The sequence below is a fragment of the uncultured Jannaschia sp. genome (assembly GCF_947494055.1).
Classification (GTDB): domain Bacteria; phylum Pseudomonadota; class Alphaproteobacteria; order Rhodobacterales; family Rhodobacteraceae; genus Jannaschia.
This window is the reverse complement of record NZ_CANLTR010000027.1, coordinates 1-46,192: the sequence shown is the minus strand read 5'-3', so window position 1 is coordinate 46,192 and position 46,192 is coordinate 1. Positions and strand designations below refer to the sequence as shown.

59 protein-coding genes and 2 pseudogenes are annotated in these 46,192 nt (G+C 66.4%); 24 read left to right on the top strand and 37 right to left on the bottom strand.

The window, feature by feature from the left end; genetic code table 11:
- The 3 genes from Q1A87_RS16865 to mazF all read left to right on the top strand — a co-directional run.
- Positions 1–511, top strand: a 511-nt coding sequence (locus Q1A87_RS16865) for a hypothetical protein (protein WP_299653792.1), incomplete at its 5' end; no start/stop codon positions are given.
- 222 nt (positions 512–733) lie between these two features.
- Positions 734–976 (top strand): AbrB/MazE/SpoVT family DNA-binding domain-containing protein, encoded by a 243-nt coding sequence (locus Q1A87_RS16860; RefSeq protein ID WP_299653789.1) that lies wholly within the window; start codon positions 734–736, stop codon positions 974–976.
- 3 nt (positions 977–979) lie between these two features.
- Entirely contained in the window at positions 980–1,321 is a 342-nt protein-coding gene (gene mazF / locus Q1A87_RS16855) for an endoribonuclease MazF (RefSeq protein WP_299653786.1), read from the top strand.
- 158 nt (positions 1,322–1,479) lie between these two features.
- Here mazF and Q1A87_RS16850 read toward each other — a convergent pair whose 3' ends face one another.
- A complete protein-coding gene (locus Q1A87_RS16850; RefSeq protein WP_299653783.1) occupies positions 1,480–2,133 on the bottom strand; it encodes a cation diffusion facilitator family transporter in 654 nt (217 codons plus the stop codon).
- A 284-nt stretch (positions 2,134–2,417) separates the two neighbouring features.
- Here Q1A87_RS16850 and Q1A87_RS16845 point away from each other — a divergent pair, with 284 nt between their 5' ends.
- Positions 2,418–4,604 carry a cation-translocating P-type ATPase gene (locus tag Q1A87_RS16845; RefSeq protein ID WP_299653810.1) on the top strand — a complete coding sequence of 729 codons (2,187 nt, stop codon included), beginning with the start codon at positions 2,418–2,420 and terminating at the stop codon, positions 4,602–4,604.
- 72 nt (positions 4,605–4,676) lie between these two features.
- The gene (locus Q1A87_RS16840) at positions 4,677–5,186 is read left to right on the top strand and encodes a L,D-transpeptidase family protein (protein ID WP_299653778.1); all 510 of its coding nucleotides are present in this window, start codon (positions 4,677–4,679) and stop codon (positions 5,184–5,186) included.
- 18 nt (positions 5,187–5,204) lie between these two features.
- On the opposite strand, the gene lnt is transcribed toward Q1A87_RS16840, so the two are convergent.
- From lnt to Q1A87_RS16825, 3 genes are read right to left on the bottom strand one after another with little or no spacing between them, the layout of a single operon-like run.
- Positions 5,205–6,734 (bottom strand): apolipoprotein N-acyltransferase, encoded by a 1,530-nt coding sequence (gene lnt / locus Q1A87_RS16835; RefSeq protein ID WP_299653774.1) that lies wholly within the window; start codon positions 6,732–6,734, stop codon positions 5,205–5,207.
- Positions 6,731–7,219 carry a signal peptidase II gene (gene lspA / locus Q1A87_RS16830; protein WP_299653771.1) on the bottom strand — a complete coding sequence of 163 codons (489 nt, stop codon included), beginning with the start codon at positions 7,217–7,219 and terminating at the stop codon, positions 6,731–6,733. Before lspA ends, lnt begins: the two co-directional genes overlap by 4 nt.
- Complete coding sequence (locus Q1A87_RS16825; RefSeq protein WP_299653768.1) at positions 7,216–7,998, bottom strand: ZIP family metal transporter; 783 nt, start codon at positions 7,996–7,998, stop codon at positions 7,216–7,218. The genes lspA and Q1A87_RS16825 overlap by 4 nt, the downstream gene beginning before the upstream one ends.
- A gap of 212 nt (positions 7,999–8,210) precedes the next feature.
- On the opposite strand from Q1A87_RS16825, the gene Q1A87_RS16820 reads away from it, so the two are divergent.
- A complete protein-coding gene (locus Q1A87_RS16820; protein WP_299653765.1) occupies positions 8,211–8,882 on the top strand; it encodes a L,D-transpeptidase in 672 nt (223 codons plus the stop codon).
- A 139-nt stretch (positions 8,883–9,021) separates the two neighbouring features.
- Here the strand turns inward: Q1A87_RS16820 and Q1A87_RS16815 are convergent, their stop codons facing one another.
- The 7 genes from Q1A87_RS16815 to Q1A87_RS16785 are packed head-to-tail and all read right to left on the bottom strand — an operon-like array spanning position 9,022 to position 13,523.
- A complete protein-coding gene (locus Q1A87_RS16815) occupies positions 9,022–9,390 on the bottom strand; it encodes a hypothetical protein (protein WP_363323012.1) in 369 nt (122 codons plus the stop codon).
- On the bottom strand, positions 9,387–10,739 hold the full coding sequence (locus tag Q1A87_RS16810) for a peptidoglycan DD-metalloendopeptidase family protein (RefSeq protein WP_299653762.1): 1,353 nt from the start codon (positions 10,737–10,739) through the stop codon (positions 9,387–9,389). The genes Q1A87_RS16815 and Q1A87_RS16810 overlap by 4 nt, the downstream gene beginning before the upstream one ends.
- Positions 10,736–11,365 (bottom strand): SCO family protein, encoded by a 630-nt coding sequence (locus tag Q1A87_RS16805; protein ID WP_299653759.1) that lies wholly within the window; start codon positions 11,363–11,365, stop codon positions 10,736–10,738. Before Q1A87_RS16805 ends, Q1A87_RS16810 begins: the two co-directional genes overlap by 4 nt.
- Positions 11,365–11,829 (bottom strand): copper chaperone PCu(A)C, encoded by a 465-nt coding sequence (locus Q1A87_RS16800; RefSeq protein WP_299653756.1) that lies wholly within the window; start codon positions 11,827–11,829, stop codon positions 11,365–11,367. The genes Q1A87_RS16805 and Q1A87_RS16800 overlap by 1 nt, the downstream gene beginning before the upstream one ends.
- 19 nt (positions 11,830–11,848) lie before the next feature.
- Entirely contained in the window at positions 11,849–12,508 is a 660-nt protein-coding gene (locus tag Q1A87_RS16795; protein ID WP_299653753.1) for a thioredoxin domain-containing protein, read from the bottom strand.
- A complete protein-coding gene (locus Q1A87_RS16790) occupies positions 12,505–12,927 on the bottom strand; it encodes a disulfide bond formation protein B (RefSeq protein ID WP_299653804.1) in 423 nt (140 codons plus the stop codon). The genes Q1A87_RS16795 and Q1A87_RS16790 overlap by 4 nt, the downstream gene beginning before the upstream one ends.
- Positions 12,927–13,523 carry an SCO family protein gene (locus tag Q1A87_RS16785; RefSeq protein ID WP_299653750.1) on the bottom strand — a complete coding sequence of 199 codons (597 nt, stop codon included), beginning with the start codon at positions 13,521–13,523 and terminating at the stop codon, positions 12,927–12,929. Before Q1A87_RS16785 ends, Q1A87_RS16790 begins: the two co-directional genes overlap by 1 nt.
- A 174-nt stretch (positions 13,524–13,697) precedes the next feature.
- On the opposite strand from Q1A87_RS16785, the gene Q1A87_RS16780 reads away from it, so the two are divergent.
- The 6 genes from Q1A87_RS16780 (at position 13,698) to Q1A87_RS16755 (ending at position 17,376) form a co-directional block, all read left to right on the top strand.
- Complete coding sequence (locus tag Q1A87_RS16780; protein WP_299653747.1) at positions 13,698–14,126, top strand: helix-turn-helix domain-containing protein; 429 nt, start codon at positions 13,698–13,700, stop codon at positions 14,124–14,126.
- Positions 14,127–14,187: 61 nt separating this feature from the next.
- A complete protein-coding gene (locus tag Q1A87_RS16775) occupies positions 14,188–14,802 on the top strand; it encodes a cation transporter (RefSeq protein ID WP_299653744.1) in 615 nt (204 codons plus the stop codon).
- A 32-nt stretch (positions 14,803–14,834) separates the two neighbouring features.
- Positions 14,835–15,161: a YnfA family protein gene (locus Q1A87_RS16770; RefSeq protein ID WP_299653741.1), complete on the top strand. Its 327-nt coding sequence runs from the start codon at positions 14,835–14,837 to the stop codon at positions 15,159–15,161.
- Between the two features lie 70 nt (positions 15,162–15,231).
- On the top strand, positions 15,232–16,146 hold the full coding sequence (locus Q1A87_RS16765; protein ID WP_299653738.1) for a cation diffusion facilitator family transporter: 915 nt from the start codon (positions 15,232–15,234) through the stop codon (positions 16,144–16,146).
- 15 nt (positions 16,147–16,161) lie between these two features.
- Positions 16,162–16,548 carry an STAS/SEC14 domain-containing protein gene (locus Q1A87_RS16760; RefSeq protein ID WP_299653735.1) on the top strand — a complete coding sequence of 129 codons (387 nt, stop codon included), beginning with the start codon at positions 16,162–16,164 and terminating at the stop codon, positions 16,546–16,548.
- Between the two features lie 36 nt (positions 16,549–16,584).
- Positions 16,585–17,376: a heparan-alpha-glucosaminide N-acetyltransferase gene (locus Q1A87_RS16755; protein ID WP_299653732.1), complete on the top strand. Its 792-nt coding sequence runs from the start codon at positions 16,585–16,587 to the stop codon at positions 17,374–17,376.
- A 456-nt stretch (positions 17,377–17,832) separates the two neighbouring features.
- Here the strand turns inward: Q1A87_RS16755 and Q1A87_RS16750 are convergent, their stop codons facing one another.
- The 3 genes from Q1A87_RS16750 to Q1A87_RS16740 form a co-directional block, all read right to left on the bottom strand.
- Positions 17,833–18,213, bottom strand: a complete 381-nt coding sequence (locus Q1A87_RS16750) for a YqaA family protein (protein WP_363323014.1) — start codon at positions 18,211–18,213, stop codon at positions 17,833–17,835.
- A 100-nt stretch (positions 18,214–18,313) separates the two neighbouring features.
- The gene (locus tag Q1A87_RS16745; protein WP_299653726.1) at positions 18,314–19,633 is read right to left on the bottom strand and encodes an MFS transporter; all 1,320 of its coding nucleotides are present in this window, start codon (positions 19,631–19,633) and stop codon (positions 18,314–18,316) included.
- A gap of 8 nt (positions 19,634–19,641) precedes the next feature.
- A complete protein-coding gene (locus Q1A87_RS16740; protein ID WP_299653723.1) occupies positions 19,642–19,899 on the bottom strand; it encodes a metal-sensing transcriptional repressor in 258 nt (85 codons plus the stop codon).
- A 294-nt stretch (positions 19,900–20,193) separates the two neighbouring features.
- Between Q1A87_RS16740 and Q1A87_RS16735 the strand changes: the two genes are divergently transcribed.
- The gene (locus Q1A87_RS16735) at positions 20,194–21,345 is read left to right on the top strand and encodes a permease (RefSeq protein ID WP_299653720.1); all 1,152 of its coding nucleotides are present in this window, start codon (positions 20,194–20,196) and stop codon (positions 21,343–21,345) included.
- Positions 21,346–21,360: 15 nt separating this feature from the next.
- On the opposite strand, the gene Q1A87_RS16730 is transcribed toward Q1A87_RS16735, so the two are convergent.
- Positions 21,361–23,814, bottom strand: coding sequence for a heavy metal translocating P-type ATPase (locus Q1A87_RS16730; RefSeq protein WP_299653717.1), 2,454 nt, complete (start codon positions 23,812–23,814; stop codon positions 21,361–21,363).
- 149 nt (positions 23,815–23,963) lie between these two features.
- On the opposite strand from Q1A87_RS16730, the gene cueR reads away from it, so the two are divergent.
- The 7 genes from cueR to Q1A87_RS16695 all read left to right on the top strand — a co-directional run bounded on the left by cueR (position 23,964) and on the right by Q1A87_RS16695 (position 27,432).
- A complete protein-coding gene (cueR, locus tag Q1A87_RS16725; RefSeq protein WP_299653714.1) occupies positions 23,964–24,359 on the top strand; it encodes a Cu(I)-responsive transcriptional regulator in 396 nt (131 codons plus the stop codon).
- Positions 24,360–24,779 carry a hypothetical protein gene (locus Q1A87_RS16720; protein WP_299653711.1) on the top strand — a complete coding sequence of 140 codons (420 nt, stop codon included), beginning with the start codon at positions 24,360–24,362 and terminating at the stop codon, positions 24,777–24,779.
- 253 nt (positions 24,780–25,032) lie between these two features.
- Positions 25,033–25,851, top strand: coding sequence for an exo-alpha-sialidase (locus Q1A87_RS16715; RefSeq protein WP_299653708.1), 819 nt, complete (start codon positions 25,033–25,035; stop codon positions 25,849–25,851).
- Between the two features lie 47 nt (positions 25,852–25,898).
- The gene (locus Q1A87_RS16710) at positions 25,899–26,366 is read left to right on the top strand and encodes a DUF411 domain-containing protein (protein WP_299653801.1); all 468 of its coding nucleotides are present in this window, start codon (positions 25,899–25,901) and stop codon (positions 26,364–26,366) included.
- Positions 26,367–26,370: 4 nt separating this feature from the next.
- Positions 26,371–26,499, top strand: a complete 129-nt coding sequence (locus tag Q1A87_RS16705) for a hypothetical protein (protein WP_299653695.1) — start codon at positions 26,371–26,373, stop codon at positions 26,497–26,499.
- On the top strand, positions 26,496–26,981 hold the full coding sequence (locus Q1A87_RS16700; RefSeq protein WP_299653692.1) for a cytochrome c: 486 nt from the start codon (positions 26,496–26,498) through the stop codon (positions 26,979–26,981). The genes Q1A87_RS16705 and Q1A87_RS16700 overlap by 4 nt, the downstream gene beginning before the upstream one ends.
- A 292-nt stretch (positions 26,982–27,273) precedes the next feature.
- The gene (locus tag Q1A87_RS16695) at positions 27,274–27,432 is read left to right on the top strand and encodes a hypothetical protein (protein WP_299653689.1); all 159 of its coding nucleotides are present in this window, start codon (positions 27,274–27,276) and stop codon (positions 27,430–27,432) included.
- Positions 27,433–27,591: 159 nt separating this feature from the next.
- Here the strand turns inward: Q1A87_RS16695 and Q1A87_RS16690 are convergent, their stop codons facing one another.
- The 8 genes from Q1A87_RS16690 to Q1A87_RS16655 all read right to left on the bottom strand — a co-directional run bounded on the left by Q1A87_RS16690 (position 27,592) and on the right by Q1A87_RS16655 (position 33,797).
- The gene (locus Q1A87_RS16690) at positions 27,592–28,404 is read right to left on the bottom strand and encodes a hypothetical protein (RefSeq protein WP_299653686.1); all 813 of its coding nucleotides are present in this window, start codon (positions 28,402–28,404) and stop codon (positions 27,592–27,594) included.
- Positions 28,405–28,433: 29 nt separating this feature from the next.
- Positions 28,434–29,765, bottom strand: coding sequence for a hypothetical protein (locus tag Q1A87_RS16685; protein WP_299653684.1), 1,332 nt, complete (start codon positions 29,763–29,765; stop codon positions 28,434–28,436).
- An 85-nt stretch (positions 29,766–29,850) separates the two neighbouring features.
- On the bottom strand, positions 29,851–30,258 hold the full coding sequence (locus tag Q1A87_RS16680; protein ID WP_299653681.1) for a DUF305 domain-containing protein: 408 nt from the start codon (positions 30,256–30,258) through the stop codon (positions 29,851–29,853).
- A gap of 92 nt (positions 30,259–30,350) precedes the next feature.
- Positions 30,351–31,151: a MauE/DoxX family redox-associated membrane protein gene (locus tag Q1A87_RS16675; protein WP_299653678.1), complete on the bottom strand. Its 801-nt coding sequence runs from the start codon at positions 31,149–31,151 to the stop codon at positions 30,351–30,353.
- An 18-nt stretch (positions 31,152–31,169) separates the two neighbouring features.
- The gene (locus tag Q1A87_RS16670) at positions 31,170–31,496 is read right to left on the bottom strand and encodes a metal-sensitive transcriptional regulator (RefSeq protein WP_299653675.1); all 327 of its coding nucleotides are present in this window, start codon (positions 31,494–31,496) and stop codon (positions 31,170–31,172) included.
- 395 nt (positions 31,497–31,891) lie between these two features.
- Complete coding sequence (locus Q1A87_RS16665; protein WP_299653672.1) at positions 31,892–32,758, bottom strand: DUF305 domain-containing protein; 867 nt, start codon at positions 32,756–32,758, stop codon at positions 31,892–31,894.
- A gap of 24 nt (positions 32,759–32,782) precedes the next feature.
- Entirely contained in the window at positions 32,783–33,382 is a 600-nt protein-coding gene (locus Q1A87_RS16660) for a cytochrome c (protein ID WP_299653669.1), read from the bottom strand.
- A 151-nt stretch (positions 33,383–33,533) separates the two neighbouring features.
- Complete coding sequence (locus Q1A87_RS16655) at positions 33,534–33,797, bottom strand: hypothetical protein (RefSeq protein ID WP_299653813.1); 264 nt, start codon at positions 33,795–33,797, stop codon at positions 33,534–33,536.
- Between Q1A87_RS16655 and Q1A87_RS16650 the strand changes: the two genes are divergently transcribed.
- The gene (locus tag Q1A87_RS16650; protein ID WP_363323011.1) at positions 33,691–34,035 is read left to right on the top strand and encodes a LysR substrate-binding domain-containing protein; all 345 of its coding nucleotides are present in this window, start codon (positions 33,691–33,693) and stop codon (positions 34,033–34,035) included. The genes Q1A87_RS16655 and Q1A87_RS16650 overlap by 107 nt on opposite strands.
- 3 nt (positions 34,036–34,038) lie before the next feature.
- Here the strand turns inward: Q1A87_RS16650 and Q1A87_RS16645 are convergent, their stop codons facing one another.
- Together Q1A87_RS16645 and Q1A87_RS16640 are read right to left on the bottom strand one after the other, a co-directional pair.
- Positions 34,039–34,548, bottom strand: coding sequence for a L,D-transpeptidase (locus Q1A87_RS16645; protein ID WP_299653798.1), 510 nt, complete (start codon positions 34,546–34,548; stop codon positions 34,039–34,041).
- Between the two features lie 101 nt (positions 34,549–34,649).
- Positions 34,650–35,192 (bottom strand): L,D-transpeptidase, encoded by a 543-nt coding sequence (locus Q1A87_RS16640; RefSeq protein WP_299653663.1) that lies wholly within the window; start codon positions 35,190–35,192, stop codon positions 34,650–34,652.
- A 134-nt stretch (positions 35,193–35,326) separates the two neighbouring features.
- Here Q1A87_RS16640 and Q1A87_RS16635 point away from each other — a divergent pair, with 134 nt between their 5' ends.
- Positions 35,327–36,085: a DsbA family protein gene (locus tag Q1A87_RS16635; protein WP_299653660.1), complete on the top strand. Its 759-nt coding sequence runs from the start codon at positions 35,327–35,329 to the stop codon at positions 36,083–36,085.
- 125 nt (positions 36,086–36,210) lie between these two features.
- On the opposite strand, the gene Q1A87_RS16630 is transcribed toward Q1A87_RS16635, so the two are convergent.
- Positions 36,211–36,507 carry a hypothetical protein gene (locus Q1A87_RS16630; RefSeq protein ID WP_299653658.1) on the bottom strand — a complete coding sequence of 99 codons (297 nt, stop codon included), beginning with the start codon at positions 36,505–36,507 and terminating at the stop codon, positions 36,211–36,213.
- A complete protein-coding gene (locus Q1A87_RS16625) occupies positions 36,504–37,094 on the bottom strand; it encodes a hypothetical protein (RefSeq protein WP_299653655.1) in 591 nt (196 codons plus the stop codon). Before Q1A87_RS16625 ends, Q1A87_RS16630 begins: the two co-directional genes overlap by 4 nt.
- Positions 37,095–37,250: 156 nt before the next feature.
- Between Q1A87_RS16625 and Q1A87_RS24235 the strand changes: the two are divergent.
- Positions 37,251–37,640, top strand: a pseudogene (locus tag Q1A87_RS24235) (DUF2726 domain-containing protein); the annotation flags it as partial.
- A 115-nt stretch (positions 37,641–37,755) separates the two neighbouring features.
- Here the strand turns inward: Q1A87_RS24235 and Q1A87_RS16615 are convergent.
- From Q1A87_RS16615 to glgX, 9 genes and pseudogenes are all read right to left on the bottom strand, one after another.
- Positions 37,756–38,121, bottom strand: coding sequence for an SOS response-associated peptidase family protein (locus Q1A87_RS16615; protein WP_299653795.1), 366 nt, complete (start codon positions 38,119–38,121; stop codon positions 37,756–37,758).
- 21 nt (positions 38,122–38,142) lie between these two features.
- Positions 38,143–38,349 (bottom strand): hypothetical protein, encoded by a 207-nt coding sequence (locus Q1A87_RS16610; protein WP_299653649.1) that lies wholly within the window; start codon positions 38,347–38,349, stop codon positions 38,143–38,145.
- A 63-nt stretch (positions 38,350–38,412) separates the two neighbouring features.
- Positions 38,413–38,565: pseudogene (locus Q1A87_RS16605) on the bottom strand (hypothetical protein); the annotation flags it as partial.
- Positions 38,513–38,749, bottom strand: a complete 237-nt coding sequence (locus Q1A87_RS24230; RefSeq protein WP_363323013.1) for a recombinase family protein — start codon at positions 38,747–38,749, stop codon at positions 38,513–38,515. The gene Q1A87_RS24230 and the pseudogene Q1A87_RS16605, both read right to left, overlap by 53 nt.
- 342 nt (positions 38,750–39,091) lie before the next feature.
- The gene (locus tag Q1A87_RS16600; RefSeq protein ID WP_299653646.1) at positions 39,092–39,340 is read right to left on the bottom strand and encodes an ATP-binding domain-containing protein; all 249 of its coding nucleotides are present in this window, start codon (positions 39,338–39,340) and stop codon (positions 39,092–39,094) included.
- Positions 39,268–40,965, bottom strand: coding sequence for an AAA family ATPase (locus Q1A87_RS16595; protein ID WP_299653643.1), 1,698 nt, complete (start codon positions 40,963–40,965; stop codon positions 39,268–39,270). Before Q1A87_RS16595 ends, Q1A87_RS16600 begins: the two co-directional genes overlap by 73 nt.
- Before the next feature lie 69 nt (positions 40,966–41,034).
- On the bottom strand, positions 41,035–41,295 hold the full coding sequence (locus Q1A87_RS16590; RefSeq protein WP_299653640.1) for a WGR domain-containing protein: 261 nt from the start codon (positions 41,293–41,295) through the stop codon (positions 41,035–41,037).
- A gap of 378 nt (positions 41,296–41,673) precedes the next feature.
- Positions 41,674–41,802 (bottom strand): hypothetical protein, encoded by a 129-nt coding sequence (locus Q1A87_RS16585; RefSeq protein ID WP_299653637.1) that lies wholly within the window; start codon positions 41,800–41,802, stop codon positions 41,674–41,676.
- A gap of 364 nt (positions 41,803–42,166) precedes the next feature.
- Entirely contained in the window at positions 42,167–44,410 is a 2,244-nt protein-coding gene (gene glgX / locus Q1A87_RS16580; protein WP_299653634.1) for a glycogen debranching protein GlgX, read from the bottom strand.
- Positions 44,411–44,548: 138 nt separating this feature from the next.
- On the opposite strand from glgX, the gene Q1A87_RS16575 reads away from it, so the two are divergent.
- Complete coding sequence (locus Q1A87_RS16575) at positions 44,549–44,794, top strand: hypothetical protein (RefSeq protein ID WP_299653631.1); 246 nt, start codon at positions 44,549–44,551, stop codon at positions 44,792–44,794.
- Between the two features lie 109 nt (positions 44,795–44,903).
- Here Q1A87_RS16575 and Q1A87_RS16570 read toward each other — a convergent pair whose 3' ends face one another.
- Positions 44,904–45,995: a YihY/virulence factor BrkB family protein gene (locus tag Q1A87_RS16570; RefSeq protein ID WP_299653629.1), complete on the bottom strand. Its 1,092-nt coding sequence runs from the start codon at positions 45,993–45,995 to the stop codon at positions 44,904–44,906.
- Positions 45,996–46,192 lie beyond the last annotated feature (197 nt).

The following is a 46,192-nucleotide window of genomic DNA, read 5'->3' as shown; positions in this document are numbered from 1 at the left end:
GGGCACCCGCAGACCACGCCGCCACGAATACGCGCCGCATTGCTTCGCGGTGCGCCTCGCGGCCGAGCCCACGGCCTGTCGCTACCTGCCGCCCTATCTCGCGCGGCTCCGGGGCGGGCACTACGTCCAGCCCTACAACGCCGTCACCTTCGTCTTCGTCGAGGACCTGGCCGATGCCTGCCGGCTGGTGCTGTCCTGCCTCCAGCTCCGCCTGATCGGGGTGACGGCGGACGACTTCCCCGCGCCACCCGCCGACATCGGCGGCGAGCATTATTCGGTCTGGCTGGTGATCGCGGTCGAGGGGAAGCGGGGCGATCCGGCGAACCGGCGGACGAGCGACGACCTCGCGGGGGTCACGCACCGCTTCGCGATGTCGAAGGGACGTCTTAGCTCGGCCGGTGATCCCGTCGTGCGGATGCACCTGCCGACGCTGCGCGAGGCCGTCGATCTGGTCCGGGCCTGTCCGCATCTGCGGCTCGCCGCAGACGAGTGGCGGGGGTCGCTGCAGTAGAGCCGGGCGTAGAAATCATGTGAAGCCGCCGTTCGCTGTGCGACGCCGGAAGGTCGGCAGTGCGGGACGGAGCGAGCTTTCGCTGCGATTACTCGAAACGCTGCTTTAATCATAGCGTTTGGAAGGACATAAGGATAGTCCGCAGTTTCCTTATGTATATCCAATGTTGACACAATACGAAGTTGGTCATATTTTACAACGTGGGCAATAGGGAGATCGATCATGCGCATCACGGTTCGCAAGTGGGGCAACAGCGCGGCGGTGCGGCTGCCGGCAGCGGTGATGCAAGCGGCTCGGCTAGAGCTCGACGCGCCCGTGGAGGTGCGTGAGGAGGATGGGCGCGTGGTGATCGAACCGGTGCGCAACCCGGAGGTCGCGCTGTCCGACCTGCTGGCGGGTATCACGGAGACGAACCGCCATGATGCCGTCGAGACCGGTCCCGCAGTCGGTGACGAGGCGTTCTGAGCATTGGCCTATGTTCCCGAGGCGGGCGACGTGGTGTGGCTGACTTTCGATCCGCAAGCCGGGCACGAACAGGCCGGGCATCGACCGGCGCTGGTAATCAGCCCGGCGGCCTACAACCGCATCGGACTGATGCTGTGCTGCCCAATGACGACGAAGGTGAAGGGGTATCCGTTCGAGGTGACGATCGCGCCCGCGCGGCCAGACGATCCACCGAGCGTGGTTCTGGCCGATCAGATCAAGAGCCTCGACTGGCGAGCCAGGCGGGCGCGGCGCAAAGGGCAGGCGAGCGAGGCCGAACTGGCCACCGTGCGGGCCTGCGCCGTGGCGTTGGTACGCGGAAAATGACTAATATTAACTAATCAAAGACGTTCGAAGAGCTCACTGCCTGTCCTGTAAGGGTCTTTTTGTCACCGACACGGCTTGGGCATGATCCGCGTGGCCACCGCCTTCAATCGTACGTAGCCCTGCAAGTTCAGAAGTTGCACAGCTTCAGACAGCGAACGTCAGGCTGTGTCCCTGGCGTCGTCCGGATCGACCGACCATGCGTCCCTGGTCGCCTCGAGCCCCTCCCACGCGACGTAAGGCACGATCAGAAGCGCCGCGACGGGGTCGGCCCACCACCAGCCCAGCCATTGCGTCAGGCCGATCCCGACCAGCACCACCATTGTCTGGTACTGGCAGATCAGCGTGTCCTTGGCGTCGTATTTCAGGGCGGGCGACTCGAGCCGTTTGCCGTAGCGGTACTTGCCCCAGGCCAGAAACGGGTTGACGACGAGCGAGACGAACAGGATCGCGATGCCCCACCAGTTGAAGCCCGGCGCCTCTTGCGACAGGAAGGCGCTCACCGCCTCGTAGAGGATTGCGGCCACCACGATCCAGAAGGCGCAGGCGACGACCGAGAGCGCGACCTTCTTGCGATGCAACACCGTGCGGCGGTCGGCGCCTTTCGCCTCGCCACGCAGCCGCCAGATCAGCGTGCCCGCCGAGGTGGCCTCGACCGTGCTGTCGAGCCCCCAGCTCACCAGCGCCGCGCTGCCCGTGAGCAGGCCCGCGGTCACCGACACGACGACTTCCAGAATATTGTAGACGAGGCTGGCGATCTCGACGCGAATGCCGCGCTTCAGGTTGGCCTGCCGGTCCTTCTGCTGCTCCGCCATGGTTCACTCCCCGCGTGGCCGCACGTTCCAAACGCAGCGGGGGCTACAAGGTTCGGATGTGACGGCAGAATTTGGAGCCGGCGCGAGAAAGGACTTGAACCTCTAGCCGCTAGAGGCCCCATCTCTCCGGCCGGAGATATCGGCAGGAGATCATCATGGAACAGCGCGACGAGCCCGCGAAGGCGTGCGGCGCCTGCTGCGGCGGGCAGGCTGTCCAGGCCTCCAGCGCGCCGCCCGAGGCGGGACGCAGCTTCCGTGTGAACGGCCTCGACTGCGCGGAAGAGGTGGCGATCCTGAACCGCGTCATCGGGCCCGAGGTGGGCGGTGCCGAGCATCTGGCCTTCGACGTGCTCAATGGCCGGATGACGGTGCTGCAAGGTGCGAAGCCGCTCCGCGACGACCAGATCGTCAGGATCGTCGGCTCTACCGGCATGAGCGCCAAGCCCTGGGACGCCGAGTCGGCCGAGGCAGACCAGGCCGCGCATTTCCGCCGCCAGCGGCTCTTCACCGCCCTCTCGGGGGGCTTATGGGCGGCGGGGTTCGTCTGGCACGTCGTGGAGTCGGGTGCGATCGGGGCGGTCGGGCTGTTCTCGGGGCATGGCGAGGTTCCCATACCGCTGATGGAGATTGCGGCCTTCCTGATCGCCATAGTGTTCGGCGTCTGGCTCGTCGCTCCGAAGGCGTGGTCCTCCGCGCGGCGGCTTTCGCCGGACATGAACCTGCTCATGGTCGTGGCCGTCGCGGGCGCCATCGCGCTCGGCGAGTATTTCGAGGCGGCGACGGTGGCGTTCTTCTTCGCCCTGTCACTGACGCTGGAAAGCTGGAGCGTGGGCCGCGCGCGCAACGCGGTCTCGGCGCTTCTGGACCTCGCCCCGCCCACGGCGCGGGTGATCCGCCCCGACGGCACGGAGGCGGACGTGCCGGCGGCGGAGGTGGCGGTCGGCACGCGCTTCGTCGTGCGCGGTGGCGACCGCATCCCGCTTGACGGCGAGGTGACAGACGGCGCGGGCGCCGTCGACCAGGCGCCGATCACCGGCGAAAGCGCGCTCGTGCCCAAGGAGGCGGGCGACGAGGTCTATGCCGGCACGATCAACGGCGAGGGCACGCTGTCGGTGCGCGCGACCAAGCCGGCTTCGGACACGGTGCTGTCGAAGATCATCCGCATGGTGGGCGACGCGCATTCGCGCCGCGCCGAGGTCGAGCAGTGGGTGACCCGTTTCGCCCGCATCTATACGCCCATCGTCATGGCGTTGGCGGTGCTGATCGCACTTGCACCGCCACTGCTTGCGGGCGGGACCTGGGACTACTGGGTCTACAACGCGCTGGTGCTCTTGGTGATCGCCTGCCCCTGTGCGCTCGTCATCTCCACCCCTGTCTCCATCGTCGCGGCGCTGGCCTCCTCGGCGAGGAGCGGCGTGCTGATCAAGGGCGGGGCCTATGTGGAGGCGCCGGCGCGGCTGACCGCGCTGGCCATGGACAAGACCGGCACCATCACCCTGGGCGAGCCGGAGGTGGCGGGCCTGCATCCCTTGGGCGACGCCTCCGAGCGGGAGCTGCTGGAGGCTGCCGTGGCTCTGGAGTCGCGTTCCTCGCACCCGCTTGCCCGCGCTATCCTGGCGCGCGGCGAGCGCGACGGCATCGCGCGCACCGCCGCCGAGGACACGCGCACGATCCCAGGCCGGGGCGTCGAGGGGACGTGGCAGGGCCAGCCGGTCTGGCTCGGCTCCGATCGCTTCGCCGCCGAGAAGGGTCTGGACGGCGCGATCCCGCGCGACCTGGTGGAGCGGATCGAGGGCGCGGGCAGCACGCTGGTCACCGTCGGCGCGGGCGACAGGCTGATGGGGCTGATTGCGCTGCGCGACCGTATCCGCCCCGATGCCCACGCCGTGGTCGCCCGGCTGCACGAGTTGGGGGTCGGCACGATCGTCATGCTGACGGGCGACAACGAACGCACGGCCCGCGCCGTCGCCGCCGAGGTCGGGATCGACGAGGTGCGCGCCGAGCTGCTGCCGGAAGACAAGGTCGCGGCGATCGAGGAGCTGGTTGCGCGGCACGACGTGGTGGCGATGATCGGCGACGGGGTGAACGACGCGCCGGCGATGGCGCGGGCGCATTTTGCCATCGCCATGGGCGCGGTAGGCTCGGACGCAGCCATCGAGACGGCCGACATCGCGCTGATGACCGACGACATCGCGAAGGTGCCGTGGCTTATCGGTCATTCCCGCCGCACCATGGGCGTCATCCGCCAGAACATCGCGCTCGCGCTCGCCACCAAGGCCGCCTTCGTCGCCCTGACGGCGTTCGGGCTTGCCTCGATGTGGGGCGCCATCGCCGCCGACGTGGGGGTGTCGCTACTGGTCGTGGCCAATGCTCTGCGGCTGCTGCGCGCCGGGCGCGACGCGCCGCCGCCCGAGGGCGGTGAGCGGGTCAGCACGCGCATGGCGCAGGGCGCGCTGGCGCACGGGCATTGATCGGCGGCCCGTCGCCCTCTACTCAGGGCTGAAGAACAATGGCCACCGAACCACGGGGCGCGACGGGCAGGCATGATGACACGATTGACGCGGCGCGCGGCGCTCCTCGGGGGCGCGGGCGCCCTCCTTTCCGGCTGCGCGAGCAAGTTCCGGTCCTATGACGGCCCCGCCGTGACCCGGCTGCGGCTTTTCAAGGGGGATAGGCTGCTGGCCCTGGAGGGTACGCGACGTACCCTACGGACCTATCCGATCGGCCTGGGCTTCGCGCCGGTGGGCCACAAGCAGTTCGAGGGCGACGGGCGCACCCCGGAAGGGTCCTACGTCATCGATCGTCGCAACCCCGACAGCAAGTTTCACCTATCCATCGGCATCTCCTATCCGAACGCGACGGACGTCGCCTACGCGGCGGCGGCAGGGCGGCATCCGGGCAGCGACATTTTCATCCACGGAGGGCCCCGGACTGGCATCGACCCGATGAACGTGCGCGACTGGACGGCGGGCTGCATCGCCGTCATCGACCGCCAGATCGAAGAGATCTACGCCATGGTCCGCGACGGGACGCCGATCGACATCCACGCCTGAGGGCTCAGCTCTTGCCCGTCAGTTCCGCCGCCACAGGCGGGCCGCCCCGCCATCCGTAAGCCATGCTGACAACAGCGCCGCCAGAACGAGTGGCGGCAGCACGAGGTCGCCGAGCCGCGCGTAGAGCGTCGCGGGCCGTGCGGCGGGCAGCTCGGCGTCGAGGATGCCGGTCCGCTCCATCCCGAGGCGGGCGAGGATACGACCTTCCGCGTCGATCACTGCCGAGATGCCCGTATTCGCCGCCCGCACGACGGGCAGCCCCTCCTCGACCGCGCGCATCCGGGCCGAGGCGAGATGCTGGCGTGGTCCGATCGAAGTGCCGAACCAGGCGTCGTTGGTGGCGTTGAAGATCCAGCCGGGCCGGATGGCCTTGTCGGCGACGTGGCCCGGAAAGATGATCTCGTAACAGATCGCGACGCCGACAAGCGGCAGGCCGGGAAGCGCCAGCGTGCGCGGTCCCGGCCCCGGCGCGAAGTCGCCCGGCGTCTCCACGAGGCGCGCGACGGGCAGCCAGCGCGGCACGTATTCGCCGAACGGGACCAGATGGTGCTTGGCGTAGTCGGCGATCGGGCCGCCGCCGGCGCCGTATGCCTGCACGGCATTGAAGTAGCGCACCCCCTGTCCGTCCGCGGCGCGGTCGGGCGCCCCCGCCAGAAGCACCTGTCTCGGCCCCAGCATCTCCGCAATGCGGTCTACGGCCGCCGCGTCCTCGCCCAGATAGCCCGGAAAGGCCGTCTCAGGCCAAAGCAGCAAGTCAGCCGCACCGGGCGCTGCCGACAGGCGCAGGTAACGCGCGAAGATCGCCTCGCGCAGCCCCGGTCGCCACTTCTCGGTCTGGGCGACGTTGCCTTGCATGATCCGCAGGCGCACGTCCGTGCCGTCGGGCGGCGGCGCGGCCAGCCGCAGCCAACCGGCACCCGCCGATGCGATACAGATCAGCCCGGCGAGGGCAAACGCGCCCGTCCGCCGCCGCCCGTCCGCGCGTAGCGCGACCGCCGCTAGCGCGGAGACGAGCACCAACACGAAGCCCAGGCCGTAGCTGCCGACCCAGGCGGCAGGCTGGCGGAGCAGGTCGAACTCCGCCAGGGCGTAGCCCGTCAGATTCCAGGGTAACCCGGTCAGCACGTGGCCGCGCAGCCACTCCGCCGCCGTCCAGCAGGTCGCGAAGGCCATCGCGCCCATGGCGCCGCCGGCCTTTAGCCGCGTGAAGGCGGTACAGGCGAGGGCGGGGAACAGGGCGAGGAGTGCGCTCAGGCCCGACACGGCCGGGACGGCCATCCAGCCAAAGCGCTCGGCGTCGACCGCGAAGCTCTCGGCGATCCAGGAGAGCCCGAAGGCGAAGTATCCAAGCCCGAAGGCATAGCCGAGGGCGAGCCCGCGCCGTGGACGCGCACCTGCGACCAGAAGGAACAGCGCCGAGTAGGCCAGCGGCGCAGCCGGCAGCACCGAGAGGGGCGGCAGGGCGAGCACCGCCGCCGCACCGGCCGCGCAGGCGAGCGGGAAGGCCACGCCCCCGCGGGCGGATCGCGCGGCTGCGGCGACGGTCACGAGGCGGGGACGCGATCGGCGAAAAGCGGACGCAGGATCATGAGGGCCGCCCCGCAGACGACCGCCACGTCGGCGAGGTTGAAGGCGGGCCAGTGCCAAGTCCCAGCATAGAAATCGAGGAAGTCTGTGACCGCCCCGAAGCGGAGGCGGTCGACGACGTTGCCGAGCGCGCCGCCGACGATCAGCCCTGCGGCGACGGCCTCGCTGCGTGTTCCGGCGGCGATCATGACCCGCAGCAGCCAGGCGCAGATCGCGGCGGCAACCAAGGTGAGCGCCCACCAGGGCACGTCGCCGAATAGCCCGAATGTCACCCCGGAGTTGCGCCCGAAGACGAGATTGAAGCCAGGCGCGACCGGCACGCCGCCCGCCATGCTTGCAGCCTCCGCGGCGACCAGTGCCTTGCTGGCCTGATCGACCGAGAGCGCCGCAAGCAGCGCGGTGCTGCCCAGGGTCAGGTTCCGATGACGCGTCGCCGGTTCGCTCATCCCAGCCAAACGTCGAGGAACAGCATGAGGACCAACCCCACGGCGAGACCCAGCGTTGCCCGGTTCTGATGGCCGCTTCGATGGGTCTCGGGAATGATTTCGTGGCTGATGACATAAAGCATCGCGCCCGCCGCGAAGGCGAGGCCCCAGGGCAGGAGCGGTTGCGACAGCGTGATGATGCCGGCGCCCAGGAGGCCGCCCACGGGTTCCACGAGGCCGGTCAGGGCAGCGATGCCCCAGGCTCGGCGTCTGGCGTAGCCCTCGCCGAGCAACGAGACAGCCACCGCGAGGCCTTCGGGGGCGTTCTGCAGGCCGATACCGATCGCGAGCGGCAGGCCGCCGGACAGGCCGTCCGCTCCGAAGCCCACGCCCACGGCGAGGCCTTCGGGGAAGTTGTGGATGGTGATCGCGATGATGAAGAGCCAGACGCGCCTGAGCGAGGCGGCCTCGGGCCCCTCGCGCCCGCTCGCAAAATGCTCGTGCGGCAGGCGCTCGTTCATCAGCGCGACCGCGCCCATGCCAAGCAGGATCGAAACGCAGACGATGGCGGCGGGCATCGCACCGTTCTCGAACATCGGCTCGGCGGCATCGAGCGCGGGGATGATCAGGGAGAAGAAGGAGGCGGCCAGCATCACGCCGGCCGCGAAACCGAGCGCCATGTCCCGCGTGGCCCGCGACGGGAGCCGACCGAACAGGACCGGGACCGCCCCGATCGCGGTCAGCGATCCGGCGGCGAGGCTACCGAGGAAGCCGAGCATGATGGGAGACAGATCGGTCACGATCGTCCTCGCGGGACGACCTTCCGAGAGGTTTGGCCGATGGGTCCGCCGCGGACGTTCCTTCCCTGTGCAAGGCAAGCCCCGGCCGGCCCCTGAAGCGACGTCGCGACTACGCGGCCGGAACCGGTGTTCCAGGCCTTCGGTTCTGTTTCCGGGCCCGACGTTCTATGAAGCGTCATCACATCGAGGAAATCGAGGAGCGACGTTCCAGAATGCTGACCAGACGCCATTTCATCGTGACGACTTCCGCCCTGTTCTCCGCATCGGCCGTTGGCCCCGCACTCGCGAACAGTTGGCCGACGGCGGCGCAGAAAGCGGCCTGGGACGCCCAGGTCACGCCACCGGCCTACGATCCGGCGACGACGAACCCCTGGGGCCTGCACCCGCGCCTGTTGCCGCAACGGGTCGAGGCACGGCCTGGTCTCGTACCAGGCGACATCCACGTCGATGCGACGGCGCGTTACCTTTATCACATCGAGCCCGGCGGAACGGCCATGCGCTATGGCGTGGCCATCGGTCGAGGCGGTCTCTACGAGCCCGGCACCTACACGATCCGGCGCAAGGTGGAATGGCCGCACTGGACGCCCACGCAGGACATGATCCGCCGGGAACCCGAGGCCTACACGCAGTTCGAGGACGGGATGGAGCCCGGCCCCGAGAACGCGCTCGGGTCGCGCGCGCTCTACCTCTTCGAGGGCGGCCGCGACACCTATCTTCGAATTCACGGTACACCTCATCCGACCTCGATGGGCACTCGTCAGAGTTCCGGCTGCGTCCGCATGGTCATGCCGCACATCAACGACCTCTACGAGCGGGTCGAAACCGGGGTGACGGCCTTCCTTTATCCGGCTGAGGGCGACGGCCCCTCGACGGCGCATAGCTGATTGCTCGACGAGCCGACGCAGGGTGTCCTGCCCAGCCGGCAGATCCACGTCCGACATGCCACGGTCGGACGCCTGGGGACGCGGGCGACCACGCGACCGGGGAGGCCGGATCTCGCAGGCCAAGGTCGGCCGCATGCCGTCAGACCGGCGCCGGCGTCGCACGTCGATTGCAGATCGTCCCCCCGTCGACCGTGCGCAGCGGCAGCATGGTGGTCTCCACCGGTCCGACATGGCGGTACCAGTAGCACCCGTCCTCGGGACGCAGGCGGACGAAGCTCAGATCCTGATAGGGTGCCGCCAAGGCGTTCAGCCGCGTCAGCACCTCCCGCGACGGGACCAGCTCCGATCCCGCGGTCTCGCCCAGCGGGACGGCACAGGCCCCGAGCGTCATCATGGCCGCGAAGAGCACGGCCGCCCGGCCCGTGGCTCCCGCGCGCGGCACAGGCCGCCCCTTCGGCCTTTGCGCGCCCATCCGCCGGGTCTCCGTGGCGATCGCTTCCATCATCATAGCCTTCCTCCGGTTGCCATGCTGTCGGCGAGCGCGTCCTCGAGACGCGTGCGCGCCTCGGCCAGCTGCTCCAGCGCCTGGCCATCCTGTGCTTTGCGCGCGGCGGCCTCCGCCAGCCGCTCATCGGACAGCGGGTCGGTGGGCCGGCCGTCCACGAGAACCTCGTAGTGCAGGTTCGGCCCGGTGGCCGTTCCCGTCGCGCCGACCCGGCCGATCGTATCACCGGCCGCGACGCGCTGTCCTTCGGCCAAACCGTCGGACACGGCGCTCAGATGCGCGTAGCGGGTCATGGTGTCCGCTCCGTGCGCGATCTCGACGACGCGCCCGTAGCCACCACGACGGCCGATGAAGGCGATCCGTCCCGGGGCGGTCGCCTGCACCGGCGTTCCCTGTGCGGCGGCGAAGTCGACCCCCGTATGCATCCGCATGTTGCCGAAGACCGGATGGACGCGCCGACCGAAGACCGAGCTCAACCGCGCGCCATCCACGGGCTGCGCGAAGACACGCTGCACCTCGCCGTCGAGATAGATCGTGGCGCGGCCTGTTCCGTCCTCGGGCCAGGCGATCTCGTAGAGTGCGTCGCCGAGGTCGAGCGCCACGAAGAGGAGCTCGGGCTGGCCGACGGGATCGTCCCCGACACGGGCTTCGCGCCACATGAAGCGCAGCGCCTCGCCGCCCGTGAAATCCCGCCGAAAATCCACGCTGCCACCCAGCATTTGCGCCAGATCGACCGCGAAACGAGCGGGCATCCCGGACTCCTCCAGCGCCGCGAAGAGCGAGCTCTCGATGCGTGCCTCGCCGGCGAGGGAGATGATTTCGGGATCGGGGGTGGTGACGCGGGTCAGCACCCGGTCGCCGAGGATCGCCTCGATCCTCACGCCATCTTCGACGTCCAGGGTGACACGACCCGGAAGCTCGTCCTGCATCGAGACGACGCCAATCGTATGACCAGGGCGCAGCCGCCGCAGGTCGTATTCCGCGCCGAGGGCAAGGGCGATCTCCGCCCGGTCCGTCGCGGCGAGTCCGGCTTCCGCGAGCACCGCGTCGAGCGTCTCCCCGGGGGCGATCTCTCGCGACCAGATGGCGGGCTCCGGCTCGACGGCCGGACCGGACGCCTTTGCCTGCGCGATCGACGGGAGCGTGTTCGGCAAGGGCTCGGGGCGTGCGGCTGCGGACACGAGCCCGCTCGTCTCCGCCTGCGTCGGGGCCGGCGATGCCGGCATCCGCAGCCCGGCCGAGGCGAGGTTCGGCAGCGAGGGACCCTTCGTGACGTCAGCCGACAAGCCGACCGCCATTACGGAGACGCCGCCCGCCAAGGCCAGTCCCGCCGTCCAGAATCTCAGCCTCATGTCGCCCCTTCCGTTTCCTGTTCCATCGCGCGACGTATCTTCGGCACCGCGAACTCCCTCGGTTCGTGATAGTCGATGGTGCTGACGGAGCGCCCCGCCGCGTCGAACAGGAAGACGCTCGACGTGTGGTTCATCGTGTAGTCGCCGCTGTCGGTCGTAGCCCGCTCGTAGGTCGCCCGGAACCCTTCGGCCGCGCGCGCGATCTGCTCCTCCGAGCCGGTCCAGCCGCGGATCGCCGGATGGAAGTAGCCGACATACTCCGCCATCGCTTCCACATCGTCCCGCTCTGGGTCCACCGTGATGAAGACCACGTTCAGCTCATTTGCCGCCGCTCCCAGCTCGTCCAGCCAGCCGGAGATGTCGGCCAGCGTCGTCGGACAGACGTCGGGGCAGAACGTGAAGCCGAAGAACACCAGGCTCGGCCGCCCGACCAGCATATCGGGGCTGACGGGCCGCCCCTCGTGATCGACGAGGTCGAACTCCATCGCCGTGAGCGGCAGGGGCCGTCCGTCGTCTTCGCGCGCGAGCGCGCCGGGACCGTCGACCTGCCACCAGCCCGCCAGCAGCGTCAGCCCGAGTGCGGCAACGCCGCCGGCGCCGTAGCCGAGGATCGCCCTGCGTCGCATCAGCCCTCCGGCCCGCGCGCAGCGATGCCCAGGACCGGCACCGCCACCGTCACCTCGCCGCCGTCCAAGAAGGTCAGCGTCAGCGGGAAGCTTTCGCCTTCCTGCATCGGACGTCGCAGATGCATCAGCATGACGTGCATCACTCCGGGTGCGACCGCGACCGTCTCTTCCGGTGCGATGACGATCGCGCCCGCCGGAGCCATCGTGCTGACGCCCCGGGCGTCGGTCGTGACCCGATGGATCTCGGACATCATCGCGAGGTCGCTCTGCAGTCCGGTCAGCGTGACGGCCTCGTCGCCCGCGTTGCGGATCTCCATGTAAGCCGCGCCGGGCCGGGACGTGCCGATGGACGCGCGCGACCAGGCGTTCTCGACGACGACATCCTCGGATCCAGCCAAGGCGCCCGTTGCAAGCACGGGCGTCAGCAACAGGGCCACAAGCGTGGATCGGGCAACATGTTTCATTCTCATTCCCTCGGAGCCTTCAGCTTCCGGCCGCCGCGACCTCCTCCGCGACCAGCGACCGCAGCTCGGCCTCGCCGAACGGCTCGACCGGCCGATTGTTGACGAAGAAAGTCGGGGTTCCGCGGATGCCGACGGCTTCCACGTCGGCGCGGTCCTGGTTGAGGATCGCCACCACGTCGGGTGCGAGCATCTGCGTCCGCGCCGCCTCGGCGTCCAGCCCGGCTTCGGCCGCGATATCGAGGATCAGCCCGGCTTCCGGTGCGCCGTGCGATGCCCAGCGGGGCTGCTCGCGAAGAACGGCCTCCAGCACCGGCTCGTAGACGCCCTGCATCCGCGCCGCCTCCAGCACGCGGATCGCCTCCTCGGAGGCTTCGCCGTGGAACGGCGTGTATCGGATCGCCACGCGCACCGCATCGCCATGCTCGGCCATGATGTCCTTCACCACCGGATAGAAGGCGCGGCAGGCCTCGCAGGCCGGGTCGAAGAACTCGACGATGGTAACGGGCGCATCCTCGGGTCCGAGGATCAGTGCATGTGGGCGAAGCAGCGCCTCGGCCTGCGCGGACGGAACCGCCGCCGTTTCCGCCACCGGTCCCGCGCGAGTGGCGAACCAGGCGGCGAGAGCGAAGCCCGCGAGGCCCAGCACGAGGACGGACAGGACGAGCAACCTGCGATTCATGAACGTGATTCCTTCAAGGATAGAGCTGACAGTCCGACGACGAGCGCGAAGGCCATGAGCGACAGAAGCGGGATCGGCATGCCGAGGATCAGCTGGTTCTCGTCAGTGCAGGACGGACCGGTCGCGGTGCAGGGCTGGATCGGCTCCGGGATCAGACCGGCGTAGAGGCCCACGTGCCAGAGCGCGATTGCGGCACCGCCGAGTCCGAGCACCACGCCGTAGCGTCCGACGCGGGCATCCTGCCACCAGAGCCCGAGCCCCAGCACGACGGCCAACGGGAACATGAAGACGCGTTGGTACCAGCACAGCAGGCAAGGCATCTGGCCCAGCACTTCGCCGATGAACAGTACGGCCAGCGAAGCGGCGAGCGCCACGATCCATGCGGCCGCGAGGGCCGTCTCGCCGGACAGTCGCCGTATCACGAGGGCATCTGCCGTTTCAGGCCTGCGAGAATCTCAGCGACGGGCGTGCCATACGACCAGGATTGGACGTAGGCCCCGTCAGGGCCGAACAGGAACAGCTGCGAAGAATGACCTATCGCGTAGCCGCCCGGCGCCGCGGCCTGCTCGACCTTCTCGTAGTAGATGTGGAAGCTGTCCGCCGTGCGGTCGATCTGCTCCGGCGTTCCGGTGAGCCCCACGAGCCTCGCGTCGAAGCGCGGCACGAACTCCGCCAGCATCGAGGGCGTGTCCCGTTCCGGATCGACCGAGATGAAGAGCGGCTGCACCCGCGCAGCATCGTCGCCCAGGCCCTCCATTACCGCCGCGACCTCGGCCAGGGTCGTCGGGCAGACGTCCGGGCAGTTCGTGAAGCCGAAGAAGACCAGCATCCAGCGACCCGCGAAATCCTCTTGCGTGCGGATCATGCCCTGATGGTCCGTCAGTTCGAAGGCCGCCTGGAACCCCGGGCCGCCTTTTTCAACTTGAGCCGCACGATAGTCCGCCCAGAGTAATAGCCAGACGAGTGCGAACGCGGCGATGCCGATCAATATCCGTCCCGCCGTTCGGACCGTCATGGAACAGAGCACTGCGTCGAAATCATCATGAGGCGGGAGATAGGGCCTACAGCAGGTAGAGGTTCAAGGTGAATTAACCCGATACGGGATCCGGTCACGGGACCGTGAAACCGCCCTCGCCGCGGGATGTCCGATCGCCTAGACCCTACAGTCGATAGAGATGAGGCAACGGCGATGCATACGATCGGAACCCTTTCCGCCAGGACCGGAACCAAGGTCCAGACGATCCGGTACTACGAGCAGATCGGCCTGATGCGCGAGCCGGGGCGGTCGTCCGGAGGGCAGCGCCGCTATCATGAGGCCGATCTCGATCGGCTCGCCTTCATCCGCCATTCCCGCCAGCTCGGCTTTCCGCTCGATGCCATTCGTGAGCTGCTGGACCTGTCCGACAGCCCCTCCAGACCCTGCGCCGAGGCCGACTCGATCGCGCGGCGGCAGCTGCGGCAGGTCGAGTTGCGCATCGCGCGGCTCCAGGCATTGCGCAAGGAACTCAAGCGCATGGTCGCCGAATGCGATGGCGACAGCGTGGCCGAGTGCCGAGTCCTCGAAGTCCTGCGGGACCACTCGGAGTGCCTGACGGAGCACGAGGAGATCGGGGCGTGAGGCTCGAGGCGGAAACCCCCTTGGTCCCGGGTCTGTTTCCATCCGGACCTGTAGATCCGACATGAGCGAGACCATCAAGCCGCAGGACGCGCGCCAGCGTCGCATCCTCTGGATCGTCCTCGTCTTGAATGTCGCCATCGCGATCGGTTTCTTCGGCACCGGGGCGTTCGGCGACTCCTCGGCTCTGATCGCCAACGGGCTCGACAACACGTCCGACGCCTTCGTCTACGCCCTGAGCCTCTTTGCCATGTCCCGGTCCGGTCGATGGAAGCGTGGCGCCGCGAATGTCTCGGGCGGCCTTCTCATCCTCTTCGCCATCGGGATCCTGTTCGACGCGGGACGCCGGTATCTGGAAGGATCGGATCCCCTCGGTCCCGTGATGATCGTGATGGCGATGATCGCGGCCACGGTGAACTTCGCCTGTGTCATCCTGCTGCGCCGCATTCAGGACCCCGACGTGAACGTCCGCGCGGCCAACACGTTCAGCCTCAACGACTTCGTGGCCAATCTCGGCATCCTCATCGCGGGCGGACTGGTGGCCTGGCTGGGCAGCAACTGGCCCGACCTCGTCGTCGGCGTTGCGGTCGCGGCGATCGCGGCCTGGGGCGGCGTCGGAATCCTGCGGGACGCGCATGGCGAGCATCACAAGGCGGTTCATGACGACCCGGATGCATAGGACAGGAAACCGCGTCGGGACCCACGCCTGACATGCCCGCAGCGATCGCATATCCATTGGCCGCGCTGGCTGAAATTGCCGGCTGCTTCGCCATCTGGGCGTGGTGGCGCTCGGGGACCTCGCCGCTCTGGCTCGCGCCTGGCATCCTTTCGCTCGCGATCTTCGGCTGGCTGCTCGCTCAGGTCGAGACCGTCACGGCGGGGCGCGCCTTCGCGGCCTATGGCGGTGTCTATATCGCGGCGTCGGTGCTCTGGATGTGGCTGGCCGAGGGGCAGCGGCCGGACCGGTGGGACTTGATCGGCACGGCGATCTGCCTGGTCGGCGCGGCGATCATCCTGACCGCGCCGCGCGCTACATGACCGACCGGGCTTGAAGCTCTAGCCGCTGTAGCTGTTACATCCCTTCTCGAATGATTCGAGGAGCCGTTCAGTGCCCCATGACCACGGCCACGCCCATATCGACCCCGAGTCCGGCGACCGCCGCGTCGCCGTCGCCATCTGGGCCAACGGCCTGCTCACGATCGCGCAGATCGTGGGCGGCATCCTGTCGGGCAGCCTCGCGCTGATCGCCGACGCGATCCACAACTTCTCGGACATGGCCTCGCTGGTGATCGCCTTCGGCGCGCGCAAGATCGCGCGGCGCCCGGCCGATGCGAAGATGACCTTCGGCTACGGCCGGGTCGAGATCGTCGCCGCCCTCATCAACTATACCTCGCTGATCCTGATCGGGGTCTACCTGCTCTACGAGGGCGTGATGCGCTGGATCGAACCCTCCGAGGTTGCCGGCTGGACGGTCGTGATCCTTGGCGGCGTGGCCCTTGCGGTGGACACGCTCACGGCGCTCCTGACCTACTCGATGCAGAAGGGCTCCGTGAACATCCGCGCGCTCTTCCTGCACAACCTGTCGGACGCGCTGGCTTCGGTCGCCGTGATCCTGGGCGGCACGCTGATCCTTCTTTACGATATCTACTGGGTGGACCCGGCCATCACGATCGGGATCGCCGCCTACATCCTCTACCTTGCCCTGACCGAGATCGGCGGGCCGATCCGCACGCTGATGCTGGGCAGCCCGCCCGACGTCGATACCGATGCGGTGATCGCCGCCGTGTCCGAAATCGACGGCGTCGAGGAAGTCCATCACGCGCATTTCTGGCAGATGGAAGAACATGCCGTCGCGCTCGACACTCACGTCGTCGTGTCGCGCGACCGTTGGGGCGAGATCGAGGACATCAAGGCGGCGATCAAGTCGAGGCTGAAGGACGAGTTCGACGTCGAGCACTCGACGCTGGAGTTCGAGCCCGCCGACCGAAAGCACGAGGATGCCGACCTCTACGGGCACGGCTGAAAGGAGAGAAGGATTATGTGGAAGGAACTCGCCATCGAGGCTCCAGGGGTCCTCGCGCTGGAATGCGCCGGCCGACTGTCCGAGCGCGACTTCGATGAGATGCATGCCTGGATCGACCGGCAAATCGCCCAGCATGACCGGCCTGCGCTCGTCGTCCTCATGGGCGCGTTCGATGGCTATGAGAGCCCGTCGGCGTTCTGGGCAGACATGCAGATCGACGCGCGGCACGCAGACGACTTCGCACGCGTCGCGTTCGTCGCCGACGAGCCGTGGATCGAATGGGCCACGAAGGCGGGCGATCCGCCTACGCGCGCGGAGCTGCGCTGCTTCGCGCCAAACGAGCGCGAGGAGGCGATCGCCTGGGCCGCTGCGGGGATCGGTGCAGCAGACGCGTCCGGCTGAGGCGCGACGCGTCCGATCCGGCTACATCGGCACGACATGAACCGGCGACTCGATGAACATTCCTCCGTTGCGCGTGCATCGTCGGCATGGGAGCCGGCCTTCCGCGCGACGGTAATTCCGCGTCTCGCCATCGTCGACGTCGTGCGTGGAATTGCCATCGCGGGCGTGGTGCTGTTCCACCTCGTGTGGGATCTCGCCTATCTCGGTGTCATCCCGGCTTGGATCGCATCCCATTCGCTGTGGCTGCTGTTCGGCCGCGTGCTCGCGGGCACCTTCATGGCTCTGGTCGGGGTGAGCCTCGTCCTCGCGTCGGCGGACGGGTTCCGGCGACGTGCGTTCATGCGGCGCCTCGCCGTGCTGGTCGCAGCGGCGCTCGCGATCACGCTCGTGACTCGCGTCGCCTTTCCACAGACCTTCGTCTACTACGGCATCCTGCACGCCATCGCGGTGGCGAGCGTCATCGGCGCCCTCGCACTGCGCCTGCCCACTTCCGCCATCGTGGCGCTCGGCGTCGCGGCTTACGTCCTCGGCTTCTTCTGGACATCGGCGGCGTTCGATCCGCGATGGCTCGCCTGGACCGGCTTTGCGGCCACGCCTCCACGCAGCAACGACTTCGTTCCCGTCTTTCCGTGGATCGGGCTGACGCTGCTCGGCATGGCCGGAACGCGGCTGGCTCTCGCTCGAGGCTGGGCATATTGCGCGCGGCCGCTCGACGGGCGCGTCGATCGATCGCTGGCATGGATCGGTCGGCACAGCCTTCCGATCTACCTCATCCATCAACCCGTACTGCTCGGCGTGCTGATCCCGCTCGTCGGGCTGGTTCGGTGACGGGTTCTCAGCCTCGGCGCCTGCTCAGGTACGGGAGGTCGAGAGCGAGTTGCGGTGTTCGTCAGGATGCACCCCGGCATTGGCTCCGTCTCGTTTCACCAAGACCACAAAGCTGCGGCGCCAGCGGATGAACGAGGACATGAATATTCGCGGAATGGGCGGCAAGGCCCGAGACAGGCCCACATCCCCAATCAAGGATTTCGCCGCGTTCCTCGGGTGCTCGCCGGACATCGCCCGCCGCGCGCAGCCGCTTCACGCGGTTCGACAGCGCTACAATGATCAGGGTCTGCGGGGCCGTTCCTCGGGCGCCCCGATGGGGTCGCTCGAAGCCGGTCCGGTCGTGGCACGGCAGGCCCCTTCAGGATCGCGACGATTCACTCGAGGAGTTGCACGTCTATTTCGACGTCGATCTCGTCCGCGGAAGAGGTCCCCATCTAGCGACCGGTTGCCGTCCGTTCATCCGAACCCGAGCACGGCAATCGTCAGGACAACGTAGCGTCCGACCTTGGCGATCGTGACCAAGAGGAGGAAGCGCCATATCGGCTCGCGCAGGAGGCCTGCAGCCACGGTGAGCGGATCTCCGATGATGGGCATCCAGCTCAGAAGCAGGGACCAGCGTCCGTACCTGCGGTACCATCGCTGCGCGCGGACGAGCGCTGTGGCGCTTGCGGGGAACCAGCGCCGATCACGGAACGTCTCTGCCCCGCGCCCGAGCCCGTAGTTGACCAGAGAGCCAAGGACGTTGCCGACGCTCGCGCTCGCGAGAAGGCCTGACGTCGACCAGTCGCCAGACCGCAGCAACGCCGCGAGAACAAGCTCGGACTGTGCGGGAAGCATGGTTGCGGCAACGAGGGCGGAGAGGAACAGCCCGCCATACGCGGCGAGTTCGGTCACCTGGTTGCGATCAAACGAGCGTGGAGGGCCGCCATTCGAGGGATCAAAGTTGCGATGCCCAGCGAGGATGGTGATCGTCCACGACGAACGGATGGGCATGGTGTCGCTCACCGTTCAGATGCGGATGGTCGAGCGGCAGATTGCTGTGGTTGTGCTCGAGTTCCACGGGATCGTTCGCGGGCCAGAGCTTCAAGGCCATGAGCATTCCGCTGGCAGCGAGGAGTGCCAGCCCGAGAAGCGCAGGAACGACGCCGTAGACCGTCAGCAACCAGCCCGCCAGCGGATAGGTCACCAGCCAGCAGGCATGGGACAGCGCGAATTGCGCCGCGAACAGTGCCGGGCGATCCTCGGCATGGGCGGAGCGGCGCATCAACCGGCCCGACGGGATGAGGACCGTGGAATATCCCAGGCCCACCATCAGCCAGGCTGTCAGAAGGATGGACCAGCCGAGCCCGGCCAACAGGATCGTCAGACTCAGGCCCAGCAATGTCGCCACCATCAGTCCGGCGCCACTGAACATCACCGGTCGGTCCGGCAGCGCATCCAGCACGCGCGGCAGGATCAGCGCAGCCGTCATGGAGCCTGCGCCGAAGGCGAACAACGTCCAGGCCAGCGCGCTTTCCGACAACCCGAGCGATCCGCGCACCAGAACCACCGTGTTGACCAGCACCATCGCCCCCGCCGCCGCCGCTGCAAGGTTCAGCGCCAGGAGCCCGCGCAGACGCGGCGTGGCCAGATAGATGCGGACACCGCGCGTCGTGCGATCGTAGACACCGCGCGGCTCGGACGGGCGGGGGCTGGGCAGCAGGACCGAGACGACCAGAAGAGCAGAGGCCACAAAGCCTATTACTGTGCCAAGGAATAGCGAATGGTAGGACATCACCGCAAGGAGGAGCGCGGCCAGGGTCGGGCTGACGATGTTTTCCAGATCGTAGGCTAGCCGCGACAGCGACAGCGCGCGGGTATAGCGCGCCTCTTCCGATAGAACGTCCGGGATCGTCGCCTGAAAGGTCGGCGTGAAAGCGGCGGAGGCCGATTGCAGCAGGAAGATCAGCACGTAGACCTGCCAGACCTCGGTCACGAAGGGCAGGGCCAGCGCCACACCGGCACGCACCAGATCGAGCGTCACCAAGAGCGCGCGGCGCGGCAGCCGGTCCGCGAAGGCCCCGGCAACAGGGGCGATGCCCACATAGGCCACCATCTTGATCGTGAAGACCGTGCCCAGCACGAAAGCCGCCCCGTCGCCCGCCAGATCGAAGGCAAGAAGTCCGAGCGCGACCGTCGCGAGCCCGGTCCCGAGAAGAGCGACGACCTGGGCCAGAAACAGATGGCGATAGGTGCGGTCAGCAAGGATGTCGAGCATGACAGACCTCAAAGATAGCGAGCAACCGTACGCAGTTCGGCACGTCCGGTCTCGGAGCCTCCCGCGTTCAGACAGTGATGCATGTAGTCGTGGATCAGCGCTCGCTTGGCGTTGGTGACCGCCTTTTCGAACGCCTGCATCTGCCGGGCAATCTCCACGCAGGGCTTGCCCGCTTCGATCATCCCGATCACGGCGCGCAGGTGGTCGTCAGCGCGTTTCAGCCGGGCGATCAGCGCAGGATGACTTGCATGAAGGGGGGGCGCCATCGCGACAATCTATCCTTCCCGGGAGGGATAGAGCAATCACGTGCCACGATGCGATTGACGGGCATCGATCAGGCAGGCCAAGATTGAAGACCGTGGCTGGGAACGGACACGACCAAGGGCTTTCCCTCCTGCGCAGTTTTTCTCCGGATCCTCCTGCGCTCGAGCGTGGTGACGAGAACCGCACGAGACCGTTGACGATCGTCCGTGCCCAGTCGCCGTTCCGGATGGCAGAGGAACCGCCAGCGATTACCACGAGTTCGATGGGAGCAGAGCGGACAGCGCAAAGGCATCGTGATGGATCAGATGCTTCAGGCAATCGCCACCGGCGCCGGCATGCTGTGGAAGGCACTCTGGGCGCTGATCTTCGGCTACATCATCTCTGCTGGCATTCAGGTTCTCGTCACGCGCGAGCAGATGGCCAGGATCCTTGGCGAGCGCGGCCCGAAAGAGGCCGGCATCGCCGGATTCTTCGGCTTCATCTCATCGTCCTGCTCTTTCGCCGCGCTCGCGGCGTCTCGGTCCGTCCTGGTCAAGGGCGCGCATCCAATGAACTCGATGGCATTCCTGATCGCATCGACCAATCTGGTGATCGAGCTCGGAATCGTCCTCTGGGTACTGCTCGGCTGGAAGTTCACCCTCGCGAACTTTCTGCTCGGCATGCTGATGATCGTCTATGCCTACATCCTCACGCAGCTCTGGTTCCCCTCGGGCCTCGTCGACCAGGCGAAGGAGCACGCCGAGAAGGCCCAGCAGAGCGAGGGAATGGGCATGGACCACGGGATGCGGGGCTCGTTCCGCGACAAGCTGGTCTCCCGCAAAGGCTGGCAACAGATCGCACGGGCGTTCTTCATGGAATGGAAGATGGTCTGGAAGGAGATCCTCTTCGGCTTCATCATCGCCGGCTTCATCTCGGTCTTCGTGCCGCAGAGCTTCTGGAACGCGATCTTCCTCATCGGCGACGGCGGCGCGCAGGACGGCCCGGGCTTCTTCATCGTGCTGGAGAACGCGCTCGTTGCACCAGTCGTGGCATTCTTCACCTTCATCGGGTCGATGGGCAACGTGCCGCTGACGGCGATGCTGTGGTCGCGCGATGCGTCCTTCGGGGGCGTGGTGGCATTCCTCGGAGCCGACCTCGTGGCGGCGACGGTGATCTGGGTCCACGCCAAGTATTATGGCTGGCGCTACGCGCTCTACCTTTCGGGCCTGCTCTACGTCTGCATGGTCGCGGCAGGCGTCACCGTGCACTACCTGTTCGCACTTTTCGGCATGATCCCGACCGAACGGCCGTCGCTGCAGGAGATGGTCCGCTTCGCGATCGACTACACCTTCTTTCTGAACCTCGCCTTCCTTGCCGCCGCTGCAGCGCTTCTCTGGCTGCACTTCCACGGCGGCGGCGAGAGTCGGGAGCGCCGGAACCGGCAAGAGCATGAAGCGTCCCGCGCTTGAGCAAAAAGCTCTCGATCAGAGCCGAACGGCCCGCAGCCTGAGCGCATTGCCGATGACCGAGACGGACGAGAGGCTCATTGCCGCGGCTGCGAACATCGGCGAGATCAGGAGCCCGAAGAACGGATAGAGCAGCCCGGCTGCGATCGGCACGCCGGCGGTGTTGTAGACCATCGCGAAGAACAGGTTCTGCCGGATGTTGCGCATCGTGGCGAGCGACAGGCGCCGCGCCCTCACGATCCCGCCGAGATCGCCCCTGATCAGGGTGAAGCCAGCGCTCTCGATCGCGACATCGGCCCCGGTGCCCATGGCGATACCGACATCGGCTTGGGCCAGCGCCGGCGCATCGTTCACACCGTCTCCGGCCATCGCCACCCTATGCCCCTCCGCCTGCATGTCTCGGATGACCCGCGCCTTGTCCTCGGGCAGCACGTCGGCGCGTATCTCGTCGATGCCGAGACGGTCCGCGACGGCCCGGGCCGTACGCACGTTGTCGCCCGTCGCCATGACAATCCGGAAGCCGAGGTCACGCAGCGCCTTGAGCGCGGCGGGTGTCGTTTCCTTGACCGGGTCCGCAACGCTCACGAGACCCGCGACCTGTCCATCGACGACGACGAACATGACGGTCTCCCCCTCGTCGCGGCGGGCATTCGCGGTCTCGGCCACGGACGGGGCCTCGATCCCGAGTTCCGCCATCATCTTCGCATTGCCCAGGGCGACCGCCTTGCCGTCGACGACACCCTTCACGCCCATCCCTGTGACTGCCTCGAAATCGCCAGCCTTGGCGAGCGTAAGGCCGCGCGCCTCGGCACCCCGGACGATGGCCTCTGCCAGGGGATGTTCGGAGCCCCGCTCCAGGCTCGCCGCCAGGCGCAGGATCTCGGCCTCGTCGTGCCCGCTCTCGGGCAGCACGGCGGAAAGCTCCGGCTTGCCCAAGGTCAGCGTTCCGGTCTTGTCCACGATCAACGTGTCCACCTTGGCGAAGGCCTCGAGAGCCTCGGCGTTCTTGATCAGCACGCCTGCCTGCGCGCCGCGCCCCGTTGCCGTCATGATCGACATCGGCGTGGCCAGACCGAGCGCGCAGGGGCAGGCGATGATGAGGACCGCGATCGCGGAAACCAGCGCGTAGGCCAGTGCCGGCGCCGGCCCCCAAATTGACCAGGCAATGAACGCGAGAGCCGCAACGGCGATGACAGCCGGCACGAAGTAGCCCGCCACCGCATCTGCGAGCTTCTGGATCGGGGCGCGCGACCTCTGGGCCACCGCGACCATTTCCACGATCTGCGCGAGCATCGTGTCCGAGCCCACGCGCCTGGCCTCGACGATCAGGCTGCCGGTGCCGTTGATCGTGGCCCCGGTGACGGGGTCGCCCGCAACCTTCTCGACGGGGACCGGCTCACCGGTCAGCATCGACTCGTCCACCGACGACCGCCCCTCGACCACCGCACCGTCCACCGGCACCTTCTCGCCGGGGCGGACACGAAGGCGATCGCCGACCTGCACCTCCTCGAGCGGCACTTCCTCCTCGCGGCCGTCGTCGCGGAGCACGCGAGCGCTCTTGGCCGCGAGGTCGAGCAACGCCCGGATGGCGGACCCCGTCCGCTCGCGCGCCCGCAGCTCGAGGATCTGGCCCAAGAGCACGAGAACCACGATCACCGCGCCAGCCTCGAAATAGACGCCAACCTGTCCCGCATGGTCGCGGAAGCCGGCCGGAAACAGACCGGGGGCGATGACGGCGACCACGCTGAAGACATAGGCGGCGGCGACGCCCATGGCGATCAGGCTGAACATGTTCAGGTTCCTGCTGCGAAAGGACTTCCATCCCCGCACCAGGAAGGGCCAGCCGGACCAGAGGATCACCGGCGTGGCGAGGATCAACTCGAGCCAGCGGGTCACACGCGCGCCGAGCATGCTGCCGACTTCGATCCCCACCATCGGTGCCATCGCGATAATGACCAGAGGCACCGTCAGCACGGCGCCGACCGCGAACCTGCGAGAGAAGTCGACCAGCTCGGGATTCGGGCCCTCGTCCCCTGTGGGTACGCCCTTCGGCTCCAGCGCCATGCCGCAGATCGGACAATCGCCGGGACCGACCTGCTCGATCTCGGGATGCATCGGGCAGGTGTAGATCGTGCCCGCCGGCATCGGTTCGGGCGTCGGCTTGCCCTTCAGGTATGTTTCGGGCGCGGCGTCGAACTTCTCCTTGCAGCGCCCCGAGCAGAAGTAGAACTTCTCGCCTGCATGTGAGGACAGATGCCTGGCCGTCGCGCGATCGACGGACATGCCGCAAACCGGATCGACGGCTTCGACGAAGTCGCGGGGCGAAGCGGCAAACTTCGAACGGCAGCGCTCCGAGCAGAAGTGGTAGAGATGACCGTCGTGCTCCTGGCTGAGGGTGCTTTTGGCCGGATCCACATTCATGCCGCAGACCGGATCCCTGACCGCTCCCGTCGTCATCTTCGCCGTATCCATTACCAGTCCTCCGATTGGCTGATGGCGAACGTTATGGGGATTCCAGTCGCTGGAAGGTCAAGAGATAAAGTTTTCGGGGCGGATGCCCTTGACCTTCCAGCAGGTGGAAGGCCCATCTCGCGGTCAACGGGTATGGTGAGGTCTTGGTTATGAACATCGGAGACGTGGCGGAACGCAGCGGAGTTCCCGCGAAGACCATCCGCTACTACGAAGACATCGGTCTCGTCCGGCCCCTGCGGAGCGGGAACGGCTACCGCGATTTTGCGGTAGAAGACTTGCACAAGCTGGCGTTTCTCGGCCGCGCCCGCTCTCTCGGCTTCAGCATCGACGAGTGCCGAACGCTTCTGTCGCTCTACGACGACCGGGAGCGCTCCAGTTCAGACGTCAAGGCAATCGCGCAGAAGCACCTCGCACGGATCGATCGGAAGATATCGGAGCTACAGGCCCTGAGCGAGACCCTTCGGGACCTGGTGGTCCGGTGTCACGGCGACGATCGTCCCGAATGCCCGATCATGGACGATCTTGCGCGGACCGGAACAACCTGAATGCGCAAAGCCGTTCAAGAAATCGCGCAGTCGCCGCGCTTGAACTCCGGCGGAACGGAGATCGGGCATGACATCATGCAACTGATCGCCCGTCTGCTTCTTGTCGTTGCCCTCGCCGCGTTCGCGGTGAGTCCGGTTGCGCATGCGGCAGGTTCGGCGGCGATGGCCACCGAGATGGTTGGCTCTGACGCCGCAACCATGGACATGGCGGATTGCGCCGCTTGCGCAGATCCTGCGTCCGGCGCCATGGGCATCTCCTGCGATTTCGTTTGCGGAGCGGGCGGTTTCGCGGCCGTGCTTGCCCAGCAATACGAGGGTATCGCTCTGCGGCCGGGCGAGATCCGGTGGTCTTCGGTGTCACGCGACTTCTGCAGCCTCACCAGCCCACCGGCCAAGCAACCTCCGCGAACCCTCATCTGATCCGACGTCCGGGCGCACCAACGCACCCGGGACGTCTCGCTGCGCCGTCGGGTCATTCGTCCCGATGCGTGGCTCGTATCGCGCCGGTTTCCGGGCGATCCGGCAGATGACCAGCAGATTCAGTGAGGGTTGGATGATGATCCGAATTCCCAAACCACATCTTTCCCGGCGCGCCTTTGCGCTTACCACACTTGCAGGTGCGGGCTTTCTCGCGATGCCGCGACCGTTGCACGCTGTGGGGCGAGCCAGGAATGTGACGGCGCTTGCTTTTGAGGGCGACGCGCTGCTCGTCGCGTGCGAAACCCTTTTGCGCAGCGATGATGGCGGCACCTCCTGGGCGCCGGAATCCGCGTCGGGCGCCGGAGACATCCTTGCATTGGCCACCCATCCCGACCGTCCCGGACGGGTCATTACCGGCCCCGCCAGAGGGGGCGTCGCCGTCTCGGATGATGGCGGCCGCAGCTGGGAAAGGGGGCGCGGAGGACTGCCCGAAGAGGCGGTGACTGCGATCGCCGTGGCCGCCGCCCAGCCGGACATGGTCTACGCTGCGGTCCGCGGGGACGGGCTCTGGCAGAGCGAGGATGCCGGGCGCTCCTGGACGTTCACGATGGATCGGCCGTGGCTTGCGGATGCGGAGCGCGATCCGACGGCGCTCGCCTCGGTCGATCTCGACACGGGCATGGACGGCATCTGGATTTACGCCGGGACCGAGGCAGGCCTGACGCGCGTGCCGGACTGCTTCTGCCGCTGGCAGAACGTCCAGCCCGGCAACGCGATGGACGCGCTGGTTTCCGGCGGCGCGCCGCCGTCCGAGGCGCCGCTCCCGGCGGGTGAGCCGATCCATGCGCTGGCCAGCGCACCTTCCGCGCCCGAAACGCTTTATGCCGCCCTGCCGTCTGGGGTTTGGGCGTCCCGCAACGCCGGCGTCGTCTGGTCACGCGTCGCGGATGGGTCTGCCTCGGCAGTGGCGGCGCATCCGACCAGTCCCCGACACATCGTCGCCGCGCTGGACGGCGGCCTGACGCAGAGCCGCGACGGCGGCGCCACTTGGTCCGCGCTCGCGGTCATCTAAAGGAGTTTACCATGAAGAGAATTCTCGGATTCACCTCGATTGCAGCCATGACGGTCGCCGGGGGCATCGCCTTCGTCACGCTATCCGCGGCGCAGGATACGGGTCGGACGCCCGCCACCGATACCGCCGGCACGGAACAGACGGTGCCCTCCAGGCAGATCACGATCTGGCGCGATCCGAGCTGCGGCTGTTGCGACGCCTATGCCGAGTACCTCGAAGGGAACGGCTACCGCGTGATGCGCATCGACGACCCGAACTTCGACCGGCGCTCCGTCGAGGCCGGCGTGCCGGAACAGGGACTCGGCTGCCACCTGGCCAAGATCGATGGCTACTACGTCAGCGGGCTCGTGCCGGCGGAGATCATCGAGCGGCTGATGACCGAGAAGCCGGACATTACCGGCATCACGCTCCCCGGAATGCCAGCGAACGCCCCCGGTATGGCGCCCGCGAAGACCGGGACGTTGAAGACCTACGCGTTCGGGGAGGACGGGGTCACCGTCTATGCCGATGAATGAGTGCATGGGAATGATGAACGGGCCGATGACGAGCGCGATGATGATCGGCGGCGGTCTCATGCTGCTGCTCGTCCTCGCGGTCCTGCTGCTCAGCCTCGTAGCGCTGGTGAAGTACCTGCGGGGGGCGCGATGAAGCGCAGAGCGATCGTCTTCGCCGGCAGCGCTGTCGCGGGCCTGATCGCCATCGCCGCGATCGCCCAGCAGCAGAGTGGCGAGTCGGATGTGGACGGCGTGACGTTCTTCGGCGAGCCTGTGACATCGGACGAGATCGCCCTTGGGCAGGATCTGTATGCCGCGAACTGCGCGTCGTGCCACGGTGTCGATCTTGAGGGTCAACCCGACTGGAAGCGCCGGCTCGACAGCGACCGCATGCCGGCGCCGCCACATGACGAGACCGGACACACCTGGCACCACGCGGACCGGCAACTCTTTATCATCACCAAGCTCGGGGTCGGCGGCGTCGTGCCGGGCTACGAGAGCGACATGCCCGCCTTCGAGGGCATGCTGACGGACGCGGAGATCCGCGCGGTGCTCGCCTTCATCAAGAGCACATGGCCCGACCGCCAACGCGCGTTTCAGGCGGAGGTGACCGCAAACGATGAAGGCGGGTCATGAGCGCGGATGCCGAACAAGCGCCCACCTCCTCCTCATGCTGCCCATCCTCCTCGAGGCCGAGCGCTATGATCGCGGCAAATTAGTCCACCTGCCGGGCATGACGGCGGATCATGCCCACAGCACACCGGCCGTGACCGGCGACGAGTGGAGTTGACCTGCTTCCGTAGATGGGTTCAGGCGCCTCTGTTGAGCAATCAGTTGAAGGCTGGATACCCATTTTCCCTTTCGGGAAATGAAATGACGAACTGGGTGAGAGGATGCCAAGCGCGATGAACCAGTCGGGGAGGGCGATATGGAACTAAAGTTCGGCAACCTGACGGTCGAAATCGTGCGTTATGAGGCTCTAACAAAACAGTTTACGAAATTTATTCCGTTCCATACACTCGACGCCCGGCGCGCCGTGGCACTGGGCGTGCAGTCCGTCATAGTCCGCGAACCTCCTCAAGTATGAGAGGCGCAGGCGCGGCGTGCGGCGTGGAGACCGCGGCGACCTGGGCGGCTGGCCAGAGAATGCCGAGCCCGAACTGTGCTACGAGCAGAGGGAGCGCGCCCGCTCCGATCGGGTCCTTCGTCGTTCAACGCCCTCAAGGCCTTCCCCACCCGTCGCCATCTACCGCCGGTACGGAAAGCTCAGCGCGTGCTGGACGCCAATCGTGATGCGGGTGTCTTCGGACCGATCGTCGCCGTAGGCATGGCCGATGCCGGCCGAGAGTACCGTCTGTGGCGTCAAGATGTAGCGGCCGCCGATCTCGATCAGGTTTGTCGCGATCCCCTCCTCGCGCTCGAACTCCCGGAACGCGTCGGCGACGAGGACGAGATTGTTCGTCAGCGGCTGACTGTAGCCGAGCCCGATCGAGAAGCGATCCTCGCGCTCGGTGGGCAAAGGGTCGAAGTTGCGGATGTAGGTCGCATTCAGATGAAGCTGCCGCTGCACGTAAGCGTAAGGCGAGCGGCCCCGCGGGTCGGGCGTGCCGAGCGACAGCGTCGCCAGGAGCGAAAGAGATCCCTCCAGACCGCCGTTCTCCCCGTCCTGCCCGTAGGGCTTGTCGAAACCGGCCGCCACGGAGACGGCCGGGAACCTCAGCGTCTCCGTGTTGAGGTTGTAGAGGACCTCAATGCCGACCGCGCCCGTATCGGCCATGGAGCCGTCGCCCAGGAAGTAGGGCAACTCCAGCGCCACCTGCCCGTTCATGAAGGCGCCCCATTCGAGGCGCGGGGTGATCTCGAAGAGGTCGTCGCTTCCGGAGTTGTCGCGCAGGTCGTGGTAGCGCGTGAGGACCTGCGCCTCGATGCCGTTGCGGCCGATCGGGTAGGCGTCCTCGATCTGGAGGGGGAAGCCCGTCTCGAGGTTTCCATGATCTGCGGCCTGCGCCGCCGGGGCGAAGGCGAGCGCAAGGAGGGTGAGGAAGAATGGGGGACGCATGGCGGCTCCGTGGGCTACAGGGTGCGGGATCATCCGAGCGCCGGCTCGGTGGACATGTCGATGCCGGCCACGTCGCGGCGGCTCGCGGGCCGGGACGCCCAGCCGTCGAGCATGGTCCGCACCATCATGTCGGGCGTCTCGCCCGGCTCGACGGCGCCCGGCATCATCTGCATGTCAGGCACAATCCGGCGGAGGGCGTCGGCGAGCGACCCGGCCGTTTCGCCCCGCTCCACGCCGAGGCGCCCGTTGGCCGCCAGCGCCGCCATCGCCGCAGCCTGCTGCGCACGGGACGCGCCCGGCATCATCATGGGCATCATCTCCTGCATCATCTCCATCATGATGCGGGTCATCTCGCCCTCAGGCGAGCGCATCCAGCCCGGATAGCGGCGCGGATCCATGTCGGGGTAGGGAATGGCGAACCTGCGCGCGAGGCGCTCGTCGCCGGGCTGATAGCCCATGGCGTCGATCACCCGGTACATCTCCGCCCGCTTCTCGGCGGTGGACCAGCCCTCGTAGGCGAGAATCGAGTAGGCGATGCCGTGCAGCATGTGCAGGTTGTCGAAGATGTTGCCCGATTCCGGGCTCATCCGCGAATAGCGCGGCATGATCTCGCGCGAGAGCAGCATCCGCTGCGGGCGGCTCTCTATCACCTGACGGTACATGAGGTCGACGACGGCAGGGACCGTGGCGTCCTGCCTGCGATTGCCGCCGATCATCTGCGCCTCGTAGAGCGCCGGGTGCCACCAATGAGCGACGTAGAAGAGCGATTGGTCGCGCGGATAGAAAGTCCGGAAGTAGTTGAAGTAGGGCTTCATCATGATGCCCGCCCGCCGCATCGTGATGTCGAGGGGTGCCGGGCTGCGCGGCACCCCTCGCGTCTGCTCGGTCAGGTAGTAGCGCACCGCCCGGTCGGTCCAGGCCTTCTTCTCGGGCCAGGGGATGTCCGTGGAGGCCATCACGTCGTAGGTCTGCTCGTGATGCATGTGCGTCCAGTCGATGGTGCGAAACAGCGTGTGCATCGCGCGGTCCACGTAGGACGAGTAGTAGGGCATCACCGGCTCGGTGCGCGGCGGATCGCGCAGCCAGCGTACCGCCTCGGCCTCGAAGCTGCGGTCGACGGCCGCGTGGTCGGCGAGCGGCGTGAGCGCCAGCAGGTCGTGCTGCTTGGAGTGGAAGAAGTGCATCCCGGCGCCGATCCGGTAGGCTTGGTTGTGACGGTAGAAAAGCGCAAGGTTGTAGGGTCCGCGCAGGTGGCCCACGGCGTTTCGCTGCTCCCAGGCGTGAAGCGGCGAGGCCAGCGCCCCGCCGGCAAGGGCGCCGAGCCCCCCGAGGATCACCGACCGTCTGGACTGGTTGCTCATGGCATCTCTCCTTGCTGCTGACCGTGCGATCCGCACGGGATCGGCTGGATACGTTGCGTTGACGACCGGGCCGACCCGGCGGCGCCTACTCGGCGGGCGCGGGCGGGGCTTCGACGCCCATGCGCTCGAGCATGGCGCGCATGCTGACGATCTCGGCCTCCTGCGTCGCGATGACCGCCTGCGCCATGGCTTCGACCTCGGGGTCGTCGGTCTCCTCCAAGAGCGCCTGGCTCATATCCACGGCCGACTGGTGGTGCGGGATCATCATCAGGAGGAAGTCGGCGTCGGCGTCGCCGGTATAGGGCAAGGCGCTCATGCCGGACATCATCACGTCCATGGCCTCCATGTAGGCTTGGGTGGCAGTTCCGGCGGGCATGTCCATCCCGGAATGGTCCATGCCGGTCATGGCGTCGGTGTCGGCCTCCTGGGCCCGGGCCAGGCCGGCGCTGGCAGCGAGCGCGATGGCGGCAAGCAGGGTCGTGGTTGTCTTCACAATGTTCTCCTGGTTTGAGGGGCGGTCGATCCCGCGCGTGGCGAATATCTCGGGCAATCAAGAAAAAAGGGGCCCCGAAGGGCCCCTGCAACTCACATGGCCCAGAGGGCCATCCAGACCGCCATGCCGATCATCACAAGGTTCTCGGTGAGCGACACGAAGCCCAGCGGCACGTTGGACTGCCCGCCTACGCAGGCGCATTTCAGGTCGCGTCGCTCGAGGTAGACCGCCTTGAACACCGACACAGCGCCGATGCCGCCGATGACGAGGGCAATGGGAGCCCAGAGCCAGAGGAGCGCTCCGGAGATCATCAACAGGCCGACCAGCGCCTCGGCCCAAGGATAGACATAGGCGTAGCGGGGCACACGCTGCGCCAGGAGGTCGTAGCCCAAAAAGCCCTTGGAGAAGCCCTCCACGTCGCGCAGCTTCTGGAGCGCAAGGAGCGCCGTGGCGAAGCCCAGGAAGAGCTGGAGCGTGCGGGCCGTGAGGAGCGCCCCCGCCCCGCCCCGCATGCCCATCGGCGTGCCCCAGGCCACCGCGAACGCGAATGCCGCCGCCATCCCGAAGATGGCGATTACCGGCTTGTAGGTGAGCACCTTGGGATCGTGGACGGCCAGCCCCAGGTGGCGGCGCAGGTCGTCGTGGCCGCCGATCCGCTCTCCGTCGATCCAGATCTGGGGCGTGGTCTTGACGCCGTGCTCGGCCTTGAAGGCGTCCGTCTCCGCACGCGTCCGCAGCGGGTGGTCCTCCACCGCCAAGCCGTGGCGCTTGAGGAGGTCGAGAGCCTTGAGCCCCGAAGGGCAGACATGCTCGGGCATCATCATGCGGTGGATGACCGCCCGGCGAGCCTGGCCCACCATGCTGCCTGGAACGTCGGTGGTGATCGTCGCCATGGCGCGAACTCCTCGTGTCTAGCGGCGCGAGCGGTCGAACAGGTCGACCAGCTCGTCGAGCTTGACTTGGGTAGCCTGAGCGTCCCCGGCCTTGATGGCCTCGCGGACGCAGCAGGCGGCATGATCGCGCAGGATCTCGGCCTCGGCCTTGATCAGGGCCGCCTTCACCGCCTGGACCTGATGCAGGATATCCATGCAGTAGCGGTCCTCGGCCACCATGCGCGCGACCCCCTGCACCTGCCCAGCAATGCGGTTCAGGCGATGCACCTTAGCCTCGCGGCGGCCGACCTTGTCTGCGTGATCCATCGACAGCCCCTGATACCCCTTGTGGGTATATGGCAGCATGGTTCTTTCGGTCAAGATGCTCCCAGGGGTGGACACCTTCTCGGACTTCTCGTTGATCGATTACACCGGCCGTGCCGTGACCGAGGCTGACTTCGCTGGGCGCCGGCATGGATACTCCATTGCCCCGAACCGGCGCGGCAGGAAGTTCGAGGCGGTGCGACCCGATTAACCTCTGGCTAGCAGAGCTGGCCGTCATGCGCAGCGACGATGGCTGGCCTTGCGATCCTCGACCTGCTCCCGCCTCTACCTGGCCCCTACCGAGGCGAAGCGTGACCTGGTTGGGTGCATTGAGGGGCTCCACCGTTCACGCCGGCTACGTCCGACGCTGGATCCCCATCCAGCTGCTGCGATGGAATCCACGGCGGCCTGAACGCGATTCCCGAACCGCGACAAAATCATTCCCCCGCCTCGCACCGGTAGAAGCCGCGGTAACCAACGGAGAAACCTTCATCGAGCGCGAAGACCAGTTCAGCATTGGCGCGCCAGTCGGCCTCGGCACCGAGCGGCCGGACGGTGATTGTGGTGCCAGGCGCCGAGAATTCGATGCCCCCACCGGCGGCCTCGCCGGAGCCTTCGAGACTCACCAGGACGCCGTTGAGCTTCATGGCTCCCGCATCGCCCTCCTGATTGCCCCACAGCACAGGGTCCGTCTCCGGGCTTCGGTTGAACGTGCAGCGGCCTCCCGCCTCGAGCACGCGATCGGCCTCTGCCTCGGGCATGGGCGCGAGGTCGAGGGTTGAGATCAGCGTGTTGGCAAGCGCATCTTCGACGGTACCGGGCTCAGCCGGTGAGTCCTGATAGATGCTCTCGACCACGTTGCCGCCAGCGACGTCGGCGATGAGATAGCGCATCTCGGCAATCTCGCGCCGCTGCGCCTCGATGATCTCGTCCGCAAGCTTGCGAACGCGCGGGTCGCGGATCTGCGCGCGCTCCGACGTCATGATGGCAATCGAGTGGTGCGGGATCATCGCTCGCATGTAGCTCGGCCCTGAGACCGTCACCTGCGCCCGGACGAGCCACAGCGACAGCGCGAAGACGATTACCGAGCCCGCAAAGATCGCGATGTTCAGTCGCTTGTTGGAATACATCCCCAGCATGTAGGCGAGCATGATGACCGCCATCGTCGCGCCCATCATGATCGCCATGTACGTGCGCGTCTCCGAGAAGAAGACGTGCTCCCAAGCGTAGGTGTTGAGGTACATCAGGACGAACATCACCAACGTGGAGGTGAGGATCATCAGGCCGAAGCGGATGTAGGACATGTCTCGCGTTCCTGCTTGTCTTGATTACTCTACGGGGGTTTCAGGCTGCGGCTCCCCGTCCGGTTCGCCGGTAGCGGGTGATGGCGTCTGCTCCGCGCTCCCGTCAGCGGAACCGGTCAATGTTGCGTAGTCGTCGGCCGTGAGCCCCGGCAGCGCGCTGACAAAGCCGGTCAGCGCGACCATCTCCTCGGACGAGTGGTGCCCGCCGAAGGCCGGCATCCCCGACATCTTGATGCCATTCTCGACGATCCAGTAGATTTCCTCGGGCGTCCACTCGGTGGCGGCCTCGACCAGATGCGGCGGCTCGGGTCGCATGCCCCGCGACCATTCCGCCGGCTCGCCGCCCGGCGTTCCGTGGCAATGGGCACAGCTCTCCGCGTAGTGGCCCGCGCCTTCGGCAAGGACGTCTTCGGAAACAGTCGCGGGCAATTCTACTCCGCCGGCTCGACTGGCCACGGAGCGCCGCATCGTGGTGTCGAAGGTCCAACGGACCGGATCAGCATGCTGAGTCGAGGCAGCGACGTTGTAGGCGCCCGTGTAGGCGAGGGTCAGCCAGATCGCGATGGCGACGAGGATGGTCCCGATGATGCCGAGCGCGAGGCCGGCCCCAAACTTCTTGGTCATCTGTTTCTCCCGCTGATGCCGCTCACCGGCTGGCTGCTCCGGTTGCCAAATTCGCTTCGGTCCGTGTGTTCATACCCCTAGGGGGGTATCAAATCTTAACGGGCCTGAGCTTTGGGTGTTCCCGAAAACCTTTGGAAGGCGCCCTCTGTTCTCAGGCAGTCGACGAGAGAGCAGCGAAGCCATGAAAGATCGCAAGCAGCGCTTCAGCGCCTGGCCCGATGACCGCCTCAGCTACACCACTCGGTAAAACATGACCGACCGACGCGCGGGTCTTGTCCGTTTCGACGCGGCATTCCGACGAGAAACTGTTGAAGGGGACGAGGCAACGGTGCTCAACTCCAAGCCATGTTCTCTCGGTCTGCCCGGAAGCATTGCTGGGTGAAGACGAGGGTTTCGCGGCCACTTCGCTGCCCATGCTGGCCGCCTTGGTGGAAGAGGGACTTGGAATCACGCTCCTGCCCGACCTCGCCGTCGCGGCGGGGGCAGTAACGGGGCAGCGCTTGTCGTTGATGGCCTTGCGCGGTGCGCGGCCCCGGCAGGTGGTCCTGGCTTGGCGCAGGAGCTCCGGAGGCGCCGAAACCATCGCGCGGATCGGCACCTGCCTTGCCGAGGCCCGCGACGAACTCTTCACCCACGCTCGTTGGCCGAGCTAGGGCTCACCCGTCCACGAAGGCATCCGACCCGGTCTTGGGATAGAGCACCACCCGGGTGTCGAGGGGCACGCGTTCGTAGAGATGCATGATGTGCTCGTTGGTCAGACCGGCGCAGCCGTTCGACACGGATTGCCCGATGGTCCGGGGATCGTTCGTTCCGTGGATGCGCAGGAACGTGTCGCCCCGGCCTTCCTGGAAGAGGTAGAGCGCACGTGCCCCGAGCGGATTGCCGGGCCCGCCTTCCATTCCCTCCTCCGCGTAGGGTCCGTAGAGCTCTGGTTCGCGTCGGAGCATGCCGGGGGTCGGCATCCAGGAGGGCCATTCCTTTTTGGCTCCGACATAAAACGTCCCCGACACGTAGAGCTCGTCTCGTCCCACCCGGATCGGATAGACCCAGGCCTTACCGTCGGGAAGCGTCCAGTAGAGCCTGAACTGATCCGGAATGACGTGGATTTCGCCCGGTGGCAGCGGATTGCCCCGCTCGTCGCGCAGGTCGATGACATGGGGAACCATGATCGCCGTCGTGGCCTGGGTCTGGTCCTGCGCCAAGGCAGAGCCGGCCAGGCCGAACGTCGCCAGCCCCCCGAGGATCGCGTGTCTGCGTGTCACGACCATCAGATCATCCGAACCTGGAAGCCGACCGGGCACAGGCCGAAGAGCTCCTCGATCTGCGCGTTGTAGAGCCCGATGCACCCATCGGACGACGGCCGGCCGACCTTCCGCGTGTCATGCGTACCGTGGACCAGATAAGCGGGCCAGCCAAGATACATCGCATGCGTGCCGAGAGGATTGTCCGGACCCGGCGGCACGTATTCCCAGCCGAACCGTTCGCGCGGCGATGGCGTCTGGGTCCAATCCGGTCCGACCTTCTTGCGCGCGATCTTCGTGTAGCCTCGCTCGGTCAATTCCTCGGGCGTCGGGACGGAGGTCGAGAGGAGCCGGTAATCGCTTCCGTCGGCGTTCCAGTACTGCAGCGCACGCGACGTCGTGTCGGCGACGATGGTTCCGACGCCCAGATCGTCGAAGTGATCGCGCCAGTCCTGCATGTAAAAGCTCAACGCATTGCCACGCATCCCGGTCGACTGCGCGGCGGCAGGGAGCGCCAGACCGGCCAGGCATGCGATCAGAAGGATGCGTCGTATGAATTCACGGATCATGCCTGCTCTCCTTTTCGACAGCGTTGCGGGACCAAGCTTAAGCGAACCTTATGCTCGGTACTATGGGAGCTCCGTCCGTAAGGTGCAGACAATGCCTCGATGCGCTGATCAATGGAACGACGTAAAGGACATACATGGCGACCCGACGACAGCTTCTTTTGCTTTGCGGCGGCGCAATCCTCTGGGTCGGCGGAATCCGAACTCTGCCGGAATTTTTATCCCGCTGGAACGGCTTCGAGTTCATCCCGCTCGAGCGGGTTCCGGGCTTTCGAACGATATCGTCCGCCAGCGGCTCAACGTCTTCCGGAAGTGGCGGTTTCGATTTCATGACCGGCCTGAACCGTGGCGACCGCCTTCCACCGGGCCTGATGGCGCAGGTGAAGGCTTCACCGGCGGAGGCGCTGTTTGATGCTCCGATCAAAGGCGACGCTACGCAGGTGGCCTACGTTTTTGACTATTATTGTCCATACTGCCGTATCCTGTCCGGCCATCTCGACGATCTCGCAGCCGCATCCAGGATTGTCGTCACCCGGCATCACTGGCCGATTTTTGGCGATGCCTCGGTGCTGGCTGCGCGAGCCACGCTCGCCGCGGCTATGCAGGGGAAAGCGGATATTCCTTACCGGAGATTCCTGCGAACGTCGGTCCGCGTTACACCGCGCTACCTCAAGCAGGTGGCTGACGACCTGGACTTATCCTGGCCGGACCTGACGCGTGACATGCAATCGGCTCCCGTAACCGCTTCGCTGGATCGAACACGTGCTTTGGTCCGACTCTTCGCCTTCGTTGGTACACCCGCCCTGGTCGTCGGCCGGACCGTCGTTCAAGGTGAGATCTCGAAGGCTCGCCTGCGAGATTTGCTCGAATACGAACAGGCAGGGCCCACGTCGTAGCCCCAAGTTGAACGATAGATATCGGTCCGCCTCGATATTCCACCTTGATGTCGATCACAGTCTTTGGCGACGACTGCTACACGAGACGTCCATAGGCTACGAGCATTCGTCTCAAGATCGCGCCCTCAGTCGATCGCCTCGAACTCGACGCCGGCCCCGTCACCGAAATACGTGAGGTAGCGGTCCAGGATCACCTGAAACTCGACACGCGCCCGTGCCGCCTCGTCGTTCAAGCAGTTCAGGTAGGATTCCGTTCCGTCGATGTAGTCCTGGTACTGCTCGTCGATCAGCGCGCGCAGTTCGGGGTCGTCCTCGGGCGGCGCGTAGGCGAACGGCTCCTCCGGGGGCAGGCATCCGAACTGGGCCGCAGCCGGGATCGGTGCCATCGTCACCGCAAGCAGGATCGCGGCAGCGCGGCTCAATCCGTGAAGACCACGCGAACTGGCGCATTCCGGTTAGTGTCGAACTTCTGCCAGCCCTGCGAGTACGCCTGCGGCGTGTCCGGCTCCAAGGTCAGGTTCACCCAGAAATCGGCCCGCTGGGGCGGGGTCTTATTCGTGTAGCTCGTGATCGTGGTCGTGCCGACGTCGCTGTCCCAGCCGGTGCGGGCGTAGGCGGTATCGTAGCAGAACGTGTTGACACTCTGGTGATGGCCGTCATCGTCCCAGCTCGTGCGATGATAGAGATGCTTGCCCTCGGGGCAGTCCCAGCCTGCCGGCGTTGTCGGGCTCTTGAATGCATAGTCCATGTCGTAGGCGTCGTACTCCGCCCCGTTCGACATGGCGCAGAACCCGATCGGCGATTTGCCGTCCCGCAGGCGGTCCATCATGTGATCGAAGGCATCGGCGCAGCCGGATGGAAAGCCGCCGGGCATGCACAGGAGCAGCTTGCAGTCCATGTCGTAGTCCGCGGCCGAGGCGGTGGACGGGGCGAAACTGGCGAGGGCAGCGAACGCGGCTGCGCCGGCGAGCGCGATCGAAGCGTAGCGGGTGCGGGCAGGGGTAGTCATGTCATCTCCGGAAGGTGAGACGCGAAGGGAATAGACAGGATTCTAACACAGCCAAACGAACCGTGAATCCCAAAATCGGCTTAGGGCCGGACTCGCGAAGTTGGGTGTATGTCGAATGCCCGGTAGGACAGGCAAGCGCCTCGGCATGACAGGATCATGCACATGATAAATCCCCTGATCGACGGCCTCGCGATCGTTCTCGCCGTCGGCATCCTCCTCATCGCAGCCGTTCGGTTCGTCGGAGCGACGAGACTGTTCCGGCCGTCCTTCGAGGCGCGGCCGATCTTGAACAAGTCGGAACTACGCCTTTATCGTATGTTGTGCGCCGAACTTCCCGCGGGTTGGACGGTGATGAGCCAGATGTCCTACGGCGCGTTTCTCGGCAATCGCAGCTACAAGCGATACATGACCATCAATGCCAAGCGGGCCGATCTCGTCGTCCTCGATCCGTCCCTGACGATCGCGGCGGTGATCGAGTACCAGGGCGGCGGCCACTACGGCAGCTCGAAGGCCAGCCGAGACAAGGCGGTGAAGAGCGACCGGGTGAAGCGGCAGGCGTTGTCGGAGGCCGGGCTGCCGCTTCTGGAGATCCCGGCGAAGTTCGATCAGGCTCTTGTCCGTGACATCGCGCGGAACCTGGCTGGCCTGGACGAACCCGAGACTAGCCCCCGTCTAGACGCTCGCCCTCTGCCACGACTTGCAGCACATCGTCCGGCAGCGGCCGCTGTAGCACCTTCGCCTCGTCGAACGGCGCCGCGAGCCACGCCTCCCATTCGTCCGGTTCGGTGAGGATCACCGGCATGGCCTTTGGATGGATCGCGCCCACGGTCGCGTTCGCCTCCGTGGTTATGAAGCCGTAGAACTCGGCCGTCACCTCGCCCTCCTTCACCTTCCGCACGCTCGTCCACTCGGTCCAGATACCGGCGAAGAACATCAGCGGACAATCCTCGCCCCGTGCGAACCACACCGGCGTGCGGCTCTTGTCCTTCTCGACGCGGTATTCCGAGAAGCTGGTGAACGGCACCAGGCAGCGATGCTCGACCCCGAGCTAGCGCCGCCAGTGGGACGAACCGAGATTGCGGACGTTGGTGACGCCGGGATCGGTCTTGCGGTTCTTCAAGGCGAACTGCGGCGATGGCATGCCCCACCGCATCATTGCGAGCTCGCGGCCGTCGGCGCCCTGGCGCACCACCGGGGCAGGCTGGTCGGGGAAGATCGCGGGCAGGGGGGCGAGGTTGCCGGTGTTGTCCGTCATCACGTCGGCGATCTCGCGGATCGCGGCTTGGCCCCGGGTCAAGGAATACAGGTTGCAGATGGTTCAACTCTCCTCGGCGGTGACGTTCACCTTGCCACACCCGTCGCGGATGCGCTGCACCGTCATTCGGCTGATCCCGAACCGCGCCAGCGGGGAGATCGCCTCACCCTTCTTCAGCCCGGCCACGATCTCCGCGCGCCGTTCCGGGTCGAGAGCCGGCGGCCGGCCGAGCCGCTTGCCTTGCGCGCGGGCGCGGTCGACATCCGGCCTGCGTCCGCTCCCGGATCAGGTCCCGTTCGAACTGCGCGACCACGTTTAAAATATGCGTCACCATCCGTCCTGCGGCGCTGGTCAGGTCGGCGTCGCCCAGATCGAGGCTTTTTACCCGGATCTGTCCCATCATCTCTTTCCCCGCAATCGGTCTGGCATCCATCAGTGATTGCGACAAACCATAGCTCAGATACGGTTCTCGGAAGAAGATACCTATTGGTTTTTCGTGACGTCTTGTCGAAGAAGCGCTAGCCGAAGCTGTCCTTCGGGCGGGATCACGATAATCACATGATTGTCGGGACCATTCGGAATGCGTGCCATCGGACGGCAGTGAGCGCGCTTGGCCAAGGTCGGGGTTGTCTCCGCTGTCGATACGGATGCGACTGCCGCAAGATGAGCTTTGAGACCGGACCCTGCCATGCCTCCGAGCGTGATCCGCCGGATGGCGGCTGCAGCGCGCGTAGCGCCTCGATCATCCCCAAAGGGGTTCCACCAGCCATTCGTCCAGCTTCGACCACCGCCTCCGGCTCGAGACGTTCTTCACTGCAATCGCGACGGCCTTCGGCTGCCCGACGAGGACCACGAGTTTCTTGCCGCGCGTGACGCCGGTGTAGAGCAGGTTGCGCTGCAGCATGGCGTAATGCTGTGTCAGGATCGGAATGACGACCGCTGGATACTCGGATCCCTGGCTCTTGTGGATCGTAGTGGCATAGGCGGGCACCAGCGTGTCGAGCTCGCCGAACCCGTAGGTGACCGGGCGCCCGTCGAAGCTGACGACAAGCTCACCCTCGTCGGGATCGATACCGTCCACGTAGCCGATGTCGCCGGACGCGAAGGTCCAGCCGAAGCGTTCGACCTTGTTTCCGTCCGAGGGATTGAGCGCGGCCTGCAATTCACGGGGACGGCGCCCGAGGCGATGATGTCGGCCAGAACCTGGCCGGGACCGACGGACGGCAGCTGGTCTGTGTCGCCGACAATCAGCAAGGCGGCCCCGTCGGGAACGGCGTTGAGCAAGGATTGCATCAGCAGGACGTCGACCATTGAGCTTTCGTCGACCACCAGGAGATCGCAATCGAGCGGATGCTCGAGGGTCCGCTTGAAGGCGAAGGCCTGGGGGTCGAACTCCAGGAGCCGGTGAATGGTCCGGGCGTCCATGCCGGTCGCCTCGGACATGCGCCGGGCGGCACGGCCGGTGGGCGCGCAAAGCAAGAGCCTCACCGCCTTCGCCTCCAGAATGCGCAGGATCGAATTGACGATGGTCGTCTTGCCCACGCCCGGGCCGCCGGTAACGACGAGCAGCTTGGAGCGGAGCGCCAGACGGATGGCCTCGGCCTGGCTCTCTGCGAGCGTGAGGCCGGTCCGGCGCTCGATCCAGGGCAGGGCCTTGGCCGCGTCGATCTCGGGCCAGGGCAACGTCCCGGCGGAGATACGCCGCATCCGCTCTGCAATCGCTTTCTCCGCGCGATACAGGCCGCCGAGAAAGATGCTGGGGGCGCCTGCGATGCTGTCTGCGATCACGGCGCCGTCCGCCAGTTCCAGGTCCAGCGCCGTCCCGATCAGGTCTTCCGGCACGTCGAGCAGTTTCACCGCGAGGGCGGTCAGATCGGCCACGGGCAGACCGCAATGGCCGTCCCCCATGGCTTCGCTCAAGGCATGGGAAATACCGGCGCGAAGGCGGATCATCGCGGTCTTCCCGATCCCGAGCCTTTCGGCGATCAGGTCCGCCGTCCGGAACCCGATGCCGCGGATGTCGCGGGCGAGCCGGTAGGGGTTCTCGCTCATCACCTGCACCGCGTCGGTGCCGTAGGTCTTGAAGATGCGGACTGCCCGAGCCGTGCCGACGCCGTGCTGATGAAGGAACACCATGATCTCGCGGATAACCTTCTGGTCCGCCCAGGCGGAGGTGATCCTCTCCGCGCGCCTGGGACCGATCCCGTCGACTTCCTGCAGGCGCTCCGGCGTGGCCTCGATGATGTCGAAGACGTCCTTGCCGAAATGCTTCACCATGCGCCGTGCGTAGGTCGGGCCGATGCCTCGGACCATCCCCGAGCCAAGATACTTCTCGATGCCCTCGAGCGAGGACGGCGCCGACGTCTTCAGGAACCGCGCGCGAAACTGCAGACCATGCGTTCGGTCGTTGACCCATTCGCCGGAGGCGGTCACCCACTCACCGGCGGAGATCGTTGCGGCGTGGCCAATTGTCGTGACGAGGTCGCGATGCCCGCGGGCCTTCAGCCGCAGCACGCAGAAGCCCGTCTCCGCGCTGTGGAACGTGACGCGCTCGACCAGGCCGGCGAGCACTTCGCTGCCGGGTGGCGCCGCGCTGGTCGGGTCTCGGTGCCGCATCAGGGTCTCGGTCCGGTGGTGCGCCGTCGGACGGACCGGCGGCCGCAGGGCAGGAGTGCCGGCAATCCGTCAGGCGCCGTATCCGCGGCGGCCCTTGACCCGGGCTATGGTCATCAACGAGCTGGCTGCTTCGCCTTCATCCGCGTGATGCTCGACAAGAACGCGACCGCGATTGCCGATGCGACCCCACTCCCTGATCAGGCTTGCGCCGCCAAAGAGGTCGGGCTGCACCTGCATCAGATAGAAACGTCGCATGTTCCGCTCCGGATCAATCCGACGGAGCTTCAAGCGGGTTGGGAAGACCTCGTCCTGTTCATCGGCTGAAGACATCGCGCTTATTCCAACGATCCGCTTGTTACTGGCACGGTATGAGAGCTTTTCGTCAAGCCTCTCGTCGGATCAGCGCCTGGGCTCGATGAGGAATTCGTCAAGAGGGGTCCCCTTTGGCCTTGAAGATTCAATGAGGCTGGAGCCGAGACACTCACGCGATCTATCGTGCGGAGATCGCGATGACCTGGTTCGCCTTGTGACGGACGCAAGCACGACGCCGGCGGTGGTATCGAACACACAGAGAAGCATGCGCGGCGTCGTGGCGAGACCGGATGACCAAACTGCGGCACCGGAAGAACCCGCGCATGTCGATTGCCGTCAGATTGCGGAGCCGAACGATCCCGGCTTACCCGAACGCAAACCCGATCCGGCGGCCGCTCACTGCCTGGGTCCGAGACAGGGCTCGGTCAGCAGCTCGAGCTTATGACAATGCAGCACCATCTCCATCGCCGCGCCAATATGCGGCAGGTAGAGATAGACGGTCTTGCGGCCGCTCGGCATGCACACGGGACGACGCGTTGTGACCACCGAGCGCAAGTCAGGAACTGGATGGTGGCATGGTTGTAGACGTCGTGCCGCATGCCCCGCACGGTGATCGTCAACCGGACGACGTATTCGTGGTTCGTAGTCTCAGACCTGATCGGCTTGCGGGACCCCATGGCGAAAGAACGTATCGCAAACATCCGAGAGCGGGAAAAACGATGCCGCCTGGAAACGTCAAGTTTTGAGCGCCGCCATGACCTTCCGACTCAGGACGGCATGCTTTTGCTGTAAGTGTTGAGACTGCCTTGTCCGATCCTCCGGGGGCAAAGTCCATGCCCTCCCGGAACTGAAGGCGGTACGTGGCAGAAGGGGCCGGGCGGCGCCGATGTCACGACGGGTCACGCTGCAGGGGCCTGTCGGCGATCGCCAGCATTGCCGAAAGTCCGTCGCGCAGATGGCGCGGCAGGGCCTTTTCCTCCGTTAGAACAAAGAGCAGCAGGGACCGGCCTGTCACGGCATAGTCGTGCCCGAACGGGAAGGCGAGAGGCTCGAGGCGATCCGGATCGTTGGTGTCGATCAGCCCCATCCACCGGGACCCTCCAGGTGCTTCCGGCAGCGTGAACTCAACCACGTCGTGATGCGCGTTGAATACCACCAGAAGCGTGGCGTCGTCCCCGCGGCGCCGGATCCCGGTCGGCTGGGCGCGGCCGTCGAGCAACATGCCGAAGCAGTGCGCAGTCGGGTCCGTCCACTGCGCGTCGGTCATCTCGTTGCTGTTGGGATCGAGCCAGGTCACGTCCTTAACGTCGAGTCCGGCATTGTAGGCGCCCGACAGGAAGCGGCTCCGGTGGAGCAGGGGATAGGCCTGCCGCAGCGCGATCAGCCGGCGGACGAACTCCCGGAGGCTCGACCCTTCGGGGCCGACCTCGTCGCGGTCGAGCCAGGTGATCTCGTTGTCCTGCGCGTAGGCGTTATTCATGCCATTCTGGGTGTGGCCGAACTCGTCGCCGGCGAGGATCATCGGCGTCCCGTGGGACAGAAGCAGCGTGGCGAGGAGGTTCCGCTTCTGGCGCTCCCGGAGCTCGGCGATTTCGGGATCGTCGGTCGGCCCCTCGACGCCGTGGTTCCAGGAATGGTTGTTGGAGTGACCGTCGCGGTTCTCCTCGCCATTGGCCTCGTTGTGCTTCTCGTCGTAGCTCACGAGGTCGTTGAGGTTGAAGCCGTCATGCGCGGTGATGAAGTTGACGCTCGCCCAAGGCTTGCGGCCGCGCTTGTCGAAAAGGTCGGCGGACCCCGCCACGCGGGCCGCGAACTCGCCCATCGTCCCCTCCTCGCCCTTCCAGAAGGCGCGCACCGTGTCGCGGTACTTGTCGTTCCATTCCGCCCAGCCCGGCGGGAAGTGCCCGACCTGATAGCCGCCCGGCCCGATGTCCCAGGGCTCCGCGATCAGCTTGACCCGCGACAGGACGGGGTCCTGCCGGCAGGCATGGAGGAAGCCGCCGTTCTCGTCGAAGCCGTGCGGCTCGCGCCCGAGGATGGTGGCGAGGTCGAAGCGGAACCCGTCCACGCGCATCTCGGTCGCCCAGTAGCGCAGGGAATCGCCCACCATCTGCAGCACACGGCTGTTCGACAGGTTCACCGTGTTCCCGGTGCCGGTGTCATTGATGTAGTAGCGCGGCTCGTCGGGCATGAGACGGTAATAGGAGGCGTTGTCGATGCCCTTGAAGCTGAGCGTCGGACCCAGCTCGTTGCCCTCGGCGGTGTGATTGTAGACCACGTCGAGGATCACCTCGATGTCGGCATGGTGGAACTGGTTCACCATCTCTTTGAATTCGTTGACGGTGTTGCCGTGCAGGTAGCGGGCCTCGGGCGCGAAGAAGGCGATGGAATTGTAGCCCCAGTAGTTCCTGAGCCCCTTTTCTTCGAGATAGCTGTCATCGAGGAAAGCGTGGACCGGCAGCAACTCGGCCGAGGTGACGCCGAGGTCGCGCAGGTAGCGGGCGACATGCGCGTGGCCGAGCCCTGCGAAGGTGCCGCGTTGCGCTTCGGGCACACGGTCGTCGAGGGCCGTAAATCCTTTCACGTGCATCTCGTAGGTGATTGTCCGGTCCCAGGGCACCATGGGCCGGCGTTCCGTCCCCCAGGTGAAGGCCGGATCTATGACACGGCATTTCGGCACCATATGCGCGCTGTCGCGCTCGTCGAAGGACAGATCCTTGTCGGGATGGTCGAGGGTGTAGCCGAAGAGTTCCGGCCCCCAGACAAGTCCGCCGACGAGCTGCTTGGCATAAGGGTCGATGAGGAGCTTGTTGGGGTTGAAGCGATGCCCCGCCTCGGGCTCGTAGGGGCCGTGGACCCGGTATCCGTACACCGTCCCGGGGCGTGCTTCGGGCAAGTACCCGTGCCAGACCTCGTCGGTATATTCGGGCAGCTCCACGCGGGACAGCTCGGTCTGTCCGGTCTCGTCGAACAGGCACAGCTCGACCTTGGTGGCGTGGGCGGAAAACAAGGCGAAGTTGACACCCAAGCCGTCCCACGTCGCGCCAAGCGGAAATGGCCGTCCTTCCTGGATTGGAAAGGAGGCCGTTCGCGGCACGACCGAGGGCGCCGATGGAAGGGAGTCGTGCTTCATGAACAAACCTGAGTGGAAGCAGGCATCAGGGAACGCCACCGCAATCAAGAGGTTCCGTCGGCCTCGTAGGTGTGACAGTTCCCCAAGGGCATCTGGTGTGCCAGGGTGAGCCATCAACGGGCACAAGGGGCGCTCGCGGTGCCCGAAGGCCGCATCGTCGTGCACTGGAGTTGCGCCGCGGTGCAGGCCTTCCGCCTGGCATGGCGCGAGGAAGGCGGGCCCGCCCCCGAGCCGAACGTTGGAACGGGGTTCGGATCCACGATTCTCGACCGCATCGTCGGCGAATACTTTGGCGGTCGATCCGAGTTGCGGCTGGAACCGAATGGCGCGGTATTCACGATCGAGGGGCAACTCGGTGCCGGATCGGGTGCGCCGAAAACCTGATGGTCGCCCAGTTACCCCGGTCAAGAAGCTGCGCATTTAGGAGGATCGCTGCAGGCGCCACGATCGACAAGCTTGGAAAGCGAACTGCGTGGGTCCCGCACGCGATCGTCTAGAGTCCGTCGCCCCGGCGCTTCGCCCGTTTCGGGCCGCCCGCGGCGCGGTCGGCCATGACGGCGCCGCGCGCGCCCATCGGCCTCTCCGGGCCGCTCGTCGTGTCGGCCGTGGTCTCGTGCTCGAGCTCGGAGTTCAGCTCCGCGCCGGTCACGACGACGATCGTGCTGATCCAGATCCAGGTCATGAAGCCGATCGCTGCGCCGAGCGAGCCGTAGGTCGCGTCGTAGGAGCCGAAGTTCGAGGCGTACCAAGAGAACAGACCCGAGAAGACCAGCCAGAGCACCGCCGCGATCCCGCTGCCCCAGCTGACCCATCGCCACTCGGGCGGTTCGCGCGACGGGCCGTAACGGTAGAGAAGCGCGATCAGCCCGGCGACGACGACGAGGACGATAGGCCAGCGCAACCAGTTCACTACTGTCTCCAACTGCGCGCCCAGAGCCATGTTCTGCAACACTACGGGCACCGCGAGCACCGCGCCAAGGGCGAGGATAACGAAGACGAGCCCGCCCAGCGTGAAGGCGAGCGAGGTCAGCGTCAGCTTCACGAAGCCGCGCGTCTCCTTCTCCTCGTAGGCGATGTTGAGCGCCTCGAAGATCGACTTTACCCCGGCATTGGCCGACCAGAGAGACGTGCCGAGCCCGAGGATGAACGCCAGCCCCAAGCCGGCGGAACCCTGAGAGACGAGGGATTCGAGCTGGCTGCTGATGATCTCCATTGCGCCGCCGGGCAGGACGCCCTCGAGCGCAGTGATGTGCTCCTCGATCGTCGCGGGGTCGGCGAAGAGCCCGTAGATCGAGACCAGTGCGGCGAGCGCCGGAAACAGGGCGAGCAGCGCATAGAAGGTCACGCCGGCGGCCACCAGCATGACGTGGTCGTTGGTGACCTCCGCATAGGTCCGCTTGAGCACGTCCATCCAGCCGCGCCGCGGCAGGTCCGACGGGGTTTCGGCATATTGCGGCCCCCGCGCATCACCGCGCGCAGCGTCGCGTTCACCGTCGCGCCGCCGCCGGCGCAGCGCATGGAGGCCGCCCGCGACCGCGAGAATGCCAAGGGCCTTCAGGCCACGGGGTCTGGATGTTGTGCGCATGATCCCTCAGCCAATATCGCATCGAGCGATCATCAGGTTGTCAGTTCGAGCGCCACGACCGGCCCCGTCCTCGTCGTTCGTTCCGATCCATCACGAGAACCTGCAGGCAGAGCAAACCCTGCCCGAACTTCTGAAGCACCGTCGCTGCCTAGGTCTTCTTGTCTTCGTCTCGAGTGCTGTGCGCGGTCGCGATCGGG

Coding starts and splice junctions, on each gene's coding strand:
- Q1A87_RS16860 (WP_299653789.1), top strand. CDS start 734: ATGCGCATCACGGTTCGCAAGTGGGGCAACAGCGCGGCGGTGCGGCTG.
- Q1A87_RS16850 (WP_299653783.1), bottom strand. CDS start 2,133: ATGGCGGAGCAGCAGAAGGACCGGCAGGCCAACCTGAAGCGCGGCATT.
- Q1A87_RS16840 (WP_299653778.1), top strand. CDS start 4,677: ATGATGACACGATTGACGCGGCGCGCGGCGCTCCTCGGGGGCGCGGGC.
- lspA (WP_299653771.1), bottom strand. CDS start 7,219: ATGAGCGAACCGGCGACGCGTCATCGGAACCTGACCCTGGGCAGCACC.
- Q1A87_RS16820 (WP_299653765.1), top strand. CDS start 8,211: ATGCTGACCAGACGCCATTTCATCGTGACGACTTCCGCCCTGTTCTCC.
- Q1A87_RS16815 (WP_363323012.1), bottom strand. CDS start 9,390: ATGATGATGGAAGCGATCGCCACGGAGACCCGGCGGATGGGCGCGCAA.
- Q1A87_RS16810 (WP_299653762.1), bottom strand. CDS start 10,739: ATGAGGCTGAGATTCTGGACGGCGGGACTGGCCTTGGCGGGCGGCGTC.
- Q1A87_RS16805 (WP_299653759.1), bottom strand. CDS start 11,365: ATGCGACGCAGGGCGATCCTCGGCTACGGCGCCGGCGGCGTTGCCGCA.
- Q1A87_RS16800 (WP_299653756.1), bottom strand. CDS start 11,829: ATGAAACATGTTGCCCGATCCACGCTTGTGGCCCTGTTGCTGACGCCC.
- Q1A87_RS16795 (WP_299653753.1), bottom strand. CDS start 12,508: ATGAATCGCAGGTTGCTCGTCCTGTCCGTCCTCGTGCTGGGCCTCGCG.
- Q1A87_RS16785 (WP_299653750.1), bottom strand. CDS start 13,523: ATGACGGTCCGAACGGCGGGACGGATATTGATCGGCATCGCCGCGTTC.
- Q1A87_RS16780 (WP_299653747.1), top strand. CDS start 13,698: ATGCATACGATCGGAACCCTTTCCGCCAGGACCGGAACCAAGGTCCAG.
- Q1A87_RS16775 (WP_299653744.1), top strand. CDS start 14,188: ATGAGCGAGACCATCAAGCCGCAGGACGCGCGCCAGCGTCGCATCCTC.
- Q1A87_RS16770 (WP_299653741.1), top strand. CDS start 14,835: ATGCCCGCAGCGATCGCATATCCATTGGCCGCGCTGGCTGAAATTGCC.
- Q1A87_RS16760 (WP_299653735.1), top strand. CDS start 16,162: ATGTGGAAGGAACTCGCCATCGAGGCTCCAGGGGTCCTCGCGCTGGAA.
- Q1A87_RS16755 (WP_299653732.1), top strand. CDS start 16,585: ATGAACCGGCGACTCGATGAACATTCCTCCGTTGCGCGTGCATCGTCG.
- Q1A87_RS16750 (WP_363323014.1), bottom strand. CDS start 18,213: ATGCTTCCCGCACAGTCCGAGCTTGTTCTCGCGGCGTTGCTGCGGTCT.
- Q1A87_RS16745 (WP_299653726.1), bottom strand. CDS start 19,633: ATGCTCGACATCCTTGCTGACCGCACCTATCGCCATCTGTTTCTGGCC.
- Q1A87_RS16740 (WP_299653723.1), bottom strand. CDS start 19,899: ATGGCGCCCCCCCTTCATGCAAGTCATCCTGCGCTGATCGCCCGGCTG.
- Q1A87_RS16735 (WP_299653720.1), top strand. CDS start 20,194: ATGGATCAGATGCTTCAGGCAATCGCCACCGGCGCCGGCATGCTGTGG.
- Q1A87_RS16730 (WP_299653717.1), bottom strand. CDS start 23,814: ATGGATACGGCGAAGATGACGACGGGAGCGGTCAGGGATCCGGTCTGC.
- cueR (WP_299653714.1), top strand. CDS start 23,964: ATGAACATCGGAGACGTGGCGGAACGCAGCGGAGTTCCCGCGAAGACC.
- Q1A87_RS16720 (WP_299653711.1), top strand. CDS start 24,360: ATGCGCAAAGCCGTTCAAGAAATCGCGCAGTCGCCGCGCTTGAACTCC.
- Q1A87_RS16710 (WP_299653801.1), top strand. CDS start 25,899: ATGACGGTCGCCGGGGGCATCGCCTTCGTCACGCTATCCGCGGCGCAG.
- Q1A87_RS16705 (WP_299653695.1), top strand. CDS start 26,371: ATGGGAATGATGAACGGGCCGATGACGAGCGCGATGATGATCGGCGGC.
- Q1A87_RS16700 (WP_299653692.1), top strand. CDS start 26,496: ATGAAGCGCAGAGCGATCGTCTTCGCCGGCAGCGCTGTCGCGGGCCTG.
- Q1A87_RS16695 (WP_299653689.1), top strand. CDS start 27,274: ATGGAACTAAAGTTCGGCAACCTGACGGTCGAAATCGTGCGTTATGAG.
- Q1A87_RS16690 (WP_299653686.1), bottom strand. CDS start 28,404: ATGCGTCCCCCATTCTTCCTCACCCTCCTTGCGCTCGCCTTCGCCCCG.
- Q1A87_RS16685 (WP_299653684.1), bottom strand. CDS start 29,765: ATGAGCAACCAGTCCAGACGGTCGGTGATCCTCGGGGGGCTCGGCGCC.
- Q1A87_RS16675 (WP_299653678.1), bottom strand. CDS start 31,151: ATGGCGACGATCACCACCGACGTTCCAGGCAGCATGGTGGGCCAGGCT.
- Q1A87_RS16670 (WP_299653675.1), bottom strand. CDS start 31,496: ATGCTGCCATATACCCACAAGGGGTATCAGGGGCTGTCGATGGATCAC.
- Q1A87_RS16665 (WP_299653672.1), bottom strand. CDS start 32,758: ATGTCCTACATCCGCTTCGGCCTGATGATCCTCACCTCCACGTTGGTG.
- Q1A87_RS16660 (WP_299653669.1), bottom strand. CDS start 33,382: ATGACCAAGAAGTTTGGGGCCGGCCTCGCGCTCGGCATCATCGGGACC.
- Q1A87_RS16655 (WP_299653813.1), bottom strand. CDS start 33,797: ATGGGCAGCGAAGTGGCCGCGAAACCCTCGTCTTCACCCAGCAATGCT.
- Q1A87_RS16645 (WP_299653798.1), bottom strand. CDS start 34,548: ATGGTTCCCCATGTCATCGACCTGCGCGACGAGCGGGGCAATCCGCTG.
- Q1A87_RS16640 (WP_299653663.1), bottom strand. CDS start 35,192: ATGATCCGTGAATTCATACGACGCATCCTTCTGATCGCATGCCTGGCC.
- Q1A87_RS16635 (WP_299653660.1), top strand. CDS start 35,327: ATGGCGACCCGACGACAGCTTCTTTTGCTTTGCGGCGGCGCAATCCTC.
- Q1A87_RS16625 (WP_299653655.1), bottom strand. CDS start 37,094: ATGACTACCCCTGCCCGCACCCGCTACGCTTCGATCGCGCTCGCCGGC.
- Q1A87_RS16610 (WP_299653649.1), bottom strand. CDS start 38,349: ATGACGGACAACACCGGCAACCTCGCCCCCCTGCCCGCGATCTTCCCC.
- Q1A87_RS24230 (WP_363323013.1), bottom strand. CDS start 38,749: ATGGGACAGATCCGGGTAAAAAGCCTCGATCTGGGCGACGCCGACCTG.
- Q1A87_RS16595 (WP_299653643.1), bottom strand. CDS start 40,965: ATGCGGCACCGAGACCCGACCAGCGCGGCGCCACCCGGCAGCGAAGTG.
- Q1A87_RS16590 (WP_299653640.1), bottom strand. CDS start 41,295: ATGTCTTCAGCCGATGAACAGGACGAGGTCTTCCCAACCCGCTTGAAG.
- glgX (WP_299653634.1), bottom strand. CDS start 44,410: ATGAAGCACGACTCCCTTCCATCGGCGCCCTCGGTCGTGCCGCGAACG.
- Q1A87_RS16570 (WP_299653629.1), bottom strand. CDS start 45,995: ATGCGCACAACATCCAGACCCCGTGGCCTGAAGGCCCTTGGCATTCTC.